The sequence below is a fragment of the Ascidiaceihabitans donghaensis genome (assembly GCF_900302465.1).
GTDB lineage: Bacteria > Pseudomonadota > Alphaproteobacteria > Rhodobacterales > Rhodobacteraceae > Ascidiaceihabitans > Ascidiaceihabitans donghaensis.
The window spans coordinates 1,083,279-1,139,186 of the sequence record NZ_OMOR01000001.1 but is presented as its reverse complement, the minus strand read 5'-3'; the positions used below and the strand labels follow the sequence as shown (position 1 = coordinate 1,139,186).

Annotated in this window: 59 protein-coding genes and 1 tRNA gene (2 of these 60 running past the window's edge); 23 read left to right on the top strand and 37 right to left on the bottom strand. The window is 55.6% G+C overall.

What is annotated here, in order from left to right:
* Positions 1-352, bottom strand: partial view of a protein-L-isoaspartate O-methyltransferase family protein gene (locus ASD8599_RS05690; RefSeq protein ID WP_108827637.1) — the 5' portion only. The gene continues 302 nt to the left of window position 1, outside the view; the window shows 352 of its 654 coding nt (coding positions 1-352); it begins with the start codon at positions 350-352; the stop codon falls past the left edge of the window.
* A gap of 147 nt (positions 353-499) precedes the next feature.
* On the opposite strand from ASD8599_RS05690, the gene ASD8599_RS05685 reads away from it, so the two are divergent.
* The 7 genes from ASD8599_RS05685 (at position 500) to ASD8599_RS05655 (ending at position 5,718) form a co-directional block, all read left to right on the top strand.
* Positions 500-573 (top strand) — tRNA-Cys (locus ASD8599_RS05685).
* 280 nt (positions 574-853) lie between these two features.
* Complete coding sequence (locus tag ASD8599_RS05680) at positions 854-1,771, top strand: LysR family transcriptional regulator (protein WP_181364416.1); 918 nt, start codon at positions 854-856, stop codon at positions 1,769-1,771.
* Between the two features lie 105 nt (positions 1,772-1,876).
* Positions 1,877-2,305, top strand: coding sequence for an MAPEG family protein (locus ASD8599_RS05675; protein ID WP_181364415.1), 429 nt, complete (start codon positions 1,877-1,879; stop codon positions 2,303-2,305).
* 148 nt (positions 2,306-2,453) lie between these two features.
* Complete coding sequence (locus tag ASD8599_RS05670; RefSeq protein WP_108827634.1) at positions 2,454-3,467, top strand: restriction endonuclease; 1,014 nt, start codon at positions 2,454-2,456, stop codon at positions 3,465-3,467.
* A gap of 62 nt (positions 3,468-3,529) precedes the next feature.
* Positions 3,530-4,495, top strand: a complete 966-nt coding sequence (locus ASD8599_RS05665) for a DNA cytosine methyltransferase (RefSeq protein WP_108827633.1) — start codon at positions 3,530-3,532, stop codon at positions 4,493-4,495.
* Between the two features lie 18 nt (positions 4,496-4,513).
* Entirely contained in the window at positions 4,514-4,957 is a 444-nt protein-coding gene (locus tag ASD8599_RS05660; RefSeq protein ID WP_108827632.1) for a DMT family transporter, read from the top strand.
* A 74-nt stretch (positions 4,958-5,031) separates the two neighbouring features.
* The gene (locus ASD8599_RS05655; protein WP_245925937.1) at positions 5,032-5,718 is read left to right on the top strand and encodes a vWA domain-containing protein; all 687 of its coding nucleotides are present in this window, start codon (positions 5,032-5,034) and stop codon (positions 5,716-5,718) included.
* A 30-nt stretch (positions 5,719-5,748) separates the two neighbouring features.
* Here the strand turns inward: ASD8599_RS05655 and ASD8599_RS05650 are convergent, their stop codons facing one another.
* Positions 5,749-6,522 carry an ABC transporter permease gene (locus ASD8599_RS05650; RefSeq protein ID WP_108827631.1) on the bottom strand — a complete coding sequence of 258 codons (774 nt, stop codon included), beginning with the start codon at positions 6,520-6,522 and terminating at the stop codon, positions 5,749-5,751.
* Positions 6,523-6,626: 104 nt separating this feature from the next.
* Here ASD8599_RS05650 and ASD8599_RS05645 point away from each other — a divergent pair, with 104 nt between their 5' ends.
* Positions 6,627-8,723 (top strand): 4Fe-4S binding protein, encoded by a 2,097-nt coding sequence (locus ASD8599_RS05645; protein WP_108827630.1) that lies wholly within the window; start codon positions 6,627-6,629, stop codon positions 8,721-8,723.
* Positions 8,720-9,595 (top strand): FAD:protein FMN transferase, encoded by an 876-nt coding sequence (locus ASD8599_RS05640; protein WP_108827629.1) that lies wholly within the window; start codon positions 8,720-8,722, stop codon positions 9,593-9,595. Before ASD8599_RS05645 ends, ASD8599_RS05640 begins: the two co-directional genes overlap by 4 nt.
* Positions 9,596-9,629: 34 nt before the next feature.
* Here ASD8599_RS05640 and ASD8599_RS05635 read toward each other — a convergent pair whose 3' ends face one another.
* From ASD8599_RS05635 to pedF, 3 genes are all read right to left on the bottom strand, one after another.
* Complete coding sequence (locus ASD8599_RS05635) at positions 9,630-10,169, bottom strand: SRPBCC family protein (protein WP_108827628.1); 540 nt, start codon at positions 10,167-10,169, stop codon at positions 9,630-9,632.
* 90 nt (positions 10,170-10,259) lie between these two features.
* The gene (locus ASD8599_RS05630) at positions 10,260-11,114 is read right to left on the bottom strand and encodes a substrate-binding periplasmic protein (RefSeq protein ID WP_245925936.1); all 855 of its coding nucleotides are present in this window, start codon (positions 11,112-11,114) and stop codon (positions 10,260-10,262) included.
* A gap of 55 nt (positions 11,115-11,169) precedes the next feature.
* On the bottom strand, positions 11,170-11,868 hold the full coding sequence (gene pedF / locus ASD8599_RS05625) for a cytochrome c-550 PedF (RefSeq protein ID WP_108827627.1): 699 nt from the start codon (positions 11,866-11,868) through the stop codon (positions 11,170-11,172).
* Positions 11,869-12,025: 157 nt separating this feature from the next.
* On the opposite strand from pedF, the gene ASD8599_RS05620 reads away from it, so the two are divergent.
* From ASD8599_RS05620 to ASD8599_RS05600, 5 genes are read left to right on the top strand one after another with little or no spacing between them, the layout of a single operon-like run.
* Positions 12,026-13,186, top strand: a complete 1,161-nt coding sequence (locus ASD8599_RS05620; RefSeq protein ID WP_108830023.1) for an ABC transporter substrate-binding protein — start codon at positions 12,026-12,028, stop codon at positions 13,184-13,186.
* Positions 13,183-14,154: a YVTN family beta-propeller repeat protein gene (locus tag ASD8599_RS05615; protein WP_108827626.1), complete on the top strand. Its 972-nt coding sequence runs from the start codon at positions 13,183-13,185 to the stop codon at positions 14,152-14,154. The genes ASD8599_RS05620 and ASD8599_RS05615 overlap by 4 nt, the downstream gene beginning before the upstream one ends.
* A 21-nt stretch (positions 14,155-14,175) precedes the next feature.
* Positions 14,176-14,622: a hypothetical protein gene (locus ASD8599_RS05610; protein ID WP_422664741.1), complete on the top strand. Its 447-nt coding sequence runs from the start codon at positions 14,176-14,178 to the stop codon at positions 14,620-14,622.
* The gene (locus ASD8599_RS05605; RefSeq protein WP_108827625.1) at positions 14,619-15,335 is read left to right on the top strand and encodes an ABC transporter ATP-binding protein; all 717 of its coding nucleotides are present in this window, start codon (positions 14,619-14,621) and stop codon (positions 15,333-15,335) included. Before ASD8599_RS05610 ends, ASD8599_RS05605 begins: the two co-directional genes overlap by 4 nt.
* The gene (locus ASD8599_RS05600; RefSeq protein WP_108827624.1) at positions 15,332-16,123 is read left to right on the top strand and encodes an ABC transporter permease; all 792 of its coding nucleotides are present in this window, start codon (positions 15,332-15,334) and stop codon (positions 16,121-16,123) included. The genes ASD8599_RS05605 and ASD8599_RS05600 overlap by 4 nt, the downstream gene beginning before the upstream one ends.
* Here ASD8599_RS05600 and rpiB read toward each other — a convergent pair.
* The 4 genes from rpiB to ASD8599_RS05580 form a co-directional block, all read right to left on the bottom strand.
* Positions 16,120-16,563 (bottom strand): ribose 5-phosphate isomerase B, encoded by a 444-nt coding sequence (gene rpiB, locus ASD8599_RS05595; RefSeq protein WP_108830021.1) that lies wholly within the window; start codon positions 16,561-16,563, stop codon positions 16,120-16,122. The genes ASD8599_RS05600 and rpiB overlap by 4 nt on opposite strands.
* 73 nt (positions 16,564-16,636) lie before the next feature.
* The gene (locus ASD8599_RS05590) at positions 16,637-17,269 is read right to left on the bottom strand and encodes an ABC transporter ATP-binding protein (protein WP_245925935.1); all 633 of its coding nucleotides are present in this window, start codon (positions 17,267-17,269) and stop codon (positions 16,637-16,639) included.
* A gap of 1 nt (position 17,270) precedes the next feature.
* The gene (locus ASD8599_RS05585) at positions 17,271-18,239 is read right to left on the bottom strand and encodes an ABC transporter substrate-binding protein (RefSeq protein WP_108827622.1); all 969 of its coding nucleotides are present in this window, start codon (positions 18,237-18,239) and stop codon (positions 17,271-17,273) included.
* Between the two features lie 34 nt (positions 18,240-18,273).
* Positions 18,274-18,795: a hypothetical protein gene (locus ASD8599_RS05580; protein WP_108827621.1), complete on the bottom strand. Its 522-nt coding sequence runs from the start codon at positions 18,793-18,795 to the stop codon at positions 18,274-18,276.
* Positions 18,796-19,020: 225 nt separating this feature from the next.
* Here ASD8599_RS05580 and ASD8599_RS05575 point away from each other — a divergent pair, with 225 nt between their 5' ends.
* From ASD8599_RS05575 to ASD8599_RS05560, 4 genes are all read left to right on the top strand, one after another.
* A complete protein-coding gene (locus ASD8599_RS05575) occupies positions 19,021-20,796 on the top strand; it encodes a PQQ-dependent methanol/ethanol family dehydrogenase (protein ID WP_108827620.1) in 1,776 nt (591 codons plus the stop codon).
* 110 nt (positions 20,797-20,906) lie between these two features.
* The gene (locus ASD8599_RS05570) at positions 20,907-21,608 is read left to right on the top strand and encodes a response regulator (RefSeq protein WP_108827619.1); all 702 of its coding nucleotides are present in this window, start codon (positions 20,907-20,909) and stop codon (positions 21,606-21,608) included.
* Between the two features lie 35 nt (positions 21,609-21,643).
* Positions 21,644-22,822, top strand: a complete 1,179-nt coding sequence (locus tag ASD8599_RS05565) for an FIST N-terminal domain-containing protein (RefSeq protein WP_108827618.1) — start codon at positions 21,644-21,646, stop codon at positions 22,820-22,822.
* A 12-nt stretch (positions 22,823-22,834) separates the two neighbouring features.
* Positions 22,835-25,042, top strand: a complete 2,208-nt coding sequence (locus ASD8599_RS05560) for a hybrid sensor histidine kinase/response regulator (RefSeq protein ID WP_108827617.1) — start codon at positions 22,835-22,837, stop codon at positions 25,040-25,042.
* On the opposite strand, the gene pqqE is transcribed toward ASD8599_RS05560, so the two are convergent.
* The 12 genes from pqqE to ASD8599_RS05500 all read right to left on the bottom strand — a co-directional run bounded on the left by pqqE (position 25,039) and on the right by ASD8599_RS05500 (position 37,227).
* Positions 25,039-26,133: a pyrroloquinoline quinone biosynthesis protein PqqE gene (gene pqqE / locus ASD8599_RS05555; RefSeq protein ID WP_108827616.1), complete on the bottom strand. Its 1,095-nt coding sequence runs from the start codon at positions 26,131-26,133 to the stop codon at positions 25,039-25,041. The genes ASD8599_RS05560 and pqqE overlap by 4 nt on opposite strands.
* Positions 26,130-26,414: a pyrroloquinoline quinone biosynthesis peptide chaperone PqqD gene (gene pqqD / locus ASD8599_RS05550; RefSeq protein ID WP_108827615.1), complete on the bottom strand. Its 285-nt coding sequence runs from the start codon at positions 26,412-26,414 to the stop codon at positions 26,130-26,132. The genes pqqE and pqqD overlap by 4 nt, the downstream gene beginning before the upstream one ends.
* Positions 26,411-27,157, bottom strand: a complete 747-nt coding sequence (gene pqqC, locus ASD8599_RS05545; RefSeq protein WP_108827614.1) for a pyrroloquinoline-quinone synthase PqqC — start codon at positions 27,155-27,157, stop codon at positions 26,411-26,413. The genes pqqD and pqqC overlap by 4 nt, the downstream gene beginning before the upstream one ends.
* Positions 27,154-28,050 (bottom strand): pyrroloquinoline quinone biosynthesis protein PqqB, encoded by an 897-nt coding sequence (gene pqqB / locus ASD8599_RS05540; protein ID WP_108827613.1) that lies wholly within the window; start codon positions 28,048-28,050, stop codon positions 27,154-27,156. The genes pqqC and pqqB overlap by 4 nt, the downstream gene beginning before the upstream one ends.
* A 24-nt stretch (positions 28,051-28,074) precedes the next feature.
* Positions 28,075-28,179 (bottom strand): pyrroloquinoline quinone precursor peptide PqqA, encoded by a 105-nt coding sequence (gene pqqA / locus ASD8599_RS05535; protein ID WP_108830020.1) that lies wholly within the window; start codon positions 28,177-28,179, stop codon positions 28,075-28,077.
* A 112-nt stretch (positions 28,180-28,291) separates the two neighbouring features.
* On the bottom strand, positions 28,292-31,723 hold the full coding sequence (locus ASD8599_RS05530) for a YhaN family protein (RefSeq protein ID WP_108827612.1): 3,432 nt from the start codon (positions 31,721-31,723) through the stop codon (positions 28,292-28,294).
* A complete protein-coding gene (locus ASD8599_RS05525) occupies positions 31,723-32,973 on the bottom strand; it encodes a metallophosphoesterase family protein (RefSeq protein WP_108827611.1) in 1,251 nt (416 codons plus the stop codon). The genes ASD8599_RS05530 and ASD8599_RS05525 overlap by 1 nt, the downstream gene beginning before the upstream one ends.
* A 65-nt stretch (positions 32,974-33,038) precedes the next feature.
* Positions 33,039-33,587 (bottom strand): YaeQ family protein, encoded by a 549-nt coding sequence (locus ASD8599_RS05520; protein ID WP_108830019.1) that lies wholly within the window; start codon positions 33,585-33,587, stop codon positions 33,039-33,041.
* Positions 33,588-33,693: 106 nt separating this feature from the next.
* Complete coding sequence (locus tag ASD8599_RS05515) at positions 33,694-34,344, bottom strand: GntR family transcriptional regulator (protein WP_108827610.1); 651 nt, start codon at positions 34,342-34,344, stop codon at positions 33,694-33,696.
* Positions 34,341-34,658: a 2Fe-2S iron-sulfur cluster-binding protein gene (locus ASD8599_RS05510; RefSeq protein ID WP_108827609.1), complete on the bottom strand. Its 318-nt coding sequence runs from the start codon at positions 34,656-34,658 to the stop codon at positions 34,341-34,343. Before ASD8599_RS05510 ends, ASD8599_RS05515 begins: the two co-directional genes overlap by 4 nt.
* A 12-nt stretch (positions 34,659-34,670) precedes the next feature.
* The gene (locus ASD8599_RS05505; RefSeq protein ID WP_108827608.1) at positions 34,671-35,960 is read right to left on the bottom strand and encodes a type I glutamate--ammonia ligase; all 1,290 of its coding nucleotides are present in this window, start codon (positions 35,958-35,960) and stop codon (positions 34,671-34,673) included.
* A gap of 10 nt (positions 35,961-35,970) precedes the next feature.
* Entirely contained in the window at positions 35,971-37,227 is a 1,257-nt protein-coding gene (locus tag ASD8599_RS05500; protein ID WP_108827607.1) for a cytochrome P450, read from the bottom strand.
* Positions 37,228-37,299: 72 nt separating this feature from the next.
* Here ASD8599_RS05500 and ASD8599_RS05495 point away from each other — a divergent pair, with 72 nt between their 5' ends.
* Positions 37,300-37,983, top strand: coding sequence for a type 1 glutamine amidotransferase (locus ASD8599_RS05495; RefSeq protein WP_108827606.1), 684 nt, complete (start codon positions 37,300-37,302; stop codon positions 37,981-37,983).
* Between the two features lie 198 nt (positions 37,984-38,181).
* Entirely contained in the window at positions 38,182-39,159 is a 978-nt protein-coding gene (locus ASD8599_RS05490) for an adenosine deaminase (protein ID WP_108827605.1), read from the top strand.
* 9 nt (positions 39,160-39,168) lie between these two features.
* On the opposite strand, the gene ASD8599_RS05485 is transcribed toward ASD8599_RS05490, so the two are convergent.
* Entirely contained in the window at positions 39,169-40,128 is a 960-nt protein-coding gene (locus ASD8599_RS05485; protein WP_181364414.1) for an alpha/beta fold hydrolase, read from the bottom strand.
* 167 nt (positions 40,129-40,295) lie between these two features.
* Here ASD8599_RS05485 and ASD8599_RS05480 point away from each other — a divergent pair, with 167 nt between their 5' ends.
* Positions 40,296-41,039, top strand: a complete 744-nt coding sequence (locus ASD8599_RS05480) for a helix-turn-helix domain-containing protein (RefSeq protein ID WP_108827603.1) — start codon at positions 40,296-40,298, stop codon at positions 41,037-41,039.
* A gap of 19 nt (positions 41,040-41,058) precedes the next feature.
* Here the strand turns inward: ASD8599_RS05480 and ASD8599_RS05475 are convergent, their stop codons facing one another.
* Both ASD8599_RS05475 and ASD8599_RS05470 read right to left on the bottom strand, forming a co-directional pair.
* Positions 41,059-42,375 (bottom strand): cytochrome P450, encoded by a 1,317-nt coding sequence (locus ASD8599_RS05475; RefSeq protein ID WP_108827602.1) that lies wholly within the window; start codon positions 42,373-42,375, stop codon positions 41,059-41,061.
* Positions 42,365-42,859, bottom strand: coding sequence for a DUF2867 domain-containing protein (locus ASD8599_RS05470; RefSeq protein WP_108827601.1), 495 nt, complete (start codon positions 42,857-42,859; stop codon positions 42,365-42,367). The genes ASD8599_RS05475 and ASD8599_RS05470 overlap by 11 nt, the downstream gene beginning before the upstream one ends.
* 90 nt (positions 42,860-42,949) lie before the next feature.
* Between ASD8599_RS05470 and ASD8599_RS05465 the strand changes: the two genes are divergently transcribed.
* Complete coding sequence (locus ASD8599_RS05465) at positions 42,950-43,780, top strand: helix-turn-helix domain-containing protein (protein ID WP_181364413.1); 831 nt, start codon at positions 42,950-42,952, stop codon at positions 43,778-43,780.
* A gap of 84 nt (positions 43,781-43,864) precedes the next feature.
* Here the strand turns inward: ASD8599_RS05465 and ASD8599_RS05460 are convergent, their stop codons facing one another.
* The 3 genes from ASD8599_RS05460 to ASD8599_RS05450 all read right to left on the bottom strand — a co-directional run bounded on the left by ASD8599_RS05460 (position 43,865) and on the right by ASD8599_RS05450 (position 47,130).
* Positions 43,865-44,329 (bottom strand): nuclear transport factor 2 family protein, encoded by a 465-nt coding sequence (locus tag ASD8599_RS05460; protein WP_108827599.1) that lies wholly within the window; start codon positions 44,327-44,329, stop codon positions 43,865-43,867.
* 23 nt (positions 44,330-44,352) lie between these two features.
* Positions 44,353-46,422 (bottom strand): FAD-binding oxidoreductase, encoded by a 2,070-nt coding sequence (locus ASD8599_RS05455; protein ID WP_108827598.1) that lies wholly within the window; start codon positions 46,420-46,422, stop codon positions 44,353-44,355.
* Between the two features lie 84 nt (positions 46,423-46,506).
* On the bottom strand, positions 46,507-47,130 hold the full coding sequence (locus ASD8599_RS05450) for a glutathione S-transferase family protein (protein WP_108827597.1): 624 nt from the start codon (positions 47,128-47,130) through the stop codon (positions 46,507-46,509).
* A gap of 117 nt (positions 47,131-47,247) precedes the next feature.
* Here ASD8599_RS05450 and ASD8599_RS05445 point away from each other — a divergent pair, with 117 nt between their 5' ends.
* The gene (locus tag ASD8599_RS05445; protein ID WP_108827596.1) at positions 47,248-48,126 is read left to right on the top strand and encodes a LysR family transcriptional regulator; all 879 of its coding nucleotides are present in this window, start codon (positions 47,248-47,250) and stop codon (positions 48,124-48,126) included.
* Positions 48,127-48,199: 73 nt separating this feature from the next.
* Here ASD8599_RS05445 and ASD8599_RS05440 read toward each other — a convergent pair whose 3' ends face one another.
* The 10 genes from ASD8599_RS05440 to ASD8599_RS05395 form a co-directional block, all read right to left on the bottom strand.
* Positions 48,200-49,312 (bottom strand): alpha-hydroxy acid oxidase, encoded by a 1,113-nt coding sequence (locus tag ASD8599_RS05440; RefSeq protein ID WP_108827595.1) that lies wholly within the window; start codon positions 49,310-49,312, stop codon positions 48,200-48,202.
* Positions 49,312-49,866, bottom strand: a complete 555-nt coding sequence (comE, locus tag ASD8599_RS05435; RefSeq protein ID WP_108827594.1) for a sulfopyruvate decarboxylase subunit beta — start codon at positions 49,864-49,866, stop codon at positions 49,312-49,314. Before comE ends, ASD8599_RS05440 begins: the two co-directional genes overlap by 1 nt.
* The gene (gene comD, locus ASD8599_RS05430) at positions 49,863-50,369 is read right to left on the bottom strand and encodes a sulfopyruvate decarboxylase subunit alpha (protein ID WP_108827593.1); all 507 of its coding nucleotides are present in this window, start codon (positions 50,367-50,369) and stop codon (positions 49,863-49,865) included. Before comD ends, comE begins: the two co-directional genes overlap by 4 nt.
* A gap of 48 nt (positions 50,370-50,417) precedes the next feature.
* On the bottom strand, positions 50,418-50,828 hold the full coding sequence (locus ASD8599_RS05425) for a universal stress protein (protein ID WP_108827592.1): 411 nt from the start codon (positions 50,826-50,828) through the stop codon (positions 50,418-50,420).
* A gap of 28 nt (positions 50,829-50,856) precedes the next feature.
* Positions 50,857-51,837, bottom strand: coding sequence for an alcohol dehydrogenase catalytic domain-containing protein (locus tag ASD8599_RS05420; protein ID WP_108827591.1), 981 nt, complete (start codon positions 51,835-51,837; stop codon positions 50,857-50,859).
* Positions 51,834-52,595 (bottom strand): SDR family NAD(P)-dependent oxidoreductase, encoded by a 762-nt coding sequence (locus ASD8599_RS05415; RefSeq protein ID WP_108827590.1) that lies wholly within the window; start codon positions 52,593-52,595, stop codon positions 51,834-51,836. The genes ASD8599_RS05420 and ASD8599_RS05415 overlap by 4 nt, the downstream gene beginning before the upstream one ends.
* A 4-nt stretch (positions 52,596-52,599) precedes the next feature.
* Complete coding sequence (gene hisD / locus ASD8599_RS05410; RefSeq protein WP_108827589.1) at positions 52,600-53,907, bottom strand: histidinol dehydrogenase; 1,308 nt, start codon at positions 53,905-53,907, stop codon at positions 52,600-52,602.
* 11 nt (positions 53,908-53,918) lie between these two features.
* Positions 53,919-55,247, bottom strand: coding sequence for a TRAP transporter large permease (locus ASD8599_RS05405; protein WP_108827588.1), 1,329 nt, complete (start codon positions 55,245-55,247; stop codon positions 53,919-53,921).
* Between the two features lie 11 nt (positions 55,248-55,258).
* Positions 55,259-55,771 (bottom strand): TRAP transporter small permease, encoded by a 513-nt coding sequence (locus tag ASD8599_RS05400; protein WP_108827587.1) that lies wholly within the window; start codon positions 55,769-55,771, stop codon positions 55,259-55,261.
* Positions 55,772-55,883: 112 nt separating this feature from the next.
* Positions 55,884-55,908, bottom strand: the final stretch of a protein-coding gene (locus ASD8599_RS05395) for a TRAP transporter substrate-binding protein (protein WP_108827586.1). The gene runs 1,127 nt beyond the window's last position; the window shows 25 of its 1,152 coding nt (coding positions 1,128-1,152); its start codon lies beyond the right edge, outside the window; its stop codon occupies positions 55,884-55,886.

Genomic DNA, 55,908 nt, shown 5'->3' with positions numbered 1-55,908 from the left:
CCGCCGCGTCACGCGCGGCTGTCTCATCATCTTCCAGCGCAACCACCGCCTGCGCCATGTGGGCAATCACTGCAGAGGAATAACCAAACGCGCAGCCCACATCCAAAACCAGCTCATCGTTGGAGATATCCAAGCCGTCCAGCATTTTCGCCAAACTGCGCGGTTCAAGCACAACGCGTCCGCCCCCGAGTTCAAGGTTTTCCCCCATATACGCCGCTTCCTTTTGTGCATTCGGCACGAAGTCTTCGCGGGGCACAGAAAGCATGGCTTCGATGATAGGGAATTTGGTCACATCCGAAGGACGCACTTGCGTGTCGACCATCATTGTACGGCGTGCGGAGAAGTCTGTCATGTAGCTAAACTCATTCGTTCAGAATCCGGTTGGACCAGATGTGCCATATCTACCGCCAAGGGGCAACGGAAGGATGATGCAAATTGCACCTAGCCCCTCTTGCTAGGCCCAGTTTTATCCGCTAGGACGCATCTCACACTCAAAGGCGGCGAGTTGGTAGAGTGGTTATGCAGCGGATTGCAAATCCGTGTACACCGGTTCGATTCCGGTACTCGCCTCCATTCCCTGTCTTAAGTCCTTGTGTTGGTTGTAGGCCTATTTTGTCGGGCATTGGCAGTGTGTGATTTGATCGCTTTGTCAAAGTCCCGCTTTGGGGTGTTTTTTGCTCTTTTGTCCTAGTGGCGCCTCTGCCAAAGAGAACAACCCTCAGAGAGTTGAATTACCGATCATTCCTGAAGTCCTTGATTTAGAAAAACGACTCGATAGGTTTTTGGCACACGCATTTTGCAAGACGCCCATTCGGACAGAGCAAATCAGTTGGTGATGCAGAAAGGAAAGACAGTGTTAGGTGCTCAGAATTTGGACTGGGAGGACGTCAAAAGCTTCGCAGTGGTCGCAGTGGCAGGGTCGGTGCGTCGGGCTGCGAAAGAATTGAAGGTCCATCATTCCACAATCAGCCGCCGCATCGACAGTCTGGAACACGCGCTTGGCACAAAGCTGTTTGACCGCAGACCGGAGGGTTATGTCCTGACGGCGGCAGGCGAGACGTTTTCGGGAACGGTACAGGAATGTGGTTTGCTTTTGAACAACACTGAGCGCTTCATTTCAGGGCAAGATCGCGACTTGAGTGGAAAAATCACAGTCACCATGGCGGAATCCTTGGCCGTACATGCATTTGCCCCGCGTTTGGCTGAATTCGCGAAACTGCACCCGAACATAGAAGTCCACATGATTATGACCACAAAGGTCATTGATTTGTCCCGCCGTGAAGCCGACATCGCGCTGCGCATCGACAACAATCCCCCTCAGACGTTGGTGGGTAAGCGACTGTTTCCTTATTTTCAGACCGTTTACGCGACGCAAAAATATCTTGACGATCATGATTTCGAGACCCGCCCGGAAGAGGCCCGTTGGGTTGCATGGCATGCAGGCAAAAACAGGTTTCCCGCCTGGACCAAAGAGGCCGGTTTTGGACGTGTGCCTCTTTGGGGGCATTTCCCCGAGCCGGCCATGCAACAGGCGGCCGCACGGGGTGGGCTTGGTCTGGCGATGCTGCCTTGCATGATGGGCGACAGTGACCCTGAACTGGTTCGCGCCACGTCACGCAAGCCCATGAAAGCCCGTGACATTTGGTTACTGACACACAGCGACCTGCGTCAGACTGCACGCATCAGAGCCTTTATGACCTTCGCAGAGAACGTCATGCAGGATGCGAAGCCCCGGATATTGGGTCATTTACACGAGGGTAGCGGTGCGTAAATGCGCCACTATGGTGCGAAAAATCCGAATGACAACGCAATTTTGCGCGTCAAATATGGTGTAAACCCAATCGGACGTCCCCGTCCGCAACACTGGAGACACACAATGGAATTTCCTTATGTCGCTGCATCGGTCGGTGCTTTTTTGATCGTCCTGCAACAGATTTTTATGATGATTGCAGGCACTTATCGGGGAAAGGTGTCGATTGGCGTCGGATTTGGCACGGATAAGGAGCTGGAAAGAAAAATTCGCCGCCACGGGAACCTGGCCGAGAACGCCGCGATTTTTCTGGTCGTACTGGGTTTCGCCGAACTGCTGACAGGTGGCAGCATCGTCACAACCGCACTTGGCCTTACCTTTCTAGTGGCACGCATCTGCCACGGCATTGCATTTTCTTCCCTGTCGGGGTCGCATGGCCAAGAAAACGGCGCCCGCATTTTTGTGCTTTGCCGTCTGGTGGGGGCCCTTGGCACTGGTTTAAGCGGCATCGGTTTGGGGCTTTACCTGCTGTTCAAGCTGGCCACTCAGACTTAATCTGTTTTGCTCCGTCCGACGCCTGGCCTGATCGGTCAGGTTTCGGGCCATGCAATGTCACTGCACTGTCCAGTGGACACAGCGCAACACTGCACCTAGCAGAATCATTCCGCGCCCTGCACTCTGCGCCGACAAAAGGGCGTACAACATGGACAAAACCCAGTTTGAAGACGTGTTGGCCGCGGCGTGTGTACAATTGACCGCCGAAGCCCGCGCCAGCACCCAGCACCATAAGCCCAGCGCCTTTGAATTGCGCGTGCGCACGGTGATGGGGGATTTGCTGCACGGCACCGGACTGGACGCACAGCCCGACATTGATCAGGGATTTCCCGATATCGTTGTTGGTGGCTTCGGCGTTGAGGTCAAAGCCACGGAAAGCAACAGCTGGCGGTGCATCGCCAACTCCGTTTCCGAGGGCCAACGGGCCAAGGACGTCGATCAAATCTACGTCATCTACGGAAAATTCGGCGGCACCCCCGAAGTCCGTTGGGCGGATTATGGCAATTCCATCATGCATGTCCGCACAAGCCATGTTCCACGTTTCGAAATCGAAATCGGCACACAGACCCCGTTGTTCGAGAATCTCGGCACCACCTACGAAGATTTTCGGTCGCTGCCGATGAACGACAAGATGCCATTGATCCGCCAATATGCTCGCGGGCGTTTGAAGGAAGGGGAACGGCTTTGGTGGCTTGAAGACAGTGACATCGACAATCAGTCACATTCGCTGCCCTTACAGGTACAGGTTTACATGGACTTGCCACAACATCAAAAGCGGCAGTTTAGGGCGGAAGCTGCGTTGATGTGTCCCCAGATTGTGGGCGGGTCCCGGCAACGTCGCAAGTATGTGGATGCGGTTCTGTATCTGATGACCTATCGCGGCGTTTTATGCCCGCAGGCCCGTGATCTTTATTCGGCAGGCAGCGTTGGAGAAAAGGGACCGACAGGCAATTTTCTGATCAATGCCCTGATCGACATCCAAACAGAGTTTCGCGCCGCCGCAACCAATCTTGAAGACGCATTGTTTCTGGAGTATTGGGGAACATGTCCTGCGGCCAAGGACAGGCTGTTGGAATGGCTGGAACGCGCGGATGCGTTTGCGCAAGACTGGACGCCTTCGGACTACCTCTTTTTGGAAGAGCAGGGTAAAGTAGCGCCATAGGCAGATAGCAAAAGCCAGCCGGGCATGAACATGCCGGGCGTTGCGCAAAAGGGGGATACGACATGAAAAACAACTACAAAGTGGTGTCCCTGTTCAGCGGCTGTGGCGGCATGGATCTTGGGCTGATGGGCGGATTCTCGTTCCTTGGCAAACACTATGCGGAACGCCCTTTTGACGTGATCTGGGCCAATGACCTGAACCCGTTTGCGTGCAAGACCTACGAACACAATCTGAAACACCCAATTTTACAAGGCGACGTCTGGGGCCACCTCGATAGCCTGCCAGAAGCTTGTGATGTCGTTGTGGGCGGTTTTCCGTGTCAGGACATTTCCATCAACGGCAAACGTGCAGGCGTTGCGGGCGAACGCAGCGGATTGTACCGCGCCATGGTCGAAACCGTGCGGCGCATGCAGCCCAAAGTGTTTGTTGCCGAAAATGTCCGTGGCCTGCTGTACAAGTACAACGCCGACAGCCTCAAGCAGGTGCTCGAGGATTTCACGGCCCTTGGCTATGACGTCACCTACCAATTGTATCACGCGGCCGATTTTGAGGTGCCCCAACGCCGCGAACGCGTATTCATTGTCGGCGTCAAAGGCGGCACCGTGCCCTTTACGCCGCCAAAACCGACCTTGGACAAGCACACTTGGATCACTTCCAAAGCAGCAATTGCCGACCTTGCAGGACTAGAGCAGGACGCCGACTACAGCCACGTGTGGTCACTGGCCAAGAAAAGCAGCGATCAGGGCGGCCGCAAACTGGACCCCAACAAAACCTCCCATACCATTCGCGCAGAATGTCATGGCAACAACCAGTTCCACTACGAATTGCCCCGACGTATTTCCATGCGCGAAGCGGCCCGCTTCCAGACCTTTCCCGACGATTTCATCTTCAAAGCCAAGCTGCGTGAAACAGAGCGCATGATCGGCAATGCCGTTCCGCCTGTTCTGGCCTGGCATCTGGCAAACAGCCTGCTTGAGACGTTGGAAGCCCACACAAATCACCAGAACGACCTGGTCGCTGCAGAATAACGGCAAGGACCCTGCCCCATGAAACCCTGGTTGCTTAGTCTAATCGTGTTTGGCGCGGGCATCGGCATCCCCACAATGGCCGCCATCAACGCAAATCTTGGCGCACGGTTGGCCAGTCCGGTTTTTGCCACTGTTGTTTTGATGTTCTTCGGGTTTGCCCTATCCGCGACTTATCTGGTTTTTGCGCAAGGCATGCCCCGCCTGCCATCGCAGTTCCCCCCGCTATGGACCCTGACAGGTGGCTTTTTCGTGGTGTTCTATGTGCTGTCCGTCACAGCCATCGCCCCGATCATCGGGCTTGGAAATGCGATTTTTCTGGTCCTTTTGGGGCAAATCGTCGCCACAACCGCCATCGATCACTTTGGCTTGTTTGGCGCCATCAAGACGGAAGTATCTTTACGTAAGGTGGCCGGCATTGCCTTTATGATCGTTGGAATAATTCTGGCGCGCAAAGCAACTTGAAGACCGCACCGCCCTTCCGCGCCTAAGACTTTGGGCCAGTGGACAGGTCGGCCACACCATGCAACGCTGTCCCCATGCAACGAAATGCACCCCTGTTTGCCCTTTGTCTTGCCGCCACGCCTGCGGCAGCCACTAACGATTGCAGCGCGGACGCGATGATTGTCTTTGACGGATCAGGCTCAATGGCTGAAATGGGGTTCAATGACATAGACGAGCCACGCATTTTTGAAGCACGGCGCGCCATGGCGGATGCCATTCCTGACATTGCCAGAAACAGACACTTGGGATTGGTTATTTACGGCCCCAACGGCGTGGACGAATGCACAGGGCTTGATGTGCGCTTTGCGCCGATGGCAAACGCGGCCCAAGCCGTGATGGACGCTGTGAATACCTTGGAACCCACCGGCAGCACGCCTTTGACGGCGGCAGTCGGGCTTGCGGCCCAAACACTGGATTACACGCGCAAACCTGCCACCATCGTTCTGGTCACGGACGGCAAAGAAACCTGCAACGGCCAACCCTGCGCCCTTGCGGCGGAACTGGCTGCAACCGGCGTAGACACCACCGTGCATGTCATCGGCTTCAAGGTGCGCGGGTCCTTCTTTTCGTGGGACCGGCAAACCGACAACGACTACAACGTGTCAGACGCCGTATCGCGCTGTCTGGCGGATCGCACGGGCGGCACCTATGCCAGCGCTGAAACCCTGGACGATTTGGTTGAAGCGCTGCGGGCGTCTTTGGGATGTGCATTGTTGTTCTAGGTTCTGTGGGCAAGCGTCACTGTAACAGCATCACTGTGCCTGTACGGTCTTCCAACGCACAGCGCGGGCTTCGATCTGGCCGATCACGGCATATTCAATGACCAACATCAACGCCACAAAGCTAAGCGCATAAGCCAGAACATACCCTGTTTCAAACAGTTGAAAGTACAGATGGATCTGGAACCCAACCCCATCGCTGCGCCCCAAAAATTCGACCACAAGTACGATTTTCCAAATAATCGCCAAACCGTTGCGCGTACTGGACGCAATAAACGGCCAAAGCTGTGGCAGGGTCACATGTCTGAAACGCTTGCGCCGCCCCATCTGAAAGACCCGCGCCATATCCGCAAGCTTTGGATCAAACGCATGTACCCCTTCGCGGATCGTCACCGCAACCATCGCCGTCTTGTTCACTGCCACCGCTGTGATCGCCGCCGTTTCGTTTAACCCGATCCACAGATAACACAGCACAATCACCACAAGGGCGGGTACATTCAGCAAAACCACAACCCAAGGCCCGAGCCATCGGTTCAGCTGCGTATAAGCCCCCAGCGCAAGGCCCAAAAGGACCCCAAAGATCATCGCAAGCCCAAACGCAAACCCAACCCTTCGCAGCGTGGCGGCCATGTGGCGAGGCAACTCGCCTGATTGTGTCTCGGCGATCATCAAAGCCCAAACATCACGCGGGTTCGGCAAAACGGCTGGATCGCCTTCCAAAAACGCAGCCCCCCACCACAGCACGATCAAGCCCGCCAATGAAACGAACACGACATGTATCTGCATCTGGGGACGCGGTTGGTGCATCTTTGCAAACTGTCACGAAACGGCAGCCCGCCAAAGCCCCAAACCGCCTAAGTCATACCTTGGTCCAATATTGCGCGATTGCGTCCCCGACTAGGCTTTTCGTCATGTCGAACTGTTTTGCTCTGCGCCCTGTATTCTACGCTGCTTTGATGTGGCTGTGCGCCTGCGTTACCGCCTTTGCCGAACCACTGACACGCGATGTATTGGCCCCCTACATTGTGCCGCCCATGTCACTTGGGGATCAGGTCAACGATCAAGGTGTGTGGCAACTGTTGAATTCTGGCGGGGCCGAAGCGGGATATGTCTTTGAAACAGAACCGATGGCCCCCTTGCCCGGCTTTTCCGGCGCCGCGATCAACGTCCTTGTGGTGCTTGATCTTGAAGGGCGTTTTCTGGATGTGCAGCTGATTTCACACAATGAACCGATCTTTGTGTCGGGCCTGCCCGAAAACCTGTTCTACGATTTTTTCAAACAATATCGCGGCCATTCGATTTCCGACAGCCTTGTGGTGGGTTCGCCTTATGGCGGAGGATCGGAAGGGTCGGCTCTTGTCTATTTGGACGGCGTCACAAAGGGCACGGCATCCGTGCGTATCGCCCATGAAAGCATTCTTGCAGCCGCTCTGAAAGTGGCACGTGAGAAGATGAACGGCATTTCAACTGGCCCGCCGTCCTTTCCAAACCTCGACTACCGTGAAGACCTGACGTGGGACGATCTTGTGACCCAAGGCATCGTGACGCGCAAAATTGTCACCAACCGCGAAATTGACGCCAAATTCGCGGACACGCTATGGGAAGACGACGACCCCGAAGCCACAGCCGCACCGGACGAAACCTTTCTGGACCTTTGGGTTGTTGATTTGGGAGCACCGTCCGTGGCCTCGGCGGTCTTAAGCAAAGACAGTTTCAAAGAACTCCAAGACTTCATGTCGATCTCCACAAAGGACGAACCTGTTTTGGTGCTTGAGACCGCCCGCCACGGCCTTGTCACCGAAGACTTTGTGCGCAACACCGCCCCAAATTTGATCAGCGCGGAACAGGGTGGATTTCCCATCGCATTTCGCGATTCCGATATCTACGTTGAACTGAACGACGCCGTGCCAGATGCGTTGCATGACGGGGCGGCTTTGATCTTGCGGACGGACCGGCGGTTGGGGTTTGATCCGACAAGTGAATGGACACTTAGCATCAAAGCCTTGCGCAAACACGGGTCCTTTCAGCCGGAAATCGGTTCAGCCAGTTTCGACGTAACCCATGTGACGCCTGCGCGTTTTTATTCCCGCGTTGAACAAATCAAACCTTCGCCGCCGTGGGTCGATGCCTTGCGCAACCGCCAGACGGACTTAATCATTCTGGGCGTTTTTCTGGTGGGGTTGGTTGCTGTTTTGGGGCTGCGCCTGAACCGTTTGGCCGGACATCCATACTTTACCCCGATCCGGCTGAGTATTTTGGCATTTGTCACCGGGTTTATCGGGTGGTGGGGGCAAGGCCAGTTGTCGATTGCGACACCATTGGCTGTGGGGCGTACTGCGCTGGATGGCGGGTCCTATTCCTTTTTGCTCTATGATCCGTTTTCGCTGGCCATCTGGGGCGTAACAATCTTGGGGTTTGTGCTTTGGGGGCGCGGGTTGTTTTGCGGATGGCTCTGTCCTTTCGGCGCGTTACAGGAATTTGCCCACCACATTGGCCGCCTCTTGCGCCTGCCACAAATTGAACCGTCAGCGGAATGGGACAATCGGCTGAAATGGTTGAAATACATTGTGTTGGCAGCTTTGGTTCTGATGCTTTTGACGGCCCCCGCACGCTTGGACAAAGCCATCGAGGTCGAGCCTTTCAAAACCGCCATAACCACCTTCTTCATCCGCGAATGGTACTATGTCGCCTACGCCTTGGGCCTGTTGCTACTGTCTATGGTCTTGTTCAAGGGGTTTTGCCGCTACGTCTGCCCGTTGGGGGCCGTCATGGCCATTGGTGGTTTGCTGCGTGGGCGCAAATGGATCGAACGTCGCGCTGAATGCGGGTCGCCGTGCCAGTTGTGCAAAGTAAAATGCAACTACGGCGCCATTAAGAAAACCGGTGAAATCCAGTATTCCGAGTGCTTTCAATGCCTCGATTGCGTGACGATCCACGACGATCAAGCGCAATGTGTGCCGCTGATTTTGGCGGCCAAAGGGCGGAAATTGGGGATGGCTGCAAAATGAAGATGAACCGACGCCGCTTTTTGACCATCTCGGCCGCGTTCGCGGCGTCGCCGGCAGTGGCTCAGACACACAGTTGGCAGGGTTGGGCCTTTGGAGCAGAGGTATCTTTGCAGTTTCGCGGCCCCCGCGCCCAAGCGAAAGCCGCTTTGGCCAAAGCCCAACATCTCATCGTGCAAACAGAGGCCTTGTTCAGTCTATATGATCCCGATTCAGCACTGGTCGCGTTGAACACAACAGGGCAGTTGCGGGTCCCGGCCCCCGCCTTTCACGATCTGATGCAGGCCGCAGACCATGCGCATACTATGACGAACGGGTTGTTTGATCCAACTGTGCAACCGCTATGGGCCGCGCAGGCTTCGGGCACGGCAATGGACGATGCGCTTGCTCATGTGGGGTGGTCCCGGGTGCGCTTTGACACACACCATATTCAGCTTGGTCAAGGACAGGCGCTGACCTTCAACGGGATCGCACAAGGCTATGCCACCGACCGTGTCACAGACATGTTGGAGGCCTTGGGATTGTCCAAAACACTTGTGAACATTGGGGAATACCGAAGCGTCGGTGGCCCATGGACGATAGGACTGCAAGATCCACACCACGGACATTTGGGCCATAGAACCTTGACGTCTGGTGCTGTCGCAACCTCAAGCCCTGCCGCAACTCAGGTCGGGAAACGTAGCCATATTATGCACCCAAATGCCATGCCAAGATGGTCAACGGTGACGGTAGAAGCCCCCACTGCGACACTGGCTGACAGCCTGTCCACAGCGTTGGTGTTGGCGACGCGGGATCAGATCGAGGACATACACAAGCGTGCGCAAACAACCCGCATTACCTTGGTGGATCATGACGGCAATCTGACAACCCTTTAAGGGGGCACGCGGCAGCCAACCTAAGGTCCTGATCCTAGCCAATAAGCCCCTTCAACCAGCCTTTTTTCTTAGGTGCGTCGCCGCCGTCAGATGGGTCTTCAGACGCGATAGTGCCGCCTGCGTCATCCGTTGAAGGTCCGCCCACAACGTCGGAAAAATTGGTAAAGAACTGATCGGCCATTTTCTTGGCAAAACCGTCAATGATGCGGCTGCCCAATTGGGCGAGTTTGCCGCCCACTTTGGCCTCTACGTCATAATGCAGCGTTGTGGTTGGACCGTCCGCTTCCAGACGCACATCGGCGCCACCTTTGGCAAAGCCCGCGGCACCGCCTTTGCCTTCCCCCGAAATCGTCAAGTTTGACGGCGCGTGTTGATCGCTGATCGTCACCACACCTTTGAATGTCGCCTTCACAGGGCCGACTTTTTGCACAACCGTGGCTTCAAACCCGTCTTCCGCGGACCCGCTCATTTCGGTACAGCCCGGAACGCAGGCCTTCAAAACATCAGCATCCAACAAAGCGGCCCAAACCGTTTCGGCATCTGCGTTAATGGTACGGCTGTCGCTGAGTTTCATATCGGTGTCCCTTTGCTGTTCCACACACCCAATACCATGCCATATTCAAGCACGGCCATTGGACCAAATGTGTAATACAAAAGTCTGGTTCTAGCGTTCCGGCTGCTGAAACGTCAGCCCGTAACTTTGGTAGATTTCACCAATGCGCCCGTCTTGCAGCGCATAGTTGATTGCATCATCCACGGCGTAGGACAGTGGCCTGTAGCTGAAATTTACAGCCACACCCAACGTCCATTTGCTGACGGCAAAACCCGCCAAAGGGGGCTGGTGCACTGCGGCTGTATCGCCCAAGCCATGTTCCAGCTGTGCCAATGGCCCCATCGCCGCTTTGGTCTGTCCGTTTCGCAAGGCAGCCATTGCTGCAGTCATGTCAGGAAATCGCTGCACCTTGCCCGCCAACTGGCCGCCGGCAAAAGACGACAGGTAAAAGTCCGAAATGGAATCGTTCTCAACAGCCACAGCATCAAACCGGAAGTAGGCAGGCACCGGCTTTTCATCCGGATAGCTTGCCTTGTCATAGGCAATGGCAATGCTTTCCGCGCCGTATTGGCCCGTAAACACCACTTGTTCGACCTTGCATTTAAACGCGCTGTCATACGGTACACGCATCATCACATTGGATATGCGGCCCCCGATCAAAGCGCCTTTCCAGATGTTGTTGCGCAAGTCCGCTTCCAGATTTTCGCCTGACGCCACAAAATTGAAACGCGCCTCAACGCCAAGGTCCTCTGCGATGATGCGTGCGATGTCGATGTCCACGCCGCGCGGTTGCCCGCCCTCTTGCCACGAATAGGGCGGGAAGTTTTCATAGACCGCAAACAACATATGCCCTTGATCCTGAATGGCATCCATATCCTGACCGACAATATCGCGCCCCGTATTTTGCGGTTTGGGTTGCGGGATATGATCGGCGCATGGATCAGCGGCCCGGGCCTGCCCTGACAACAAAACTCCAACAGCAAAAGCGGTCGTTAAAAGCAATGTACGCAGCGATTTGTTCCTACTGAGTGGCCGACAATCCAATTGTCAGGGTTTCTGATGCGGATTTATAGGATGCAGGTGTACCATCAATCAAGTTCGCCGCCCGAAAGGCCACGGAATCGGCGACAGGCGCCCCGGATAAGGTTTCGATGCCAGACGCGATTTCGCCAAGCCGCGCTTTCAGTGCATCCGGATCCGCACCTGTGGCGTCTTCTGAGTAGCCCGCAAGTTGGTCACGCATCGTTTTCAACTCTTCCGCGACATCTTCCATAGCATCCCCGTCGGGGCGGGTTTCGATATAGGTACGAATGGCCCATGCCGCGTCCTGACCCAGCAATTCACCAAATGCAGGCATCTTGGTCGTACCGTTTTGGGTGTATCCCACGCGGAAGCGTTCAACGTACCATTCGTCACCGTATTCTTCAGCCTCAAGAAAGCGCAAATCAGGCGCAAGCCCCCCCGAGACAACCTCAAGGCCATGGCACCGGGCGCAGTTCTGATTGTACCCTGACGCGCCGATCTCGATGGCTTTGAACCACACATCTTCGCCAGCAGCCTCTGTGCGGTACGGGTTTTCCGTGAGCCATTCGTCACCCGTTTCCGGCAATCCTGCCGTGTCCACAGGCTGCGGGTTCACATCGCCATGTGCCATCACCAGCACGCTTGAGGCAAACACAAAGCCCCCTGTCAAAATCCCTTTAAGTGTCACTGTGCGCATAACGATCCTCCCTCGACGATGCCGCCTTTTGTTTTGTTTAGAGCAGCGCCGCGTTGATGCGTATTGGACTTTGGTTGTGGTCCAAACGTGCCAAGACCAAAGTATCATTCGACTGGGTTCAATGGCATTGTTAGCCTGAAGCATGGGAGGCATCGAAATGCTTAGAGTGTTCGGTTTTTTGATGGTGGTTGCGACTGCACAACCGGCTCTGTCGGATGTGACACTCGGCGTGGGGCTGTTGCGCGTGACAACACCGCAACCTGCGACGTTGTCCAATCTGGATCCTGTGCCCGACGACACCGGACTGGCAGGGGCACAAACCGGCCTAAGCGACAATCTGACAACGGGCAAATTCTTGGGCCAAACCTACACATTGGATCACCAAACGGTTGATGTTTCCGCTGATCCAATGGCTGTCGCACAAAACATGCTAAAGGCGTCACCGTATCTGATTTTGGACGCCCCTGCCGACATTCTGCTGGCCATTGCAGATCTGCCGCAAGCGCAAGATGCTTTGTTGTTCAACACATCTGCGTCTGATGTGGATTTGCGCGATGACAACTGCCGCGCAAACCTGCTGCACAGCTTACCGTCACACGCGATGCGCACCGATGCATTGGCGCAGGTTCTGGTTCAGAAACGCTGGACCGATCTTGTGATGATTGCAGGCACTTACCCCGAAGACATCGCCTATGCCGACGCCATGCGGGCTTCGCTGACAAAGTTCGGCCTGAAACTCTCGGATGAAAAAACATGGGACGCTGATGCCGATATGCGACGCACGGCATCGCAGGAAATTCCGCTGTTTACCCAAGATTTTGGGGATTATGACGCGCTTGTTCTGGCTGATGAAGTTCATGATTTTGGGCGGTATGTTTTATACAACACATGGCAGGCCCGGCCCATCGTAGGCTCCGAAGGCTTGTCAGCGGAGACATGGTCGCCCGTGATCGAACAATGGGGCGCTGCACAATTGCAAAGCCGCTTTGAAGATCAACATGCCCGCAAAATGAACAGCCACGACTATGCCGCATGGGCCGCTATGCGCACATTAGGAGAGGCCGTGACACGCACCAATGCCACGGATGTCGAAACCTTGCGGGCCTATGTCATGTCCGAAGCCTTTGAACTGGCAGGATTTAAAGGCCGCCCTTTGACGTACCGCGCGTGGAACGGGCAATTGCGCCAACCCATAGCCATAGCCCACCCCCGCGCACTGGCCGCGCAAGCCCCGTTAGAGGGGTTTCTGCATCAGGTGAATGAACTTGATACCCTTGGCATCGACCGCCCCGAAAGCAACTGTGAGGCCTTCCAATGACATCCTTTTTACGCAGCAGCGCCGCCCTTTGTGTCCTGACCCTGACTGCGACAACCGCATGGTCGGGCGAAATATGGGTTACCAACGAAAAAGATGACACTGTGTCCGTGATCGACACCGAAACGCTTGAGGTTATCAACACTTACGCCACAGGCGAACGCCCGCGCGGCATCACCTTTTCCAAAGACTTCAGCCGCGTCTACATCTGTGCCTCTGACAGCGATGCGGTACAGGTGATGGACCCGGAAACGGGCGAAATCCTGTTCGATTTGCCATCTGGGGAAGACCCCGAACAATTCGTTCTGCACCCCGACGACACCCATTTGTACATCGCCAACGAAGACGATGCGATCACCACCGTGGTCAACACACAAACCCGCAAAGTGGTGGCACAAATCGATGTGGGTGTGGAACCCGAAGGCATGGCAGTGTCGCCCGACGGCAAAATCGCCATCACCACATCCGAGACCACGAATATGGCCCATTGGATCGATACCGAAACCCAAGACCTGTTTGCCAACACGTTGGTCGACAGCCGCCCCCGCCACGCCGAGTTTGCAAAAGACGGCACTCAGATGTGGGTCAGTTCGGAAATCGGCGGCACATTGACGGTGTTTGACACGGCCACACAGACGCAAACGGCCAAGATCAGCTTTGAGGTTCAAGGCGTGCATCCAGACCGCGTGCAGCCCGTGGGATTTGAATTTACAACAGACGACACACATGCCTTCGTGGCGTTGGGGCCTTCCAACCACATCGCTGTTGTGAATGCAGAAACCTACGAGGTCGAAGATTACATCCTTGTGGGGCGCCGCGTCTGGCACATGGCGTTCAACGCCGACAAATCACAGCTTTTTACCACCAACGGTGTATCGGGTGACGTCACCGTGATCGACGTGGCCTCACGCAAAGCTCTAAAATCCATAAAAGTCGGGCGCTTCCCTTGGGGCGCTGCATTTCGTCCGTAACGCTCCTATTGAGGTAAACACATGTCCTTTCGCTTTTCGAAATACCTGACAACTTGCGCCGCCATGCTGGCTTTGGGAACATCGCCCCTATTGGCTGACGGCTTCGGCGCAGCTGGCGTTTTGTCGGGCAAAAACAAAGAAGATCTGCCACCCATTACCCTGTCCGCAGGCGAGCCGATCGCGCAAGGCCCTTGGACGTTGAAATCCGGCACCTACTACGAATTCGAGATTGTCGGTGACGGGTCGCAAGAACTGGCTTTGGTGGGACCAGAATTTTTCCGCGCCATCTGGATCGACGAGATCGTCATCGAAGGTCTGGAAATCCGCCCCCTTGGTCTGGACAGCGTTGAATTTGACGAAGCGGGCGAAATGGAGGTCGGGTTTCTGGCCATTAAACCGGGGCGGTATTACATGAAAATTCCCGGCACCTCCGGGGAAACCCAACGCATCGAGATTACCATAGAATGAACGGGCTTCGGGTCCGCGACCTTAGCTTTTCCTATGGCCCGAAACAGGCCCTGAACACGGTATCGTTTGATGTGGATCAGGGCCGGTTCTGCGCGTTGCTTGGCCCCAACGGTGCTGGTAAATCCACGCTGTTTTCCTGTCTTACACGGCTGTTGACTACGCCGGACGGCACCATATCGGTGGCCGGACATGATCTGGCAGCGGCCCCGCGCAAAGCTTTGGCGCAGTTGGGGATTGTCTTTCAACAAAGCACGCTGGACCTTGATCTGACGGTGCGCCAAAATTTGTCCTATTTTGCGGCATTGCACGGCCTGTCAGGACGCAACGCGGCCCGTCGAATAGACGCTGCATTGGACAAACTGCACATGCTGGAACGCAGCCACGAAAAGGCCCGCGCCCTGAACGGTGGCCACAGACGGCGGGCGGAAATCGCGCGTGCATTGATCCATGATCCGGCCATTTTGCTATTGGACGAGCCAACCGTGGGCCTGGATGCCGCTGCGCGCGCCGCGATAACCGATCACGTACACGCCCTTGCCGATCAGGGCACCACAGTGCTTTGGGCGACCCATCTGACCGATGAAGTTGCCCCGACAGACCATTTGGTGATCCTGCACCAAGCACAGGTGTTGACTGAGGGTACCGCCGCCGACATCTGCGATGGCGCACCGCTGCAAGACGTGTTTTTGCAACGCACGGCAATCCCCGCATGAGCCCTTATGCCACCTCTCTTATTGCAATCGTCAAACGCGAGGCGCTGCGTTTCATCCACCAACGCGAACGCTTTGTTGCGGCCCTTGTGCGCCCGCTGGTCTGGCTTTTGGTCTTTGCCGCGGGCTTTCGCGCGGCACTGGGCCTAAGCATCATCCCGCCCTACCAGACCTACATCACCTACGAGACCTACATCGTGCCCGGTCTTTGCGGAATGATCATGCTGTTCAACGGGATGCAGTCATCCCTAAGCCTTGTATATGACCGCGAAATGGGGTCGATGAAGCTGCTGCTGACCAGCCCCCTGCCGCGTTGGTGGGTTCTGTTTTGCAAGCTGATCGGATCGACTGCAATTTCCATTTTGCAAGTCTATACCTTTTTGGCGATTGCCGCAGCGTTCGGGATCACGATGCCCGCTTTGGGCTATGTTGCGGTGTTGCCCGCGCTGATCGTAGCGGGTGTCATGTTGGGCGCATTGGGGTTGTTGCTGTCCAGCTTTATCAAGCAGTTGGAAAACTTTGCCGGGGTGATGAATTTTGTGATCTTCCCGATGTTTTTTCTATCCTCGGCGCTGTATCCGTTGTGGAAAATGGCCGAAAGCTCTGAACTATTACACACCATTTGTGCCTTGAACCCCTTCACACATGCCGTTGAGCTGATCCGGTTCGCGTTATATCTGGACTTCAATGGCGCCGCGTTAATATGGGCGCTTTTGGCCATGGCTGTGTTCACGGTTGCAGCCCTTTGGGGCTACAATCCGGCACGCACCGGCTTGGGAAAGCGCCGCTAGTCCGCTTCAATCATGTCCACACGGGTGGCGTGCCGTCCGCCTTCAAACTGCGCGTTCAAAAATGCGTCCACAATGTCCAACGCCAAGCCTTCGCCGACCACACGGGCGCCCATCGACAGCATGTTTGCATTGTTGTGTTCGCGGATCATACGCGCGGAAAATGTATCCGAACACACACCACACCGGATGCCTTTGACCTTATTGGCCGCCATCATGATGCCTTGGCCTGTGCCACACAGAAGGATGCCCAACTGGCAATCACCAGACGCCACGCGCGCCGCAGCCGCTTGACCGTGAATAGGGTAATGTGTGCTTTCCGAGGTCATCGGGCCGATATCCACAACGTCCCACCCCAGATCGGCCACATGTGAGGCGATCGTTTTGCGCAGTTCGATATCTGCGTGGTCGCTGGACAAAACAATGCGGGGCTTGGCAGTCATAAGATCGGCTTTCTGTGTCAAAGATGAAGACGGAATACCGCCTGATACCATAGCGAAAAGGGGCGTCCAGCCCTCAAATTGTATCCACAACCAGTGTTTTGCTGTCATCTATGATGCATGCAGGCGACCCGCCCAGACGCACACAGCGATCCGCAAGCCGTTGCACTTCGGTGTCCACATGGGTCACAAGGATCGTGGCGACGCGGCGGGCGGCTTTCATTTTCGCAAAAAGCGCCATCATCTCGTCCGCTAGATCAACATCCAAAGACACAAAAGGTTCATCCAGAAGCAGCAGATCAGGTTGCAACGCAAACGCCCGCGCCAAGGCCAAACGCCGCTGTTGCCCTAGCGACAGTTGGTTGGGAAAAGCTGCGGCACGGGCGTCCAGACCGACCTCTGCCAATGCGTGCACAGCCTGCGCATCGGGTATGCCCGTGGGAATTGAAATGTTGTCACGCAAACTGCGCCACGGCAACAACGTGGGTTCTTGAAACACCATTCCAACGCGGCCACGCACATCACATTGCCCGTCAAACCCCGTCTCTAGCCCCGCAATGATGCGCAAAAGCGTTGTTTTACCCACCCCTGACGGGCCAACCAACGCCAAAGTGTCCGTATCGCCAAGTCTCAGGTCAATGGCCCCCAGAATGGCACTGCTTTGGATATCAAAACGCTTTAGGCGCAGGTCAAGAACCGCATCAGACACCTTACGGATCCATCTGCAAAAAAGTGCCAGCAGGCAAACGGGTGGCATCCCCCAAAAGCTTTGCCCCGCCCGCCGCAACAAGCACTTGCAACATGCGATCAGCAGCGGCTTCATCCACCGGCGCTTCGCTTGGAATACCTGCCCGAAACCCATGTTTTAGCGCCAAAAATTCGGCTTCCGACTTCGCCTTCATCATCGGGCGCAACCGTTCCCAAGCCGCATCGTCTTGCGCCAGAACAGACTTTGCGGCTCGTGACGCGGCCACCAATCCTTGCACCGCATCGGGATCTTCGCGCAAATGTTCCCCTTTGATAACATAGCCCAAAAGTGGCGTATCCGGATTCAGTCCCAATGCCTGCGCCGCATCTGAAACGTCCAGCAATTTGCGCAGGCCGGATGCCTCCATTTTTGCACTGAAGTGCCAATAGTTGATGACCGCATCCACGTCCCCATCAAGCGCCGTTTTGAAGATCAAAGGCGGTGCGCCGTAGACTTGCTGCGTTGCAGATTTCAAATCCATGCCTGCAACTTTCGCCGCATATGCCTGAAAGATCAGCCAGCTTTTGTCCAATGGACCACCTGCGATGCCGATCTTTGCGCCGTCCAGATCCGCCAGCGTCTGCGCCGTGTCATCTGCCCCGACAAGCAAGCCTCCAACCGCTTTGGAATAAGGGAAAAAGACATAATCCTTGCCCGCAGCGCGTTGCCGCGCAACCCAAAGCCAATCCGACACGATCACATCAGCTTGGCCGCCCTGAAAGGCCACTTTGGCCGCTGCACCACCGGCCATGCCCTGCACTTGCAAACGAAGCCCATGGCGTGTGTCAAAACCATTTTGGATGATGGTATCCAGTTCCCAATTCACAGTTCCAAATTTCAGCACCGCAATCTTTAGCGTCTTTTCACCGGCCCAAACGGTCGTTGAAACAAAAACAACAGCCAAAGCCATCAAAACCGATCTTAAGACCATGGCACATAACCCCCGACACAGTGGCGCCAGCCGGTCATTCGATCACCAAGCGTGGCAGCCAATGGCTTTCAGGATCGCTTTCGTGCAGGTGTTTTTCTGCCACCGGGCGCAAATCGCCCGTCGCTGGCGGGGCAGACAAAATATCCATGTCCATTTCGTGCAACGTGCCTGAGACGTGCCCTTCGACCTGTTGCATCTTGTAGTAGACCCCGTTCCACATGTTGATCCCGTAGTCGGTCGCACCCTTCCAGACAAAAAGGAAATCATATTCCAGATCCGTCAGACCGTCTGAAATATTGCGTTCTATCTCATACGGATATGGCACAAAGCACCAGTGTTTGGCGGGCCCCTGCAAACATCTGAACGGACGCATCGACAAGAAATGGTCCGTAAACGGGGCATCTGACATTGTGATCTTGTAGTCGCCGGTCGCAGCAACATCGATAGACGCAATCTGAATACGCGCACCTGAGATGTCCTCTAGGTAGACAGATTTTGTTTCGGCCTGCGCCATAGGCGCCAAACAGCAAAGACCAAGAAAAATGCTGGATTTCATGACGCACCCCCGATCGCAGATGCTACCGCACAATCGACGACGGCGCAGTGCGACTAAGGTGGCACTGCTATATCTACAGGCCTCTAGGACCTTACGACCATTGTTCAATACCCGCAGACACGCTTTGGGCGAATACTGTTCGCAAGGCTAAATGCGCCAGATCCGTTCATGCGCGGCCTTTTTGAGATACGCCCGTCACAAGGGCATAGGGAGGAACTAGACACAATGAACCGGTTTATCATTGCAGCGACGGTCGGGATAATGACGGTCGCAGGCTTTACAAGCGCACATGCCGCTGGCGTCACAGAAGAGATGCTTGCCAACGACACGGCCACCACAGACAGCGTTCTGACAAATGGCATGGGGCGGCACCTGCAACGCCATTCCCCATTGGACATCCTGAACAAGGACAACGTCAAAAACCTGCAACCGGCTTGGGCCTTCAGCCTTGGCGGCGAAAAGCAACGCGGTCAGGAAACACAACCCATCGTCCATGATGGTGTGATGTATATCACAGGGTCGTACAGCCGCATGTACGCCATCGACGTCATGACAGGCAAAGAGCTTTGGCAATACGATGCCCGCCTGCCTGAAGGCATTTTGCCATGCTGTGACGTGGTGAACCGTGGCGCCGCCATCTTCGGCGACAACATCTACTTTGGCACACTGGACGCACGTATCGTGGCCTTGAACCAAAAAACGGGCGATGTGGTTTGGAACAAAAAGATCGCCGACTACAAGGCGGGCTACAGCTATACGGCGGCCCCTTTGATCGTGGACGGCCTTATCATCACAGGCAACTCAGGCGGTGAATTTGGCATTGTTGGCGAAGTGCAAGCCCGCAGCGCCGAAACAGGCGATATCGTTTGGACACGCCCAGTGATCGAAGGCCACATGGGCACGCTGAACGGCGAAGAAAGCACCATGACAGGCACATTGAACGCCACATGGCCCGGCGATATGTGGAAAACCGGTGGTGGTGCCACATGGTTGGGCGGTTCTTATGATGCCGACACAGACACGCTGGTCTTTGGCACAGGCAACCCTGCCCCATGGAACAGCCACTTGCGTGATGCAGGGTCTCCGACGGATGGAAACACCGGTGACAACCTGTATGCCGCCAGCCGTATCGGCATTGATCCGGCAACGGGTGAAATCAAATGGCACTACCAAACCACGCCGCGCGAAGGCTGGGACTATGATGGTGTGAACGAAGTGGTCGCCTACACCGACCGTTCCGGCAACAAGCGTTTTGCCACAGCCGACCGCAACGGGTTCTTTTACGTTTTGAACCGTGAAGACGGGAAATTCGTGTCAGCTGTGCCTTTCGTGAAGGATATCACATGGGCCGAAGGGATCGATGACACGGGTCGTCCGATCTTTAACGAAGGCAACCGCCCCGGCAATCCTGCGGACTCTGCCGATGGCAAGAAAGGCGAAGTTGTCTTTTCCTCGCCCTCTTTCCTGGGTGGCAAAAACTGGATGCCGATGGCGCACAGCCCTAAAACGGGCCTGTTCTACGTGCCTTCCAACGAATGGGGCATGGACATCTGGAACGAGCCGATCTCCTACAAAAAAGGCGCCGCCTACCTTGGGTCGGGCTTCACCATCAAGCCGAACTACGATGACCACATCGGCAGCTTGAAAGCCATCGACCCTGACACGGGCGAGTTGAAGTGGGAATTCAAAAACAACGCACCACTTTGGGGCGGCGTGATGACCACGGCGGGTGGACTTGTATTCACAGGCACACCCGAGGGCGAATTCATCGCCTTTGACGATGAAACCGGCGAACAGCTTTGGTCCTTCCAGACAGGGTCCGGCGTGATTGGCCAACCCGTCACATGGGAACAGGACGGGGAACAGTATCTGACTGTGATTTCCGGTTGGGGTGGTGCTGTGCCGCTTTGGGGCGGCGAAGTGGCCAAAAAGGTCAACTACCTGAACCAGGGTGGTTTGCTTTGGACATTCCGCCTGCCCAAGCAGCTTGCATCCAACTAAGCCAGCCGCATCAAACACCACACGCATCCCGGACAACCGGGGTGCGTTTTTTTATGTCTAAGACCTTTTGGCAAGTGACCTGAGCGGGCCTGACAGGGTATCGTTTTCACATGATCTCATTTAACACAGCCTCTGCTGACAATACCGCGACCGCGACGCCGCAAGGATGGGCGCTTGTGATCGACGACCACCCGCTGTTTTGCGACGCGCTGGAACTGACGTTGAAATCGGTGACTGGCTTTACCCAGATCAAAACCGCCGATTGCCTTGAAAACGCTTTGGCCACTTTGGAAGACGTCGCACCGCCAGCCTTGGTTATTTTGGACCTGAACCTGCCTGATGTGAACGGTTTGGATGGGTTGATCCGCCTCAAGCGCCATGCGGAAAAGACGCCTGTTATCATCGTATCATCGATGACTGACAATTCTATCATCAGTGGCGCCATCGTTGCAGGGGCTGCGGGATTCGTTCCAAAGCACAGCCCGCGTGCGGTGTTCAAGGACGCCATAGAACAAATCGAGCGTGGCGAAATCTACAAGCCAGCGGGATACGTCGAAAGCTCTGGTCCATCCGAACGCGACGAAACGGTGACACGCCTGTCGTCGCTGACCAATCAGCAAGCGCGCATTCTGGAGCTGATCTGCGAAGGCAAACTGAACAAACAGATTGCCTATGACCTGACCATCGCTGAAACCACCGTGAAGGCGCATGTCACAGCCATCATGCGCAAACTGGGTGTGCAAAGCCGCACGCAGGCTGTTTTGGTGGCGCAGGATGCACGCTTTGCAAGTGCCTTGCCAAATCCAGAGTAACCGCAATATCCTCTCCCTTAGGGAGAACTTCAAAAATGCACACAACTGTTGACGCGGATAGCCCCGTCACAGGAGATGGCGCTGTTGCGTCACCAGTCCTGTTGACCACCCAAGTGTCATGGGGGGACACATCGCCCGTCGCCCAAATCCGCAAAGACTTTGGCGCAGAGCCTTTAAGCTTTCTGTCCCTGTTCATCTCGCCGCGCGCAGATTTTCAAAGCGTGGTGGATCAAGCCCAAAGGCTGTTTGCAGGCACCGACGTCGTGGCCTGCACCACAGCGGGCGAAATCGGTGCGGCGGGCTATGATGACGGTCAAATCATCGCCATCGGTTTTCCCGCTTCCGGCTTTGCCAGCACATCTTTGGCAATTGAACATGTGGACGATCTAAACCCCCTGCCCCTGATTGACCGGATCGCGTTGGAACGCATTCAGCTTCAGGACCAAAACCCCAAGATGAAACACAGCTTTGCCTTTTTGGTGGTGGACGGATTGTCTTTGGCCGAAGACACGTTGACGGCCACGATTTCACCTGCTTTGCGCGATATGCCGATCTTTGGTGGCTCTGCCGGAGATGGCACCGACTTTGGGCACACATTGGTGGCGTTGAACGGCAAAGTCATGGCCACAGCCGCCGTTTTGACGCTGGTGCGCAGCCGTTTTCGCACGCGCGTGTTCAGTCTGGATCACCTTGTACCATCCGAACAGCAAATGGTTGTGACCCAAGCAGACCCAGACCGGCGCATTGTCAAAACGATCAACGCAGAACCCGCCGGGCGCGAATATGCAAGGATCGTGGGGAAAGACCCCGAACAATTGGACCGCTTCACGTTTGCCTCACACCCCGTGGTGGTGCGCATTGGTGGTGCCCATCACGTCCGCGCCATTCAACATGTCAACGACGCCGGCGAACTGGTGTTCTTCTCGGCCATCGACGAAGGCATGGTGCTGACGATGGCGTCTCCGCAGAACATGGTCGAACATTTGCAAAACAAAATGACCGAATTGTCGCAAGACGGCCCCCCTGCCCATATCGTCGGCTGTGACTGCGTTTTACGGCGCATCGAAGCCGAACAAACCCAAACGGCCCGCGATGTGTCCTCGGTTTTGTCTGCGCATAATGTGACGGGGTTCTCGACCTATGGTGAGCAGATCGGCCCGTTACATGTCAATCACACCATGACCGGTGTGGCCATCTACCCCAGCGAAGAATAGCGGGTTTTGTCAATGTCACTGATCAACCCCGCCGACAGTCTGGAACGGCAAAACGAGAAACTGCTTCAAATCACACAATCCCTGATGCGCAGGGTCGAGCAGAAAAACGAACAATCCGGGTTTGCCTATCAGCAGTTTGAACGGGCCGCATTGCTGGAAACCGAAGTACGCGAACGCACGCAGGATCTGGAACGCGCACTGGATTTATTGCAGGATTCCAACACCCGTCTGGAAGTCGCCAACAGCGAAACCGAAAAAGCCCGCTCAAACCTGACCGAAGCCATTGAAACCATCAACGAAGGCTTCGCCCTGTTTGAACAAGACGAAGGGTTGGTTTTGTCCAACAGCCGGTTTTGTCGTGACTTGACCGACATCGCAGGGCTTTTGGTGGGCGGTTTGTCCTTTGAAAATTACGTTAAGCTGATCTCTGAAAGCCGCGTTTTGGCGCTGCCAGACGATCAAACCCCTGCCGATTGGGTTGCCAAACGCATGGCACGACACCGCGACGATCATGTGGTGTTCAACGTGCGCCTGAAATGGGATCGCTGGTTGCAAGTCAGCGAACATCGCACATCGCAGGGCGGCACCGTCATTTTGCAAACCGACGTGACATCCATCATTCGCCGCGAACGTCAGGAACGCGACAAACAGGCCGAAATTCTGCAAGCCACCCTCGATCACCTCAATCAAGGTGTGTGTATCTTCAACAACGACCAGATGTTGATGGGGTGGAATTCGCGCATGGACAGCTTGCTCGCATCCTCACCCAACACAGCCGCCCTCAGGATGAGCTTTGGGATCTTGCTGGATTGGCTTAAAGACGAATTGGTTTTTGACGCGTCTTTGGACGCAGAACATCTGCGCCAGTGGGCCAATCGCACCAGCCGCCGCGATCCCATCATCTTTGAAGTTCACCGCGGGTCGGCACAAACATACAGTGTTTTTGCACAAGAAATGCCCGACAAGGGATTTGTGATCAGCTTTACAGATGTCACTGCAGAACGCGCCGCTGCACGCACCTTATATGAATTGAACGAAATCCTTGAACAACGTGTCGAAGACCGCACGCAGGAATTGGGACTTGCCCTGGCTGAAGCCGAACGCGCAAACGCGTCAAAATCGCGTTTTGTCGCCGCAGCCAGCCATGATTTGCTGCAACCCCTATCCGCCGCAAAGCTGTTCGTCTCGTCGCTATCTGAGCAAAACAATCCCGTGGACGCCCGTGCAATCTTGGACAAAGCCGAAATGGCCCTCAGCAGCGTTGAACAATTCATCGCAGCCCTTTTGGACATTTCCAAACTGGATGCAGGTAAAGCCGTTTTCGAAGTGCAACCGCTGCGCTTGTCAGACGTTTTTGTCCCCTTGCGCAACGAATTGATGCCCATCGCGCAGCAAAAGGGCATCGAGTTGAAGGTGGTGGATTGTGACCTGACCGTGGAAAGCGATCCGGGGTATCTGCGCCGCATCGTCCAGAACCTGCTGACCAACGCCATACGCTATACCGACAAAGGCCGCGTGTTGGTGGGGGTGCGCCGCGTCGGTCAATTGGCGCGTATCGAGGTCTGGGACACGGGACGCGGCATCGCACATGCCGACCAGCAAGTGATCTTTCGCGAATTTGAACGCTTGTCTCCCAACAACGCGGACACAGGGTTAGGCCTGGGGCTGTCCATTGTCGAACGCGCCTGTAAGGGCCTCGACCATACCCTTAGCCTTTGGTCAGAGCCCGGCGTCGGCAGCTGCTTTTCGCTGAATGTGCCCGTGCGCCATGACATTTTCTATGAAACCGACCAGCAAAAGGAAGAGGGCATCGTCCCGCAATCCCTGTCAGACCGGTTGGTGATGCTGGTCGAAGACAACCCGCAATTGGCAACAGCCATCAGTGCAATGATCGAAAGCTTTGGCCCCACGGTCATTCATGCCCACAGCGCAGAAGAAGCCTTTGGTATCTTGACTGAAATCCAATTGGTTCCGGATGCATTTCTGGTTGATTTCCAACTGGGTACGGGCCTGAACGGCACTGATTTTTATACCGAAGCAACGCGCCGCTATGGTCCCGTACCGGCCGCGATCATTTCAGCCGAACGCACAAAAGCCTTGCGCGAAACCTGCAAGACTTTGGATTTGCCACTGATTGCAAAGCCCATCGACAAAAACCGGTTGCGCGGTTTGCTTGTGCAACTGTTTCGCCAGAACGGCGTCGACGTTTCGGTGATCTAGGGACTTTTTCTGTACACCAACGGGGCCGCATCATCTTCGGAAAACGCTTGCGCCATCGCTTGCATTTTACCGTGCAGCGGGGATTTGACGCAAACCGGATCTGTGGCAGAGGCATCGCCCGCAATGGCCATGGCCTGACACCGGCACCCGCCAAAATCCAGCTTGCGCCTGTCGCAGCTTTTGCAAGGGTCCTGCATCCAGTCTTCGCCGCGATAAGCATTGAACGCAGCGCCCGTGTACCAAATGTCGGACAGTGTCTTGTCGCGCACGTTGTCAAAGCGCAAAGACGGGATCGTTTGGGCCGCATGGCACGGTAGAACCAGCCCGTCGGGCGTCACATTCAGCCCCGTTGTCCCCCATCCGCCCATGCAGCGTTTTGGATAATCGCTGTGATAATCTGCCGGAACATAGTCGATCACCAGCACACCCTTCAGTCGTTCGCGGGCCTCGGCCACGATGCGGCTGGCCTCGGCGGCTTGTTCGCGTGTCGGCATCATCGCGTCGCGGTTCAGCATCGCCCAGCCGTGAAACTGCACAATCGCCACTTCCATGCGCCGCGCTTTCATGGCCACCGCCATCTCGATGGCTTGCGGCAACTGGTGCAGGTTCTGACGATGTACAACAGCGTTCAGGGTCAGGGGAAAGCCAGCCTCAACGACCCATGCCGCAGCTTGCATTTTGCGATCAAAGCCGCCTTTGTAGCCGCCAATATGATCCGCCATTTCCGCATCTGTGCCTTGCAAAGACAGCTGTACATGGTCCAGCCCCGCGGCTTCCAACTGGGTTAAACGGCGCTGCGTCAAACCGATGGCCGAGGTGATCAGATTGGTGTAAAGGCCTTCGTCCCGTGCGCCCGCCACCAAATCGACCAGATCACGCCGCGATGTAGGTTCCCCCCCCGACAAATGCAATTGCAACACACCCAACCGTGCAGCTTGGGCAAAAACATCCACCCAAGTGGCGGTGTCCAGCTCACTTTCCTTTTTGGCCATTTCCACGGGGTTCGAACAATAGGGGCACGACAACGGACAGCGATATGTCAGTTCGGCCAGCATGGCGATGGGGGCGGGAATTGCGCTGGGGTGCGTCATTGGTTTAGGTCCAGTATGCGGCGATCTGCCAAGCCTGTGATAAATTCGGCCACATCCCCTTCGATCTGTTCGGCAGGGGCATCGTAGATATTGGCCAAGCGTTGCACCACATCGCCAAAGTTCCGGACGCCATCCAGTTGCTGCAAAATTGCCAGACCGATGGGGTCAAGGTTGATGGTGCGTTCGGGGGCCAAAAGCACCCAAAGCCCGCGCACAGTGTCTTCGTGCAGGCGCACACCGCGTGGAATTGCAGGCACAGTTGTGGATGTAATCCCTGTCATTTGACACCCGGCCTCAAATGCGTTCCCGGCTGCCATCCCCCCGGCGGGATACGCGCAGGGGTAACATAAGCTGCATGAATCGCATCCAGCTGCGCCCACAACACATTGGTTTTGAAGACTAAAGCCGCAGCGGCCGCATCCTGCTTTTCATCCGTATCCGCGTGATCCAAAACCCAAGCCAGGCCAAATGCCACATCCTTGGGCGCTTCGGTGAGACGATTGCGAAAATAGGACAGGCTGCTGTCGTCGGCAAACGCATAGTTGGCCAGCAGGCCTTCGATACGGGCCGCGTGGATTTTGGGTGCAAAAAGTTCAGTCAAAGACGCAGCAACAGCTTCCAACAGTGTTTTGTCGCGCACAAAGCGCACGTAAGCGTCCACGGCAAATTTTGTTGCAGGCAGCACCCCTTCCTTGCTGGCCACATAATCGCGGTCCAACCCCACGGCGTCCGCCAGCCGCAGCCAGCGCATTATGCCGCCTTCATTGTCGGCTGTGCCATCATGATCTTCGATGCGCGACCGCCATGCGCGGCGCAGCGCAGGATCTTCCACACGGCTCATGAAGGCCGCGTCTTTTACAGGGATGCTGGCCTGATAGTAAAACCGGTTAATGACCCACGCCCGCACCTGGTCCGGGGTGCATCCGCCGCTGTGCAAAAGATGGTGAAACGGGTGTTTGTCGTGATATTGATCCGCACCGATTTGGCGCAGCCGGGCTTCGAAGTCAGCGGGTGTTGCGGTCATACATCCAGCTCCAATCCATCATATGCAACTGTCCAGCCGGCTTGCTCTGCTTGGGTCCGCTGATCCGATCCGGGCCGCAGTACAGGGTTTGTGTTGTTCATGTGCACAAAAACCTTTTGGGCGATGTTCAAATTCTTGAACGCCGCGATTGATCCATTGCGACCCGACATTGACATATGGCCCATGCGTTGCCCCGTCTTCTGGCTAAGTCCGGCCACGACCATTTCATCGTCTTGCCACAGCGTGCCGTCGAACATCACCATATCGGCGCCCTCAATTCGAGCGCTCAGATCGGGCCGCATGGTTGAGCACCCCGGAATGTAAAACACATCCTTGCCCTGTGCCTGAAGATGAACCCCCACAGTTTGTTCGCCTTCCAGATCAGTTTGGACGCTTTCCCCTTCCAGATACAGCGGCACTTTGCCCGGCACTGCAAACAGGCAGGCCGTCAGACCCGGTGCCAGTTCAAACGGCTGGTTCAGGGCAATGTCCACACGGGTGACAAAGTTGGGGTTCAACGCATCAAAAATGGGATTGTCAGACAGAACGCGGTGAATTTCGGACGTGGCGAACAAAGTAAACGCCTGCTGTTCGCGCAGTGTCAAAAGACCCGCAACGTGATCAATATCACCATTGGTCAAAAGCACGGATTTCAATGGGGAGACCCGCAAGTCGGTCGGGTGTAGCACCCGCGCACGGGCCATTTGATCTCGCATGTCGGGGGATGCGTTCAATATAGCCCAATCGACACCGTTGGCACTGAAGGCCACCGATGATTGGGACTGCGCAGGAATTTCGCCAGCCCGCGCTAGATTGCAGTTTTCACACCCGCAATTCCACTGAGGCAAGCCGCCGCCCGCTGCGGCGCCAAGAATATGCGCGCGGAATGTCATTGCGAACCCCGCACGCCGTTTTACTTAGAACAGTACGCCGCCATCGTCTTCACGATCGCCATCTGGGCCGTACATGTTGATTTCCATACCGCATTCGATTTCACGAATGATTGGTTTTGACCATGCCATCATAGATCCTCCCGAAAAAGTAGCATTAATATCGTCACTATTCTGAAACGTGGTGTCAATGTCTATGAGACCAAGGTGCAGGTGCGTGTAAATCAAGCGCCCCATTGGGCCCTCAAATTCTATGAATGGTGGGGGGCACTTTGCAGACCTTCAGGGCGATATCCACCACATGCTGGTGATGCGTCAGGTAAATCGCCTGCCCCCGTCGCCCGATGTCTTCCATGACCAGACAGGCAGCACTTGTGCGGCCCTCGTCGAAGGTCTCGAAGATGTCGTCGCAGAAAAACGGCAGGCAATTGCCTTCTTTAACCAGCTGTTCATGTGCGGCCGCCCGCAAGGCAAGATACAATTGAAACCGCGTGCCTTTCGACATTTCAGCAGCTTGTTTCGTCACACCATTTGCGTCCACAGCCAACAGGATTTCCCTGTCTTTTTCCGGTTGTGCGATCAATCGCGTGTAAGCGCCCTGTGTCAGCATGGCAAAACACTTTTCTGTGGCTGCCATCATGCCGCTGCGGTGGGTGTCACGGTAGCGGCGGATCGCTTCATCGGCCAGTCGATGCCCCAACGACAACTCCAGAAATGTGACCGCTGCGTCTTCCAGTTCCAGTTCAAGCGTGGCTTTGCGTTCGTTCAAAACCGCAATATCCGCGTTTCCTGTCACTTGGGCCAAACCGTGTTCCGCCCCAACCCGTATTTCAGTCGCTTTGGTGACACTGGCCTCTGCCGTGACAAGGTCGGCTTCAAGTGTGGCGGCCTCGGCCTGGGTGGTTGCGGGGCTGCTGTCTGATAACAACCGGCGCACCGCATCCATATCCGCACATTCCAGTTCGGCCATCAAATCGCGTTCCAGCTTGGCGCGGGTGCCGCGTTTCTCGATCACGCTTTGCGCCGTTAATGCCGTTTGGCGCAGGTCGGACAGGGTGTGTGTCGGGGCATCTTCGGGAAAGGTCTCGCTTAGAACCGATATGTGGTGCGCAATGTCTTCCAGACACCGCTGCGCGGCCCTATGGTCCTGTTCGGCGCCTTCAATCCTGCCCTTCAGGGTTTCAGCCTGCGCTTGTGTCGTCTGCGATGACACCACAAAAGCCCGCAACGCTGTGAACCGTGCCGCAGCTGTGTCGGCATCGGCCACTTCATATTTTTCGGCAAGGTCTTTCACGGCAATCGAAAATTGCGTTTGATCCGCTTTCATGCGCGTAACACGCGCAGCCACATCATCGCGCTTGTCAGCGATCTGGCGCAGCGCACGCAACGGATCAAGGGACGCCATCAAAGCAGGACCAATGCTCGGCTGCCCAAAATGTGCCACCAATGCCGTATCCCACGCCGTCATCGCCTTTTCCTGAACCATCAGGGCTGTTTCATACAGGGTTTCTCGATCTGCCAAATCCTGCATTACGACCGCCAAACCTTCCTGCGCCTTGGACAGCGCCGACTGCGTTTGCATTTCTGACTTTGCCAGTGCGCGGGCCGCCGACACGGCGCTTTCAAAGGTAGGGTCCTCAAAACTCAAGTGTTCGGACACATCACGCACAAACGCCGCCGCACGGTCCAAAGCAGCGCTATGGGTGTCTTCCAGATGCACCAGTTTTCGCGCATCTTGCGCAGCAACAGCGTGCCGTGCCACCCAATCAGACCATTCATCCGCTGACATCTGTGGCAAACCGATATCCGCGACAGCTGTGGTAACCCGGTCTTCTATATCCTTTTGTTTGGCACGCGCGACGGTCATCCGTGCCTCCGCCTGTTGGGCGCGGGTCTGAGCCTCGGCTTTTGAGTGTATCAGCTGACGCAATTGGCCCAAGTCTTGGGCCTGAAGAAGCCGGTGGTCTTGGGCCGCGTCAAAAGCCTTCATTTGCGCGACAAACGCCTGCGCCGTATCCGCATCCAGCGCCGAAGCATGTGCATCCCATGCAAGGTCCCGCCGCTGTTTCATGGCTTGCGCGTCGCCATCTGCAACAACGCCACCCTTTTTCATGATCTGTTCGATCTGGACCGCATAGGCGGCAACATCGTCTGTATGCTTTTGGTAGGCGGCCTCTTCACTCCGCAGAGTTTGCGAAATCTCAGCGGCTTCACTGGCCCATTCACGGGCTTTGATCTCGCTGATTGAACAGAGTGGTAGACGTTTGAAATGCAGCGCCCCGATCGCCAATGCGTCCAGTGATGTTTGCGCCGTGTTTTTCGCGGCTGACAAAGCTTGCAGTGCAGACGCGTAGGCCGGCGCCAAATGGTCCACATCGTAGCGGCCTAGCACCTCAGCAATCCCGGTCGGGCGCGGCGTTTGGGCGGTCTCATGATCCAAAGCGGCCTGCGCTTGATCACGTCGCGTCTGCAAAGTCGTCAGTTCGCGGGCCTGCCCCCGCGCATCATTGCAAGCTTGCGCCACGGCATCGTGCGCATCATTCAACTGTGTGATCTGGCTGTGTGACAAGATCAGGCTGTCCACTTTGTCACCATCTACAACGCCAAGGTCACGCGCCACTTTCTCAAGTTCGGCATCCAGCGTTTTCACCTCTTGGCTGCGGCGTGTCAGGTCCTGAGACGCAGTGCGATCGCGTGCTGACAAGTCTTCCAAAGCGTTCAATCCAGCGATCAGGTCTTCTAGGTTTTTGACCACCTCAAGCCCGTCCAAACGGGCCGACATATCAGCGATTTCTTTTGTCAGACGGTCTAGGTCTGCGCGTGCCTGTGCGTCATTTGTCATATGCGCCAGCAGCGTTTCAGGATTGAAATCAAGCCGTTCGGGGTAAGCTGCAAATGGCTGCAGTTCGCTTTTCAAAGCATCGATTTCAGCCAAGATCGGAAACGCACGGCCCATCGCAGACACTTGCGCGGATCTTTTGTGCAAAGTGTCCCGCGCGTGCCGTGCTGTGCGTTCGTCTTCGACCGCACTGGCCACATCGCGTTTCAACCCCTTCCACGCATTTGCCGAGACGTCTTTATCGCGGATGTCACGCTCGACCTCGGTCAATGCGCGTTTTAATTCAGCCACGCGCGTCTTGGATCTTCCTTTCCGCCAGATCGCATCCGCATCTTCACGCACGCCTTGCAAAACGGTGCTTAGGTCAGACACCCCTGCGGCCGCGGAAAACAACAACCGTCCAATATCACCGCTGGCCTTGGTGATTTCCTCGCCACCGCTTTCCAATGTTGCATCGTCCAGACATAGCAATTTTTGGTAATCGTCTTTGGACAGCCCCGCCAAGTGGGATGACAGCGCCGCTTCCGGCAAAACGCTGCCGTGTTCGTCCACGAGGGTGCCGCTTTTCTTTGGCAAACGTGTGAAATGACGGGTTTGACCGTCAATTTCCACCATTCCCGACACTTGCAGGTTCTTGCGCAGGTGCTTGAATTGATAGCCCTCATTATTGGGAAACCCGTACAGCAAACGCAAAGCGCCTTCCATCGTTGTGGTTTTCCCTGCCTCGTTGGGGCCATAGATGATGTGAAAATCCGGGTTTTCCGTCACCGCACCAAAATCGAAACTTTGATCGGTGAAATGCCCGAAACGGTCCAAAGACAGCTTGCGAAACCGCATCAGCCCACCGACCCTTTCATGCGGGCCAAAACACGCGCCGCACCATTGGACGCGGAGGTCGTAACCAACGCATCCGCGCTAGCTTCGTCCGGCAACAACCGCGCACGCACAGAAGCGGGCATATCACCCAAAATTGCGTCTATTTCGCCCCGTGCTGCGTGTATAAACCCTTGTTCCGCCTGCACTGTGTCCATGGTTTCACCCAGCTCAACCGTGGCGTTTGCAGCGCTTTGATGACCATCAGACAGGGCGATCGCGGGGGCCGCAATGTCAAAGACCACCTTGTCGATCCAAAGCACATCTGTGTCGCGGGCCATATCATCAATCTGTGCGCGCCAAACGTCTTGGTCACGCAATATTTGCCAATGCAAGGCAGTCGTACCCGTTAGCGCCAATCGCACCACACAAGCGGGGCTTTCGCAGTTTTGCGCAATGGTCTGTAAATGCATCCGCAAGGTGGTGCGCAATGCGTCTTCCGTTTCGCAATCACTGACATCCACCGCGCTTTGGGCAAATTCCACTTCGCTGGTGCGGACCGCGTCGACACGGATCGCGCCGTCTTGAATGGTCAAAAGACTGGCAGACTTTGGCCCGGCTTCTCCGATGTCACGCCCCTGCGGCATACCCGGCATCACAACCCAAGGGGCTTCGGCATGTACCTGTCTTTTGTGGACATGCCCCAAAGCCCAATAGTCAAAGTTCATCGCAAGCAAATCACCAAGAGCACAGGGCGCGTACACGTCATGGCCCGCAACCCCCGCCAAAGACGTGTGCATCAGCGCAATATTTACAGCCTGTGGCACGGGTTCCGGAAACTTCGGCAACAGACTGTCGGGGGCGTGGCGATCGGCAAAGCTGACCCCATGCACCCAAATATCGTCGCCCAAAGGAACTTTGCCGCCCCGTGCATCAAAAACATGCACATTGTCCGGCAAGTCCAACCCGCCAGTGATCGGGTTTTCAGCGTCATGGTTGCCTTTGATGTAGAACACGGCAATGCCCGCCGTGCGCAACCGGTCCAGTTGCCCGACCAAAAACGCAGCCGTGCGCGCGCTACGCTGCTTTCCGTCGAACAGATCGCCTGCAATCAGCAGGGCCGCCACGCGTTCCGTCACCGCAACATCTACGATCCGTGAAAAGGCCGTGCGTGTCGCCCCTTCGACCAATTGGCGCAACTCGGGGTTTCGCAAAGCCAATGACTTGAGCGGAGAGTCGAGATGGACATCAGCTGTGTGCAGTATTTTGATCAACGCGGTTCCCTTTGCCAAACCTTGTCACCGCAACCTCCAAAGCTCAAGCAAAGCGAAGTCCGAATTCAAGACTTAGCGGCTTTCCATGCAAAGGGCGTCACGTAGACGATGTTTTCACCCACACTGACCATCACATCGCCGTCTTGCACATTCACTTGCACTTTCATCGTGCGATCCGCCAATTTGGCCAATTCGGTGGTCTCATCTTGCGTAAAACTGACCACGGAAAGATTTTCGAACCGTGTGGTGCTGTTTTGGATCTTGGACCACCACATTTCGGCCGGGTTGCCGCCGTAGGCATAAATAATCACCTGTTTGGCTTTGCCGCAGGACTGCCGCACAATCTTTTCGCTGGGAAGACCCAATGTAATCCACGTCTCTAGCTCTCCGCTCAGGCTTTTTTGCCAGATGTCAGGTTCATCGTCCGAAGAAAGCCCCTTGGTCATTTCCAACTGTTCGTGAGCGTTCAGAGCAAATGCCAAGACGCGCACCATCATGCGTTCATCCGTCTCGGACGGATGCTTGGCCACAGTCAGTTTATGGGTTTCATAATAATGGCGGTCCATATCACTGACAGACAGTTCGACTTTGTAGATGGTGGCCTTTTGCGCCATACTTTTCCCCAAGGTTGCCAAGTCAAGAATGCCTAATGGGTCTGCGCGAAATCCGAAAGCAGATAAAGCGATGTGCATGGGCCGGAACCGCGCCTCGTGAGGGCGTTCACCCCAATGCCGTCAACAAATCCATCGCTGTGATTTGGCCAAAGTGGACGTGGCTTTGCATGGCTGTTTCCGCCTCAGCGCTTTGACGGTCAAGGATCAGCTGCGCGATGTGGCGGTGTTCTTGCGCGGAAGCTTCTATGACACCATTATATTTGTACCGCGCACGGTAATACGCCATCAATTTTCGCGCATTCGACTTGACCAACTCTGTCAAAAACGTATTGCCAGCGGCTTCGGCGATGGTGCCGTGGAACATCAGATTCAATTGGTAGTACCCGTCAGGATCACCGTCACCTTTTGTCGCCGAATGGGCATCACAGGCGGCGACAGAGGCCTCCAGGGCTTTGCCGCTTGCCGCAGACAGCCGCCGCGCAGCCAGACCTGCGGCTTGCCCTTCAAGACCCGCGTGAATTTCCAGAATACTCAGAAACTCTTCGATTGTGGGTCGGAAAACATAGGCACCCTTGCGCGGTTGCCGCTGAATGAGCCCATGCGCTTCCAGCTTTATCAGGGCCTCGCGCAACGGTGTGCGCGAGATTTCCAAAGTCGCAATCAGCGCGTCTTCATCAATCAAATCACCGGGGTTCAGCACTCCGGTGTCGATATGATGCAGGATCGTTTCCGTCACTGATTTTTGCGGCTGCTTCATTCCGTGTCGGGCACTGTCAATTTGATGCCGTCAAGCGCTGGCGACATCACGATCTGGCAAGACAAACGGCTGGAGGCCACCCGCTCTGTTTCGGTCACGTCAAGCATAGCATCCTCAAAATCGCTCATATCGCCCGTTTTGTCCAACCACTGCGGGTCCACGATGATGTGACATGTCGCACATGACAAACAGCCACCGCATTCGCCTACAACGCCCGCGATATTATTTGCAACAGCTGCTTCCATCAGATTGGTGCCTTCCGCGACATCCGCCGTGGCGATATGGCCGTCTGGTAGGGTCCAGGTTACGTTCATAGGTTTGCCCCTTTAGATGTAATGAATGTAGAAATCGCGCAAAGCCGCATCATCAAGGGATGCCGTCTTTTCCACCTCGGCACGGCGCATAAAGACATGGTTATCCACCAGACCCTGCCCCACAGCACCACCCAAGGCGCTGTCTGCTTCCAGATCATCCATTGCGTTGTTCAAATCAGCTGCAACACCGTCGCTGGCATCTGTCGTTTCAAACCCGTCGCCTGTTTCCCGCGCCGGCAACGGATAGCTTTCCGTAACCCCCAGACGGGCGGCCTGCAAAACAGCCGCCACAGCTGAATAGGGATTGGCAGAGGCATCTGCCATTCGGTGTTCAAGGCGTGTCTTGGCCCCGCCTTCTTCCGTCACGCGAGTTGTCACATTGCGGTGGTCCCCGCCCCAGTTTTTCCAGTATCCAGACAGGCTTGCCGGTTGCAGACGCTTGTAGGACAAGGCCGTCGGGGCCAGCAGACCCGCAAGCCCTTTGTGGTGGTGCACAAGGCCCGAAATGCACCCCTTCGCCAAATCGCTTAGGTGATCAGGTCCGCTTTTCCCGTTTTGAGGCAAGGCGTTGTTGCCGTTCTGGTCTTCAAAAGAAAAATTGATGTGCATGCCGGACCCGCCAGCCTCTGCAATCGGCTTGGGCAGGAAACTAAGGACAATTCCAAAGCCCAGCGCGACTTCGCGGGCCAGTTGGCGAAACAACACAATGTCGTCCACCGCTTGCAAAGCGTTGTCAAAGGACAGCGTGTATTCAAATTGCGGGGCATCATATTCCGCCGTGATCATATCCAGCCGGAAGCCAAGTTTCGTAGCAGCCTCCCAGATGGCATCGTTGACGCCCAAAGGATCGGTCCCAGGGCCTGTGCCGTAAACCACAGCCCCCGGCGCCTGATACGGCACCAGTGCCCCGTCTGCATCCTTTTGAAAGGCAAAAGCTTCCAGTTCGATCCCGACCATTGGCGTCAAACCATCTTCCGCCCACGCCGCAACCGCGCGTTTCAAGGCGCCACGCCCGCACATCGCCAAGGGTGTGCCATCTGTGCCATACAGATCGCCAATGACGATTTTTGTACCGCTTTGCCAGCTGTCTCGGATGTCGTCCGCCTGCCAGCGCAGTTCCATGTCGGGCAACCCTTCCATCATCATAGATCCGGGTGACGGCAAAAGGTCTTTGTCGAAATGTACGCCAAACGTAGACCGGCAGAAATTGGTGCTGCTGGTCGCGATTTTGGAGGCAGGTAAATACTTGCCACGCAGCAAGCTAAGGTGGTCGCAGAACACTGCGCGCAAACGGTCGGTCATATGGGGTTCCCTATTCAAGTTGGACAGTCACTGGCAGGGTTTTGATCCCGCTCACAAAATTGGACCGCAGAAATTGGATATCTCCGGCCGGTTCGATAGATTTGATGCGTTTGGCGAGCTCTTGAAACAAAATGCGCACCTCAAGTCGCGCAAGCCACATGCCCAAACAGACGTGCGGCCCGCCTTGCCCAAACGCCACATGCTTGTTGGGGGTTCTTGCAAGGTTAACACGGAACGGATCATCAAAGGCCGCGTCATCGCGGTTGCCCGAGATAAACCAATACACAACTTTGTCGCCCGCTTTGACCGTTTTGCCGTGCATCTCGAAATCACGGGTCGCTGTGCGCCGGAAATATGTGGCAGGCGACGCCCACCGGATGATCTCATCCGGTGCCGTATCCAGCACAGACCCTTCTTTGATCTGCCCCAAAAGCTCGGGCTGTTGGCACAAGGCATGAATGCCCGCGGCCAGTGAATACCGCGTTGTGTCATTTCCCGCGGCCACCAACAGACAAAAGAAGTTCTTGAATTCACGCTCATTGATACATTTGCCGTCAGGTCCCGGCTGACGGATCATGTGCAGAATGCCGCTGGTGTCTCCCGCGGCAGCTTTGCGCGCCATAAGCGTGTCTGCGTATTGGTACAGTTCGGCGCCCGCTGGCGAATTGAAGGGCATCAGGCGAAACTCATCGGTTTCCAGCTTGTCCATGACGTGGTCGGTAAAATCGGGGTCGGTATTCGCCATAAGCGCGTCGCCCTTGTCCACAAGCCACGGCAAGTCTTCGTCGGGCGTGCCCAGGATGCGGCCCAGCATACGCATGGGCAGTTCGCGGGCGATCTTTTTGGTGGCATCAAATGTTCCGGTTTGCAGCGCCTCATCCAGAATATCGACACAAAGGTCGCGAATTTGACCCTCGAACCCTGAAATGACCTGTTTTGAAAAAGCTTTGGCGACTTTCACACGCGTGGACATATGTTCCGGCGGATCTGTTTCCTGAAATGTGCGACGGGCCAGATATTCCTCTTCGGATTGGTCTTCAATCCGGATGCCACGCGCCGATGACAGCAGGTCGCTTTGACGGTTCAGCTGTAAAATATCTGCATGGCGCGTAACGGACCAAAACCCTTTGCCCCCGTCCCATTCCGTCCAATGCAATGGATCATCCCGGCGCAATCGCGCAAATGTATTGTGGGGTGCGCCCTGCACAAACGCGTCGTGATCCGTCAGGTCCGCGTGGCCGTCATCGTTAGGTGTCCAAATTGTCATACGCACGCTCATATAGTTGACCAACTTATAAATATATTTATATATTGTCCAAAATATGTAAAGAAGTTTCTCATGCACCTTGCCATCCTGATGACAAACACAGACGAAACCCCATTTGCGGACAAACATCCGCGCGATGGTGAAAAGTTCCAGACTTTGCTGCACGAAGTGCGTCCCACGTGGACATTCGAGGTGTTCGGCGTGAAAGATGGCGTTTTTCCAGACAACATCAGCCGCTTTGACGGCTTTGTCATCACAGGCAGCCCCGCGTCAGTGCGCGATGGCGATCCGTGGATTGATCAGTTGGCAGTGGTGATCCGCACGATCATAGCCCAGCGCAAACCCGTGTACGGGGCTTGCTTTGGACATCAGGCTATCGCTGCCGCTTTGGGGGCAAAGATCGACTACAATCCCGACGGGTGGGTCCTTGGCACGGTGGAAACCATCCTGACGGACAACTCTGCCCCCCACCTGATCTATGGCGCACACAAAGAACAAGTAACGACGCTGCCGCATGGGGCGAAGGTTATCGCGAAGACGCCGGGTTGCCCGATTGCGGGATTTGCAATCGACAATCACGTGCTGACAACACAGTATCACCCTGAAATGACAGACGATTTCATCGCGGCCTTGGTCGAGGAGATGGAAAAAGATTTGCCAACAGAAACCATCGATGCCGCCCGCGCGACGCTTGAACGACCAGCTGACAGGTTGACAGCCGCTCAGCAAATCGTGGGCTTTTTTGAGGGCCAATAGGCATCCAGACTAGATCACCTTAGGCGACATGCCCGCAACCATTCCAATCCAAGGAAGACGCATAGGCGCCAATTGTACAAAATACGCGAACATCTGCTACGATGTACTGACTATACCGGCCTGCCGCTTTGCCCGCGTTTGAGCACGTCCAATCCCCCTTTCCTGCCCTGCAGTGCGCACATCGAAAGATACACCACCATGTTCCAGACCCTGCCAAAGATTGAATTGCACACCCACCTTGAAGGTTGCGCACCTCCGTCTTTCATTCAGCAACTTGCGTCAGAGAAAAACATCGACATCGCCAAAATCTTCGCAGCCGACGGTGGATACGCTTTCGAAAATTTCGATCACTTTCTTCAGGTTTACGAGGCAGCTTGCACGACGTTGCAAACACCCGAAGACTTTCGCCGGCTGACGTTTGCAGTTCTGGAAGAAACCGCCAAACATGGTGTCGTTTACATGGAGACGTTTGTATCCCCTGACTTTTGTGGCGGGGGCGACCTTGTGGCATGGCGGGACTATGTCGCGGCAATGGAAGACGCCGCAACGGAAGCGGAAATGCGGTTCGGGATCACTTTGCGCGGGATTGTTACAGGCATTCGCCACTTCGGGCACGAAAGCTGTATTCCGGCCGCACACTGCGCCGCCGACACCTTCGGAAGTTTCATAACCGGTTATGGCATGGCTGGCGGCGAGATGGTTGGCCGGCCAGCCGACTATACAAGAAGCTTTGACATCGCGCGGGACGCAGGCATGCCACTGACCTGCCACGCGGGCGAATGGGGCGGCGCTGCAATGGTGGCTGAAACCATCAAGCACCTCAAAGTCGCGCGTATCGGGCACGGCATCGGTGCCATTGATGATCCCGCATTGGTTCAGCATATCGCAGAAACCGGCATTGTGCTTGAGGTATGCCCCGGATCAAACGTCGTCCTGAATGCGGTGTCCGGCTGGGATGCGCACCCGATCGTGAAACTGCGCGACGCCGGTGTGAAAGTGACCGTTTCAACAGACGATCCACCGTTCTTCCACACCACAATGAGCTACGAATACGAAATGCTGTCCAAGACATTTGGCTGGACCCAAGCCGATTTTGATGCCGTCACCGAAACGGCCCTGAATGCAGCGTTCTGCGATGATCAAACACGCCAGCGGGTTGCCGCTCGGCTCGGCTGACAACCCGCCCTATTTGGAAAGACCATGTGGCGTGACGGATTGTAGAAAATCCAGATACGCCGTGGCAACTTTTTCCGTTTGATCCAACATAGGAAGATGCCCGCATCCTTCCAATGTCACCAAGGTGCTGGCCTGCAATGCAGCATCCAAGACCTGCGCCCCGCTGATGTGAAAAATCCTGTCCGGGTTACACCAGATTACCAACGTATCCATCGCCAAATCGGGTGCAATATCCAGAACGGTTGGCACATCGGATTGATTGTGAACGATGTCCCACACGCGGGCATTTTGGTCCCCACGCGCCACTTCGCTTTGCATCCAGCTGTTTAAAATCGGCCCCGGCAAATAGGGCATTTGGGGGGAAAGCCATGCGTTGCGCTGGTGAAAATCGTCTTCGGATTGCACAAGCAACGGTATTTCGCCTTGTGCCAACGCCTTGTCCATATCGCTAGGGATGGGGGTTGGAACCCCAAGGGGACTGCCGACAAAAGCAAGGCTGGAAAAAATATCCGGCCTGTTTTGTGCCAGCAGGACCGACGCATAGGCCCCCATCGAATTTGCGGCCACATGCGCGTCCACCAAACCCAGACCATCAAAGAACCGGGACAGGTTGTCGCTTTGTCGATCCAGCAGATACTCACCGTCCGCCAAAGCCGCATTGTCGCCGAACCCCGGAAGATCAAGCGCAATGACGTGATAATCGTCGACCAGATGGCGGGCAAGATCGACCCAATGCTCTTTGCGGGCATAGATACCGTGGACCAAGACAATCGTTTGCCCCTGACCGCCTTCCAGATAGTGGATGTCGCCTATTTCCGTTGCCAGCGTTTTGTCGGCCAGCCCCGCAGACATGTTGTTCAACTGGATCAGCACAGATGCCGTCCGCTGCGGTAGAACCACCCAAAAGAAGACACCACAGCCTACAAGTGCAACAACCGCACCCAGCGCGATGCGTATGATACGCTTCATAAGTTTTCCATTCAGTTTAAGTGTAAACTGATAGTGTCTTCCCATATGTGGCCCATTTATGACTTGAAGAAACGTGCAAGAAAGTGTCGTGATCCGGTATCTATCCTTGTACGTTAAGCACCTTGCACCAAACACAGGTGTCGCACCCGAATTCTGAAACCACGCCTATGCCTTTCACAACCCACAGTTTTCACAATCATCTGTTTGCCTTTGACGAAGGCGGCCTTGGGATGCATGAAAATCTGATGCCATGCGTTATCGTCGGAAAACAGCATCCGGTGATTGTGTCGAATGACACGCAGCAAATCGAAGCAGAAATTGTGTGCATAACGCCTGGTCTTGCCCACCGTGTGGCTGTCCGAAGGGGCGGTGCGGATATCATCTATCTGGATGGTGTCGATCTGGCACAATCCAAGGCACCATTCTGTCCATTGTCTTCGGATTGGTGCGCCCTGCCCGCAGCCTTCGAACAGCACGACCATCACAGCGTGTCAGAATTTCGGGCACTGTTGGATGCAAGTTCGGGGCCGCGTGACCAAAGTGTCATGCAGATTGTCAGCCGTCTGTATGACGACCCGTTTACGCGACTGTCACAAATGGACCTTGCGCAGGCGCTGAACCTTGAGCGATCACAAGCGTTGCGACACTTTAAGGCCACAACCGGTCAGACATTTCGGAAGTTCAAAATCTGGGCTGGAATTGTCGCGGCCACACGCATGGCCATGGGCGGCACCCAAATCGGGCATGCAGGCGTTGAGGCAGGCTTTTCTGACGCAGCGCATCTGACACGAACAGCCAGCAGTGTTTTTGGGACAACACCGACAAAAGGGCTATCTGGTTTGATCGGCATGCAAACTTTGATTGGGACAGGTTCCTGTGGTGCGCATCGTGCCTGCCCCGAATACAGGTGAACCCCACTGTTTTCGCACTCTAAATTCTCTGAATTCCTATTTCAAAAGGCGCGGGCACGATAAACGGTTTTTGTTCCATTTCCGGTAAGCTTTCTTGTTGAGCGACCACTTTATGGCCACGCAGAATTCCGACCACAATCGCCATCAATTGCTGCATGGCCATACCCTGAGCCACGCAATTTCGTGCCCCATGTCCAAAAGGTACAAAATTCGGCGAGCGCATCAACGAACCATCCAAAAACCTGGCAGGATCAAAGGCTTCCGCGTTTTCGAAAACACGCGGATCGTGATGCATATTATAAAATGAATTGAAGATATATGTGCCTTTGGGAAGCTTGTGTCCCGCAACGTCTACGTCACGGTTCAAAACCCGCGGTTGGTTGGCGGGCGCCGGTGGTCGCATGCGCAGAACTTCAGCAATTGTTGCTTTCAGCAATGGGCTGTCGTGAAGATCAGAGGCCTGTGATCCGATATTGGCAACTTCGGTTCGAATGTCGTCTTGGACGGTCGGATAATGCGCCAGAAAAGCCAAAACCCAAGCTGCGGCAGCCGCAATATTGTCCTGCGCCCCCATCAGCAAGCCCACAAGAATAGTCAGCATTTCCTCGTCCGTTGAGGTGATGAAATCCCCGTTCACATAATGATCCATCAATCCGTCATTGGGCGTGTTCGAACGCCGCAAATCATCAATGGCGTTTTGAACAATCGGGAAAACCTCATTTTTCCTGCGGGTCAATTCGCGGCGCCACGGGGCTTGCATCCAATCGGGACGCGCAAACAATTGCGCTGATTCCGCGTTGAACCGGTCAGCAGCGGCTTGGCTAAAGGCGATTTGGATGTCGGCCTCGTCCAAAGAGACTTCGCGCCCCAAGATCCCGCGGCTTGACGTCAGTGCTGCCAACCGCCTCGCCACCGTCATTGCGTCACTCGGGCCCGCGCCTAAACCAGATACATATTTGTCTGTGACGGCCACTTGCCCTGCACAAGACGCTTCCACCGCGCTGCGTGAAAACAAGCTGTTTGCTTCTTTTCTTTTGGTGCGCCACGCGTCCCCATGCGCTGTCGCAACACTTGGGCCTGCGGCATATAAAAACGTCTGAATCTGGGACGGGGATTTTCCAAGTGCATCGGCGTTGCGCACAAACAAATCCCTGTTCGCCGCGCTGTCGCTGACAAACGCAAAATTCACCGCACCGCCAAGTGCGCGCCAATGCACAAGATCGCCATGGCGCGCTTGCACTTTGGACAAGGTTCCAACGTAGTCATCCGGCAATTCCTTCAAAAAGCGCGCAAATGACCAACCAAAGCTGTTTCCAGTGATGACTTTAAAGCGCATTTTTCAAAACCGATTTGACGATGACACGATGAAAAGGCGCAACAACGGCGATATAAAACCGGCCCATTGCGTTGTGACGGTCCACCAAAGTTGTGGCCCGCAGTAAAGATGCCCGGTCGGCTGCCTCGCGGTCGACAACGATCCTAAAATCCAGATGGCGATCATCGAAGCCAAGCACAATACGGTCTTTTGTTTCGTCCAGAACCGGAAAAATATCGATACAATCTGCAGTGCCTTGCGCGTCATCCATTCCGTCAGACTTCAAACCAAACGGCACAACCAGAATGTTACGTATGGCTAAAAGCCACCGCGCCCATCGTGGCATTGATCCGATTGTCTGTTCCGCCAGTTGTCTCATGTCAGAAAAAACACGCAGCGTTTCGATTTCAAACGCATCGGCCCAATTTGCAGTTGGCAAAACAGGGTTCGGCAATCGCGGTTCAACTTCAACAGGGTAATTCTTTGGCGGGGATGTGTACGGCATGTGTAGACCTCTTGTGTGTTGCAAATGATCTGGCACAGCCGCGGCATAATCTATAGAACGATGGCGTCATATTTGTGGAAAGGCGTTTCAATGGCGTCGAATTGCCAGCTTATTTTACCACCCGGATCGCTATCCAGCTGTATCGCCGGCTGCATCGTGCGTGACACACGCAATGTGCAGTTGTCCGATGCAGATCGGGTCAACTACTTTCCCGCGTCCCCCCTGTATTCGGTTTCGATGTTCTTTGAAGGTCAGTTGCATTTGGCCGAAGGTATCCTTCCGCTTGAGCAACTCAAACAACAGCCCCTTGCCCCACGAACACTGTTCTTGCCGCCACAAAGCAAACCGCAAATGAGTTGGAGCGCGGGGCCGGTTTTGGCCGCTACAGTCACCTTCTTTCCCGACGCTTGGCAGCAATTGGGTGGCACATTGGACGCTGTACCATCGACGCGCATTAAACACGCCCTTTCGCCTTTGGCTGTCCCGCCCCTTGAAGCTGCATGGCCCAAGTTCTGGCAGGAAATGGCGCACAGCTGGGTTGACACAAAAGGCAACGGTGAACCGTTTGACCGGACTGCTCCCGATATGCTCAAAGACTGGATGTATCACCTGATGATCCAACTTGCGCAAACCGGGGCCGGACGCAGCCTTCGATCCATGCAACGACGCCTTCAACGACGCACAGGGCTAAGCAAACAAACTTTGGATTTCTTTGCCAAGCTGGAAGACGTCCATCGCCTGATTTCGCAAGATCCGCAGTCCACTCCGGCCGAAGTTGCCGCTGACGCAGGGTTTGCAGATCAGTCCCACATGGGGCGCGCCCTAAAGCGTGCGACGGGGTTTTCCCCCGTCACCCTGAACCAAAAGATCGCATCCGAAGAACCCTTTTGGTGTTACCGGTTGCTGGGCGAACGGTTTTGAACGGCCTGTTCTGCTTTCCAGACCACATACCCTATACCCAAAGAAAATCTGAAGGCCGGTCCAGTCTATCGCCCGAATGCGCGATCAAAGCCCCAAATCAGACAGGCCCGGATGGTCATCGGGTCGTCGTCCCAAAGGCCAATGGAACAGACGGTCTTCTTCGCGGATCGGCAAATCATTGATGCTGGCGTGACGGTTCTGCATCAAGCCGTCCTCGGCGAATTCCCAGTTTTCGTTTCCATATGACCGGAACCAATTGCCGCTGTCATCGCGCCATTCATAGGCATAGCGCACCGCGATCCGGTTGTCGGTAAAGGCCCACAGCTCTTTGATCAGGCGGTATTCATTTTCTCGCACCCATTTGCCTGACAAAAATGCTTCGGCCTCATCGCGATTGGTCACAAAATCCGCGCGGTTGCGCCATTTGGTATCAAGCGTATAGGCGGTCGCAACCTTGGACGCATCGCGGCTGTTCCAACCGTCTTCGGCAAGGCGTACCTTTTGAATTGCGGTTTCACGGGTAAATGGCGGCAAAGGGGGGCGTGACATTTGAATAGTCCTTCCATGTAAGTTCAAAGATCAAGAATGAGGGTGTCAGTGCCTTCGGCAGGAACCGCGCAGCACAGCAGCACTTCGTCGTCCGCGTGTGTGGCGGTCACAGCGGTACGGTATGCAACGCGGCCCGATAGCTTTTTGGTCAGGCAACTGCCGCATGATCCGTTTCTGCAGGAAAACGGTGGCGTGATACCCTGCGTTTCTGCAGTTTCCAGCAAGGTCGCGCCGCCTTTTTCCCACCCCCGCTTTTGACCTGATTTGGCAAAGGTGATCACCGCTGCGTCTGCTTCAGGGTTCGGCGCAAACGTGGCCGTTCCTGCGTCGGCACGACGTGTCAGGGTTGCGGGCCCAAATGCTTCTGCAAAGATACGCGCGTCCCACGCACCAAGATCGCGCAACGCGTCATAAACGGCCTGCATAAAGGCCGGCGGACCACATAGGAAAAAGTCGTAGTCATCAAATGATAGCCGGCTTTTTATCAAGTCCGGCGTGATGTAGCCGCTGGCGTCGAAATCAATGCCTTGGATCTCATCGTCCTTAGGCGTGCCGACGATCGACACATATTTGATCTTTCCGTCGCTTTGCATCTCGGCTGCGCGGAACGCGTCCAAAAAGGCGCGTTGGTCGGTGGATTGTGCCGCATGAAACACAGTCAGCGGGCGGGTGTAGCGTTTTCGCACGCCTTCATTCAGTACATGCCGCGTCATGGACATCATCGGCGTGACCCCGACACCACCAGCAAACAGAACCGCTGGGCGTTTGTCCAAGGCGTCGATGTAGAAGGTACCCTTTGGTGCTTTCGCCTCGATCACATCGCCGATCTGAAGCCTGTTGTGCAGGTCATTGGACACCACACCACCGGGTTCGCGTTTGACGGAAATGCGGTAGCCGTCATCACCGGGGGCCGAGGACACTGTGTATGTTCTGAACTGCGGGCCTGCATCTTGCGGGGTCACGCGGATGGTCAAAAACTGGCCCGCTTGGAACAAAGGAAGCGGTTGCTTGTCTGCGGCCTCGAATGTGAAAGACCGGATGACGCTGCTTTCGTCTTTTATCGCGACGACACGCAAGGGCCGCCACGTGTTTCGCGCAGCATCAGCCGTCTGGCGGGCGTCTGCCTTGGCCCAGCTGTCGGCCATCAGACTGTTGGGCGACCATTCGGTGAAATCCGCTCGAAACGGCAGAGCGTCATAAATCCGAAGGCCATGATCAAGGGTGAAGCGCCAACCGCGTTCCGCCCCTTTGAAGCCCGCAAGCTCGGGTGCATCCGCATCCAAAACCTCTGTTGTGCCAGTCAACATCAACACATCACCAGTGCTGAAGTCCGGAAACAGCAGGCCCGCCTTGGGGTTCACAAGGAAATTGCCCAATGTGTTGAAGAAGTTATTACCCGAGAAGTCGGGAACAAGGATCGTGTTGCCCTCAACCTTGAGAAACCCGGACTGACCACCACGATGTGACACGTCGACACCATTTGCCATCGGATTTTCCGCCACATCCGATGAACTGGCCACATAGAATGAATTGGCCTGCCCGATGAAAGCCTGTGCCGCGGCATCCATGTCTACGAATGTATCAGTGGGTGGCCTGTCGACTGCGGCATGCACCTTCCGCACAAACTGAATATCTCGGGTCTGGATGTACTGGGGGCAGTTGCCAAACGATTGTACAACGTCAAGTGACATGCCTTTTTCAGCGGTTGTCTTTACGGTCGCGTTCATCCGGTTGCGGCGACGCGTGGACAATTCGATCCCAAGCAACCCGACAGGCGATCCAGTCACCAGATTTGCACGCAGCGGATCGTCATCCAGTGGTTGAGCATCAAGATCAAGACGCGTGTCGGTAGGCGACGTGATAAAGTTCGAACCACCTGTCAGCATCGACGCCCAAGGCCACCCATCACCATCAACACTGCCCACCAGAATAAACGGGATCTGTTCATAGAATGCACGGTGCTGGTCCGGCATGTACGGGCGGATGGCGGTCTTGCCAATTGCTTCCATGGACCTCAGCAAACCTGCGCGGTCCTGCATTTCGCGTTCACCCTTATGAAAAGGGGAAGACGGGTTCGATGTCGCAACATTCATGGCATGCCTCGTTGGCGAAGAAAATAAAGGGAGGCGCGCCTGACCGCGGAGATAGACAGTCAGGCCCGCAATGCGCAAAACCGTCTATGCGGCGCTTAGGCCAACGGCTGTTGTCGGCATCGGAACAAATCCGTCCAACGCTTCGATGTTGGCCAACAGACGGCGCACATTCGCGTAGGGGTCAAGCGAAACGTCCCCCTCCGGTGCGTGCGCTGTGTAACTGTAGATCGCAACATCCGCGATTGTTGGCGCGTCGCCCACCAACCATTCGCGCCCGTTCAGATGTGCATCCAGCTTTCCCAAAACCTTCGCGGCCGTTGCATGGGTAAAATCCTTGTCGAGCGGGGCCTTGAAGACATTGATCAGCCGCGCAGCAGCAGGTCCAAAAGCCAATTCTCCAGCAGCCAAAGTCAGGAACTTTTGCACTTCCGCTTCGCCAACCGGATCGTTGGGAATGTAGGACGGGGCGTATTTACGCGCCAGATAGACCAGAATGGCGTTGCTGTCGCTGATCACTGTTTCACCATCTTCGATCATTGGCACTTGTCCGGCGGGGTTTTTGGCAAGGTAGGCATCTGATTTGTGGGCACCCGCGCCAAGGTCCACATTGATGATTTCGTGGTGGATGCCCGCAAGACCTGCGAACAAAATCACGCGGTGGGCGTGACCGGACAAGGGAAAGCTGTGAATACGAATTGCGTTGGACATATGATGTTCCTCTTGTGGGGCCAGAGGATGTCTCCGGCGATGCGGAAAGAGATAGCTTGAACGGATGTTGGCGATAATATACCCAATTGTAGATTATTTATGAACGAGGCGTAGATAGTGGACACCATTGCCGGAATGAAGACCTTTGCAGCTGTTGCTGCCCATGCGTCCTTTACGGAAGGGGCACGTCAGGTCGGGATCAGCACCAAATTGGCCAGCAAATACATCGGCCAGTTAGAGGAGCGCCTGAACGCCCAATTGTTTAACCGCACCACCAGAAGCGTCACCCTGACAGACACCGGACGGTCCTATTATGATCGGTGTCTGCCATTGCTTGAGCAATTTGACGAACTGGAAGGGTTGGTTCAACAACGTCAGTCAGAGCTGGCAGGTCGCATTCGCATCACTGCACCAACGGGGTATGGATCATCGCAGCTGGTTCATTTGTTAAAACCCTTCCAAACCGCAAATCCGAAGGTGTCTATCGAGCTTCATTTATCTGATGCCCATGTTTCGCTGATCGAGGAAGGTCACGACCTTGCAGTGCGTTTTGGTGCACTGAAGGATTCAAGCCTTGTTGCACGCAAGCTCATGGATATGCGCATCGTGTGCTGTGCCGCGCCAGAGTATCTGGAAACGCACGGTCACCCAAACGAACCCGCCGCATTGACCACGCACAATTGCCTTTTGCAAACAACGTCGTCTCATATTGATCAATGGGAATTTCAAGGGCCCCAAAAAATCTACAATGTCGCCGTATCGGGAAACTTTCGCGCCAATTCACCGCGTGCAGTTGCCAATATGGCGGCTGATGGTCTCGGCATTGGTCGGGTGCCTCTTTACACCGCGCAACCTTTTCTGGACGCGGGACGGCTTCAATTGTTATTTGAAGCGGAAGAAGCAAAGGTTTTGGGGCTGTATGCTGTCTATCCGCCAAGCCGCCATCTGACTGCACGAATTCGCGCAGTTATAGATCACTTGGCTGCCCAATTCTGATCACAGCATCCCAAAGGCGGCATGCAATTTTTTCCGCTGATTTGCGACGTTGACCTAAACCGCACACAGAGCTTCAACTACGGTCAAGCCCGGCATTGGCGACAAGCTGCGATTGTCCTGTCTGTGCCATTGCGATGCTCATTTCATCGCTCAGAACCGCCCAAAGCCGGTGCAGGCCCGCCTCCCCCCCAGCTGCGATGGCGAACTGTAAGATACGGCCCAAAAACACAAAATCGGCGCCTTGGTGCATGGCGCGCATAACGTCTTCGCCGGACCTTATGCCACTGTCGAAGAACAACGGATATTCGGGGCCAACCTTTGCGCGTATCTGCGGCAGGATGTCGATTGGGGCTGGCGCGCTTTCCAGCTGGCGCGCACCGTGGCTGGACACTTGGATGCCATCGACGCCAGCGGCTTTTAGGCCTGCTGCGTCCTCCACGTCCAACACCCCTTTGACCACTAACTTTCCGGGCCACATGTCACGCAATTTGGCCAGCGTGTCCCATGTCGCCCGCGCCCGGCTTTCGGTGCGGTCAAAATCATAGCCGTCCATCTCGAAGTTGGCCATTTGGGGTTTGCCAGCGGCCAGCTGCGTCAACGACCATCGCGGATGCAGGGCAAAGTCGATGAACTGGCGCGGGCCAATCGCAAACGGCATTTTGAAACCGTGCCGCAATTCGCGCGGGCGGCGACCGACCTCGGGCACGTCCACGGTCAAAACGAGGGTTGTGTAACCCGCAGCCTTGGCCCGCTCGACCAGTTTGAAGGTGCCAACCCCGTCACCAGAGAAATAGAGCTGGAACCAAGCGTTCCCTTCGGCCACGTCGATGATTTGCTCAAGGGGTGTGGACGCCACGGTCGACACACCATGCGGCACTTTGTATTTCGCGGCCAGACGGGCCAGCATCAGATCGGCCTCCGGCGCACTTAAGTTGCACATGCCCATGGGCGCGATGCCAAAAGGGCGCTGGGCCTGCGTTCCAAACAAAGACGTACTTAGGTCTCGGGATGAAACGTCACGCAAAATCCGGGGCCGCAACGTCAGGGCATCAAGGGCAGCACGATTGCGCGCTGCCCCTGTTTCACGTCCGGCAGAGCCATCAATGTAGTCAAACACCATCCACGGCAGGCGACGCTTTGCAATCAGCCGTGCGTCCTCGGCACTATGGATGGCATTGACAGACATTAGGCTTTTACGGCTTCCATAAAGCGGTGGCGGATGACAACCGGGTCCAGTGTGATGACGGGCAGCTTGATGTTTCCGCTGTCACATTTGCACACGATGATGGTCATCTGGTCGCTGTCCACGGCCTCTTGCAGAACGGGCGCAAGGTCTTTGTCCTGCACCTCGATCACGTTTTCACAGCCACAGGCTCGCGCCACATCGGTTAGGTTGGTTTTCATACCCGCATAGGTCGGCTGATCTCCGGTTGATCCATAAGATCCGTTGTCGATGATCAACAGCGTGTAGTTGCCTGTCGCATTGTTGGCGATTGTGGGCAACGTGCCGAGGTTGGTCAAAACAGAACCGTCCCCGTCGATCGAGATCACCGGCTTGTCTTGCGACAGCGCCAGACCAAAGCCGATGGAAGACGACAAGCCCATCGTGCCAAGCATGTAAAAGTTGCGTTCGTTGTCGTCGATCATATGCAGCTCTTGGCTGGGCAGACCGATGTTGCACACGACAAGGTGAGGGTTCAGAATCGGGGCGATTTCTTTGAGAATTTCAGAACGGATCATTGGTCGCCATAGCCTCCCCAGAAGTTGGCGTCGGTCAGGATCGCCACAGGTTTGTTGCACATGAATGTGTATTTCAGGATGTTGTCGAATTCTTTGACATCATCTTTCCAGTGGAAGTGATAAGTCGGGATGTTGAGCTGCGCCAACAATGCCTTTGTGTGCACGGCCATTTCAACCTGACAGGCCACGGGTTCGCGCAACTCGCCACGGTAGGAAATGATCATCGGCAGCGGCATCCGGTAGAATTGTGTAAGCGTTGCCAACGTATTGATCGTCACACCGATTGCGGTGTTCTGCATGATGATGGCAGGGCGTTTGCCGCCCATAAAGGCACCGGCACACAGCCCCATGCCTTCGTCTTCTTTGTTTGAAGGAATATGGAAAATCTCGTCGCGCGCCTCGACCTCTTCGATCACACCAGCCAGCTGTTTGCATGGCACGGTAGTCACGAATGAGACGTCATTTGCGACAAGATCGTCCACGATCTTCTTGTCGATATTCATAAGAGAAAAGCCTTTCTGATTGGGTAGAAAAAATCGAAGATGCCTGCGTCAGGTGCTGCGATACACATGCACAGCGCAGGGCGCATGCCGCACAACACGCGCGGCCGTGGAGCCCAGCAAATAGTCGCTGAACCCCGGTTTGTGTGATCCCATGACGATGCAATCCACACTGTGTTCGGATGCATAATCAATGATGGAGCGATAGGTATGTCCCACCACCATCTCGGCCTTCACGCCGTTCAGGTGTTCGGTTTTTGCCTGCAATTCGGCCTTTGCCCGCGCAAGTCCTTCTTGTTTGACTTCGTCATCGACATAGGCCTGAACCGATCCTTGTGGCGCCTCGTAAACATGCAGGGCAACAATCTCGCCAGAGCCGCCGGTCAGGGCTTTGGCAATCTCCAAAGTGCCTTTGGACACACCGTGGTCAAGCGCCATGGGAACAAGGATTTTTTGATACACGGGGAAATCTCCGGTTGGGCCGTCGTTGTTAAGACCAAGGGTCCAAAATGATTTTTGGCGTCGCAACCTTGCCTGCACGCAGATCGGCAAAAGCGCTTGCCCCGTCAGCCAAGGCGCGGGTTTGGGTCCAGTCCAACGGGCCAAGACGCCCGTCGAAAAGGGCCGCAGCCGTGTCGCGGAAGTCAACGGCGGTGTAGGTATAGGTGCCGATAAAGGTGATTTCTTGCAAAGTCGCGCGGCGCACATCAAACCCAGGATTGTCATCCCCCAAGCCCACATGCGCGATGACGCCCCCCGGCTGCACAAGGCTGGACGCAGAGGCACGCGTGACCCCGAAGCCAACCGCGTCGATCACGATAGGAAAACTCTGATCGGTTGACGCAACCGCAGTCTGCCCCGCTTGATCATGCAAAAAGGCACATCTGGAGGGATCAGGTTCAACGATTGTCACATCGTCCAGCCCCATCGCCTTAAGCGCAAGGGAAGCCGCCAAACCAATGGCCCCCCCGCCGATGACCAACGCACGACGTTCCATCGACAGGTGCAGCGCTTCAAGCGCCAATCGGGCCGCATGCCAACTAACGGCCAATGGTTCCGCCAATGCTGCTTTTTCCAGCGGCACATGATCCGGCACTTCGACCAGATTGGACATTGGCATCGCCACATATTGCGCAAACGCGCCTTCGCGCGGCATCATCGAAATGATCTGCCGATCAGGGCACAGGTTTTCGCGCCCTGCCTTGCAAGCGGGGCAAACACCGCAGGTCACCAGCGGGTTTACAGTAACGCGCATGCCGTCATGTGTGCCACCTTTGATCGTTCCAGCTGCCTCGTGTCCCAGAATTAGCGGCGCAGGACGCCGTGCATCGTGGCCGAGATAGGCGTGCATATCTGACCCGCAGATGCCGACCGCCTCAACCTTGATCAGATGCTCGCCCGTCTGCGGCACAGCATCCGGCACATCCGTGAAACCCAGCGTTTCAACACCTTGATAAACCAGCGCTTTCATTTTGCGGTGAACCCCCCGTCAACCATAAGAACCTGCCCTGTGACAAAGGCCGACGCATCCGAGCACAAAAACAGGATCGGACCGTCCATGTCTTCCATCGTGCCGTTGCGACCCACACAAGTCTGCGCGGCATTTCGATCCGCACGTGCCGGATCGTCAAAAACCGCCGCCGTCAGCTCTGTCGGGAAAAAACCCGGTCCGATGGCATTTGTGTTGATCCCTTGGGGGGACCACGCCTCGGCCATGGCGCGGGTCAACTGGCTGATGCCGCCTTTGGTCGCGCCGTAGGAAATGCCACCGGGGAAGGCCCGTGTGCTTTGCAATGACGCAAAATTCACGATGCGCCCCCAGCCTTTCGCTTGCATCGCAGGTACAAAGGCTTGCGACAAAAAGAACGGCGCAGACAGGTTCAGGGCAATTGTTTGATCCCAGCCCTCTGGTGTCACATCATCCGCCGCTTGCCGCGTGTTGACACCCGCCGCATGGATCAGAATGTCCGGTGCGCCAAAGGGGGCAGAAACATCACCAACCAGTTGCGCGTGGCTTTCGCGGTTTGCCACATCGGCCACGACCCCCGCAGCCTTGGGACCGATTTCAGCGCAAAGGCTGTCCAAAGCCTCTGCACGTCTTGCAATACCCACAACCGAAGCCCCCGCCGCAGCCAGCGTGATCGCTGCACGACGTCCAAGGCCCGAACTGGCGCCTGTGATACAGGCAACCTTGCCAGACAGATCAAAAAGAGTGTCGGTGTCGGTCACGTCTTCACCCTTCGGCTGTCAGGTCAAAGTTTTCGCCGGGGAAGTATTTGGCCAGACGCACATCTGCGGCGCGCGCGTGTCCTTCCATCCCTTCAAGCCGTGAAATACGGGCCGTCGCAATCGCCACATCTTTGGAAGCTTCTTGCGTGGCGCGCTGCCATGTCACGATCTTCATGTACTTGTGCACAGACAAACCGCCAGTGTAGCCCGCAGCACCTGAGGTCGGCAGAACGTGGTTGGTGCCCGACGCTTTGTCGCCGTAGGACACGGTGGTTTCTTCACCTAAAAACAAGGAGCCATAGCAGGTCAGGTTTTCCAACCACCAATCAAGGTCTTCGGCCATCACCGTCAAATGCTCTGGGGCGTATTCATCGCTGCAATTCGCCATGTCGACGCGGTCTACGCACACGATGACTTCGGCATAATCGCGCCACGCTGCAAAGGCGTTGTCGCGATTCAGCTGCGGCAAGTCTTCGATCAAATCGGGCACACGAGCCATGACATCTTCGGCCAATGCACGATCATCCGTGACCAGCCAGACTGGTGAATTGTAGCCATGTTCGGCCTGGCTGACCAAATCGGTTGCCACAATATGCGCATCGGCGTGTTTGTCCGCCAAAATCAGGCTGTCGGTGGGGCCAGCAATCATGTCGATGCCGACACTGCCGAACAAGATGCGCTTGGCTTCGGCCACAAACTGGTTGCCGGGACCGACGAGGATGTTGGCTTTTGGCAACCCAAACAACCCATAGGTCATGGCCGCAACGCCTTGCACGCCGCCCATCGCCAAAATCTTGTCGGCACCACAGATATGTGCCGCATAGATGATAGCAGGGGCCACGCCAACATCGGGACGCGGTGGCGAACACGCTGTGATGTGTTTGCATCCCGCCACTTTGGCTGTGGTGACGGTCATAATCGCGCTTGCAATGTGGCTGTAGCGGCCGCCGGGAACATAGCAGCCTGCCGCATCGACAGGGATCGCTTTTTGACCAGCCACATAGCCCGGTTTGATCTCCATCTCGACGTCTGCAACCGTGCTTTTTTGCAATTCGGCAAAGCGTTTGACGTTGTCATGGGCGAACTGGATATCGGCCTTCAACTTGTCCGGCACCAACGCGCTTGCGGCCTCGATTTCGGCTTGCGTTAACAGAACATTGCCCGCGTAATTGTCGAACTTTGCGGCATATTCCATCGCTTTGGCGTCGCCACCCGCTTTGATGTCATCCAGAATTGAGACAACCGTATCGTGGACGTCGGATGCGCCGGACGCCGATGTCAGGGTCGCCTTTTTGAGATATTCGCGTGTCATTTTTTGGGGTCCTACTTGTAGATATCTGGAAGCAAAGTCGTTGAAACGGCTGGCACATAGGCAATGAATAACACCACGACAAACATGCACAATACAAAGGGCACGGCGCGTGCGGCGATCTTCAGAATAGATTCGCCCGTAATGCCCGAGACAACAAAGAGGTTAAGGCCCAGCGGTGGCGTGATGAATCCCACACCAAGGGCAGTGATCATCATGATGCAGAACTGGATTTCATTCATGCCGATGTTTTCGGCCAAAGGTTGAAGGATCGGCGCAAGGATCACGATGTTGGGCGTGGTTTCCATCACACAACCCGCCGCGATCAGGATGCCGATCATCAACAGGATCAGGATCCACGGTTCATTGGTAAGGCTAGTGGCTGAGGTCACAAAGCCTTGTGGCACACCCATGATCGCGAGGGCTTCGGCCAGTGGGGCAGAAAAGGCGATGATCGGAAGGATCACGCCATTGACCTTGGCCGAGCTGACCAACATTGCGGGAAAATCAGCAAAGCTCAGCGTTCTGAGGAGGAAACCCATCAAGATTGTGACCACGACGGCTGTTGCCCCAGCTTCTGTTGGGGTCAGACGGCCCGAGAAAATCCCGTAAAAAATGATGCCGGGCACGATGAACGCATACCAGCCTGATTTCAGGGAACGGCCAAGGTTGCCGAGCCATTCCATAAACGTCAGATTACCGCCGCCCTCATAAGCGTAGATCCGGTTCACAACGAGGTTAGTGATCAGGATCGCAAACAAAATACACAGACCGGGGATCAAGGCCGCGAGGAACAAGGTGGAGGCGGAAACCCCCAGCACAAGGCCGATGATGATGTAGGCGATGGAAGGTGGGATCAGGATGCCGGTACAGGCACCAGCGGCCACCAGCGCGCAGGCATAGGGGCGGGGGTATCCAGCTTCGACCAGACGGGCGATCGTCATACGGCCCACCGCAGCAGCACCCGCCGCGTCAGAGCCCGAGATCGCAGCGAACATACCGCAGACCAGCACTGTCGCAGACCCAAACCCGCCTTTGGTAAAACATGTCAGCGCCTCGGCCACGTCGAGGAATTTACGACTGAGCCCCGTTCGAACCAACACGTCGCCGGTCAGGATGAACAGCGGGATCGCCGTCAATGCAAAGGCGTCAATGCCGGTAAACAAACGCTCGCCCACAAGGCTGAGCGGCAGGTCGCCGGACATGAGCAACATCAAAATGGCAGAGGATCCAATCGCCGCCCACACAGGCACGGCCATTGCGATAAGCGCCACGAACAGGATGACCGGCACATAAAAATCCCAGCCAAGCTCAACAGTCTGCGCGACAGTATTCCAAAGCATAGCGTCGCTCCTCAATCAAACAGAGTGTCGCCCTCATAGACCGGCTTGCCAGTCTTGAGGGAAATGAAGTCGCGGCGTAGCGATTGCAGCAATCGCCAGATCATCAGGGCAAAACCTGTTGGCACCGCCATCAGGAACCAGACCTTCGAGATGCGCAAACCATCCGTCACCGATCCGAATTTCCACGACACATGCACAGATTCAAACGACCAATACAGCGCAATGACGGCGACGATCATCATGACGATGTCGCCAAACATATAAAGCAGCGCCTTGGGGCGTTGACCAAGATAATGCATAACCACATCAATCCGGATGTGCGCGCGTTCCTTAACGGCGGCAGAGGCCCCGATCCACGCCAGATAAATAAAGGAATACCGCACGATTTCTTCGCCCCAGATGGACGAATAGGCGAATATCTCGCGGCGCAGCACTTCGACGGCCATTGTGATGACCAGCATCACGTAAAAGGTCAAAAGCAACCAGCGTTCCGCGTTGTTATCAAATTTGCGCAGGAATTCCATAATCCGTCCATTCGGTTGTCATGCGAACAGAGGGCACATCCCGTGTGCGGACCGCTCTGCATGTCGAAGAGAAAGGGTGTCGGACGCCTGAATAAGCGTCCGACAGGTTCGTTTACGCGTCGTGTACGTAGTATTTG

Excerpts from the sequence above, each read along its gene's own strand:
- ASD8599_RS05675 (WP_181364415.1), top strand. The coding sequence starts at position 1,877 with ATGGAATTTCCTTATGTCGCTGCATCGGTCGGTGCTTTTTTGATCGTC.
- ASD8599_RS05670 (WP_108827634.1), top strand. The coding sequence starts at position 2,454 with ATGGACAAAACCCAGTTTGAAGACGTGTTGGCCGCGGCGTGTGTACAA.
- ASD8599_RS05665 (WP_108827633.1), top strand. The coding sequence starts at position 3,530 with ATGAAAAACAACTACAAAGTGGTGTCCCTGTTCAGCGGCTGTGGCGGC.
- ASD8599_RS05660 (WP_108827632.1), top strand. The coding sequence starts at position 4,514 with ATGAAACCCTGGTTGCTTAGTCTAATCGTGTTTGGCGCGGGCATCGGC.
- ASD8599_RS05655 (WP_245925937.1), top strand. The coding sequence starts at position 5,032 with ATGCAACGAAATGCACCCCTGTTTGCCCTTTGTCTTGCCGCCACGCCT.
- ASD8599_RS05650 (WP_108827631.1), bottom strand. The coding sequence starts at position 6,522 with ATGCACCAACCGCGTCCCCAGATGCAGATACATGTCGTGTTCGTTTCA.
- ASD8599_RS05645 (WP_108827630.1), top strand. The coding sequence starts at position 6,627 with ATGTCGAACTGTTTTGCTCTGCGCCCTGTATTCTACGCTGCTTTGATG.
- ASD8599_RS05640 (WP_108827629.1), top strand. The coding sequence starts at position 8,720 with ATGAAGATGAACCGACGCCGCTTTTTGACCATCTCGGCCGCGTTCGCG.
- ASD8599_RS05635 (WP_108827628.1), bottom strand. The coding sequence starts at position 10,169 with ATGAAACTCAGCGACAGCCGTACCATTAACGCAGATGCCGAAACGGTT.
- pedF (WP_108827627.1), bottom strand. The coding sequence starts at position 11,868 with ATGCGCACAGTGACACTTAAAGGGATTTTGACAGGGGGCTTTGTGTTT.
- ASD8599_RS05620 (WP_108830023.1), top strand. The coding sequence starts at position 12,026 with ATGCTTAGAGTGTTCGGTTTTTTGATGGTGGTTGCGACTGCACAACCG.
- ASD8599_RS05615 (WP_108827626.1), top strand. The coding sequence starts at position 13,183 with ATGACATCCTTTTTACGCAGCAGCGCCGCCCTTTGTGTCCTGACCCTG.
- ASD8599_RS05610 (WP_422664741.1), top strand. The coding sequence starts at position 14,176 with ATGTCCTTTCGCTTTTCGAAATACCTGACAACTTGCGCCGCCATGCTG.
- ASD8599_RS05605 (WP_108827625.1), top strand. The coding sequence starts at position 14,619 with ATGAACGGGCTTCGGGTCCGCGACCTTAGCTTTTCCTATGGCCCGAAA.
- ASD8599_RS05600 (WP_108827624.1), top strand. The coding sequence starts at position 15,332 with ATGAGCCCTTATGCCACCTCTCTTATTGCAATCGTCAAACGCGAGGCG.
- rpiB (WP_108830021.1), bottom strand. The coding sequence starts at position 16,563 with ATGACTGCCAAGCCCCGCATTGTTTTGTCCAGCGACCACGCAGATATC.
- ASD8599_RS05585 (WP_108827622.1), bottom strand. The coding sequence starts at position 18,239 with ATGGTCTTAAGATCGGTTTTGATGGCTTTGGCTGTTGTTTTTGTTTCA.
- ASD8599_RS05580 (WP_108827621.1), bottom strand. The coding sequence starts at position 18,795 with ATGAAATCCAGCATTTTTCTTGGTCTTTGCTGTTTGGCGCCTATGGCG.
- ASD8599_RS05575 (WP_108827620.1), top strand. The coding sequence starts at position 19,021 with ATGAACCGGTTTATCATTGCAGCGACGGTCGGGATAATGACGGTCGCA.
- ASD8599_RS05570 (WP_108827619.1), top strand. The coding sequence starts at position 20,907 with ATGATCTCATTTAACACAGCCTCTGCTGACAATACCGCGACCGCGACG.
- ASD8599_RS05565 (WP_108827618.1), top strand. The coding sequence starts at position 21,644 with ATGCACACAACTGTTGACGCGGATAGCCCCGTCACAGGAGATGGCGCT.
- ASD8599_RS05560 (WP_108827617.1), top strand. The coding sequence starts at position 22,835 with ATGTCACTGATCAACCCCGCCGACAGTCTGGAACGGCAAAACGAGAAA.
- pqqE (WP_108827616.1), bottom strand. The coding sequence starts at position 26,133 with ATGACGCACCCCAGCGCAATTCCCGCCCCCATCGCCATGCTGGCCGAA.
- pqqD (WP_108827615.1), bottom strand. The coding sequence starts at position 26,414 with ATGACAGGGATTACATCCACAACTGTGCCTGCAATTCCACGCGGTGTG.
- pqqC (WP_108827614.1), bottom strand. The coding sequence starts at position 27,157 with ATGACCGCAACACCCGCTGACTTCGAAGCCCGGCTGCGCCAAATCGGT.
- pqqB (WP_108827613.1), bottom strand. The coding sequence starts at position 28,050 with ATGACATTCCGCGCGCATATTCTTGGCGCCGCAGCGGGCGGCGGCTTG.
- pqqA (WP_108830020.1), bottom strand. The coding sequence starts at position 28,179 with ATGGCATGGTCAAAACCAATCATTCGTGAAATCGAATGCGGTATGGAA.
- ASD8599_RS05530 (WP_108827612.1), bottom strand. The coding sequence starts at position 31,723 with ATGCGGTTTCGCAAGCTGTCTTTGGACCGTTTCGGGCATTTCACCGAT.
- ASD8599_RS05520 (WP_108830019.1), bottom strand. The coding sequence starts at position 33,587 with ATGGCGCAAAAGGCCACCATCTACAAAGTCGAACTGTCTGTCAGTGAT.
- ASD8599_RS05515 (WP_108827610.1), bottom strand. The coding sequence starts at position 34,344 with ATGAAGCAGCCGCAAAAATCAGTGACGGAAACGATCCTGCATCATATC.
- ASD8599_RS05510 (WP_108827609.1), bottom strand. The coding sequence starts at position 34,658 with ATGAACGTAACCTGGACCCTACCAGACGGCCATATCGCCACGGCGGAT.
- ASD8599_RS05505 (WP_108827608.1), bottom strand. The coding sequence starts at position 35,960 with ATGACCGACCGTTTGCGCGCAGTGTTCTGCGACCACCTTAGCTTGCTG.
- ASD8599_RS05500 (WP_108827607.1), bottom strand. The coding sequence starts at position 37,227 with ATGACAATTTGGACACCTAACGATGACGGCCACGCGGACCTGACGGAT.
- ASD8599_RS05495 (WP_108827606.1), top strand. The coding sequence starts at position 37,300 with ATGCACCTTGCCATCCTGATGACAAACACAGACGAAACCCCATTTGCG.
- ASD8599_RS05490 (WP_108827605.1), top strand. The coding sequence starts at position 38,182 with ATGTTCCAGACCCTGCCAAAGATTGAATTGCACACCCACCTTGAAGGT.
- ASD8599_RS05485 (WP_181364414.1), bottom strand. The coding sequence starts at position 40,128 with ATGAAGCGTATCATACGCATCGCGCTGGGTGCGGTTGTTGCACTTGTA.
- ASD8599_RS05480 (WP_108827603.1), top strand. The coding sequence starts at position 40,296 with ATGCCTTTCACAACCCACAGTTTTCACAATCATCTGTTTGCCTTTGAC.
- ASD8599_RS05475 (WP_108827602.1), bottom strand. The coding sequence starts at position 42,375 with ATGCGCTTTAAAGTCATCACTGGAAACAGCTTTGGTTGGTCATTTGCG.
- ASD8599_RS05470 (WP_108827601.1), bottom strand. The coding sequence starts at position 42,859 with ATGCCGTACACATCCCCGCCAAAGAATTACCCTGTTGAAGTTGAACCG.
- ASD8599_RS05465 (WP_181364413.1), top strand. The coding sequence starts at position 42,950 with ATGGCGTCGAATTGCCAGCTTATTTTACCACCCGGATCGCTATCCAGC.
- ASD8599_RS05460 (WP_108827599.1), bottom strand. The coding sequence starts at position 44,329 with ATGTCACGCCCCCCTTTGCCGCCATTTACCCGTGAAACCGCAATTCAA.
- ASD8599_RS05455 (WP_108827598.1), bottom strand. The coding sequence starts at position 46,422 with ATGAATGTTGCGACATCGAACCCGTCTTCCCCTTTTCATAAGGGTGAA.
- ASD8599_RS05450 (WP_108827597.1), bottom strand. The coding sequence starts at position 47,130 with ATGTCCAACGCAATTCGTATTCACAGCTTTCCCTTGTCCGGTCACGCC.
- ASD8599_RS05440 (WP_108827595.1), bottom strand. The coding sequence starts at position 49,312 with ATGTCTGTCAATGCCATCCATAGTGCCGAGGACGCACGGCTGATTGCA.
- comE (WP_108827594.1), bottom strand. The coding sequence starts at position 49,866 with ATGATCCGTTCTGAAATTCTCAAAGAAATCGCCCCGATTCTGAACCCT.
- comD (WP_108827593.1), bottom strand. The coding sequence starts at position 50,369 with ATGAATATCGACAAGAAGATCGTGGACGATCTTGTCGCAAATGACGTC.
- ASD8599_RS05420 (WP_108827591.1), bottom strand. The coding sequence starts at position 51,837 with ATGAAAGCGCTGGTTTATCAAGGTGTTGAAACGCTGGGTTTCACGGAT.
- hisD (WP_108827589.1), bottom strand. The coding sequence starts at position 53,907 with ATGACACGCGAATATCTCAAAAAGGCGACCCTGACATCGGCGTCCGGC.
- ASD8599_RS05405 (WP_108827588.1), bottom strand. The coding sequence starts at position 55,247 with ATGCTTTGGAATACTGTCGCGCAGACTGTTGAGCTTGGCTGGGATTTT.
- ASD8599_RS05400 (WP_108827587.1), bottom strand. The coding sequence starts at position 55,771 with ATGGAATTCCTGCGCAAATTTGATAACAACGCGGAACGCTGGTTGCTT.